The 54,662-nt window shown below is 64.2% G+C and carries 57 protein-coding genes (1 of these 57 running past the window's edge); 34 read left to right on the forward strand and 23 right to left on the reverse strand.

Annotated features, from left to right (window positions below; all coding sequences use genetic code 11):
- Positions 1–305: 305 nt before the first annotated feature.
- The gene (locus tag EDF71_RS18415; RefSeq protein ID WP_243854358.1) at positions 306–890 is read right to left on the reverse strand and encodes a DUF2242 domain-containing protein; all 585 of its coding nucleotides are present in this window, start codon (positions 888–890) and stop codon (positions 306–308) included.
- Positions 891–1,239: 349 nt separating this feature from the next.
- On the opposite strand from EDF71_RS18415, the gene EDF71_RS18420 reads away from it, so the two are divergent.
- The 3 genes from EDF71_RS18420 (at position 1,240) to EDF71_RS18430 (ending at position 5,117) form a co-directional block, all read left to right on the forward strand.
- Positions 1,240–2,112 carry a M23 family metallopeptidase gene (locus tag EDF71_RS18420; RefSeq protein WP_133858017.1) on the forward strand — a complete coding sequence of 291 codons (873 nt, stop codon included), beginning with the start codon at positions 1,240–1,242 and terminating at the stop codon, positions 2,110–2,112.
- Positions 2,113–2,652: 540 nt separating this feature from the next.
- Positions 2,653–3,489 carry an META and DUF4377 domain-containing protein gene (locus EDF71_RS18425; RefSeq protein WP_208301086.1) on the forward strand — a complete coding sequence of 279 codons (837 nt, stop codon included), beginning with the start codon at positions 2,653–2,655 and terminating at the stop codon, positions 3,487–3,489.
- Positions 3,490–3,836: 347 nt separating this feature from the next.
- Entirely contained in the window at positions 3,837–5,117 is a 1,281-nt protein-coding gene (locus EDF71_RS18430) for an MFS transporter (protein WP_133858018.1), read from the forward strand.
- Between the two features lie 9 nt (positions 5,118–5,126).
- Here the strand turns inward: EDF71_RS18430 and EDF71_RS18435 are convergent, their stop codons facing one another.
- Entirely contained in the window at positions 5,127–6,035 is a 909-nt protein-coding gene (locus EDF71_RS18435; protein ID WP_133858019.1) for an MBL fold metallo-hydrolase, read from the reverse strand.
- A gap of 90 nt (positions 6,036–6,125) precedes the next feature.
- Here EDF71_RS18435 and EDF71_RS18440 point away from each other — a divergent pair, with 90 nt between their 5' ends.
- The 7 genes from EDF71_RS18440 to EDF71_RS18470 all read left to right on the forward strand — a co-directional run bounded on the left by EDF71_RS18440 (position 6,126) and on the right by EDF71_RS18470 (position 12,045).
- Positions 6,126–6,449, forward strand: a complete 324-nt coding sequence (locus EDF71_RS18440) for a metalloregulator ArsR/SmtB family transcription factor (protein ID WP_133858020.1) — start codon at positions 6,126–6,128, stop codon at positions 6,447–6,449.
- Between the two features lie 33 nt (positions 6,450–6,482).
- On the forward strand, positions 6,483–6,911 hold the full coding sequence (locus EDF71_RS18445; protein ID WP_133858021.1) for a YeeE/YedE thiosulfate transporter family protein: 429 nt from the start codon (positions 6,483–6,485) through the stop codon (positions 6,909–6,911).
- Positions 6,912–6,921: 10 nt separating this feature from the next.
- Entirely contained in the window at positions 6,922–7,335 is a 414-nt protein-coding gene (locus tag EDF71_RS18450) for a DUF6691 family protein (protein ID WP_133858022.1), read from the forward strand.
- Between the two features lie 66 nt (positions 7,336–7,401).
- Complete coding sequence (locus EDF71_RS18455; protein WP_133858023.1) at positions 7,402–8,235, forward strand: pseudouridine synthase; 834 nt, start codon at positions 7,402–7,404, stop codon at positions 8,233–8,235.
- Between the two features lie 144 nt (positions 8,236–8,379).
- A complete protein-coding gene (locus EDF71_RS18460) occupies positions 8,380–9,558 on the forward strand; it encodes an MFS transporter (protein WP_133858111.1) in 1,179 nt (392 codons plus the stop codon).
- 126 nt (positions 9,559–9,684) lie between these two features.
- Complete coding sequence (locus EDF71_RS18465; RefSeq protein WP_133858024.1) at positions 9,685–10,881, forward strand: M20 aminoacylase family protein; 1,197 nt, start codon at positions 9,685–9,687, stop codon at positions 10,879–10,881.
- Positions 10,882–10,944: 63 nt separating this feature from the next.
- Positions 10,945–12,045: a TraB/GumN family protein gene (locus EDF71_RS18470; protein ID WP_166656582.1), complete on the forward strand. Its 1,101-nt coding sequence runs from the start codon at positions 10,945–10,947 to the stop codon at positions 12,043–12,045.
- Between the two features lie 69 nt (positions 12,046–12,114).
- On the opposite strand, the gene EDF71_RS18475 is transcribed toward EDF71_RS18470, so the two are convergent.
- Together EDF71_RS18475 and EDF71_RS18480 are read right to left on the reverse strand one after the other, a co-directional pair.
- Positions 12,115–14,088, reverse strand: a complete 1,974-nt coding sequence (locus EDF71_RS18475) for an AAA family ATPase (protein WP_133858026.1) — start codon at positions 14,086–14,088, stop codon at positions 12,115–12,117.
- A 39-nt stretch (positions 14,089–14,127) separates the two neighbouring features.
- Complete coding sequence (locus tag EDF71_RS18480; RefSeq protein ID WP_133858027.1) at positions 14,128–14,373, reverse strand: hypothetical protein; 246 nt, start codon at positions 14,371–14,373, stop codon at positions 14,128–14,130.
- A gap of 31 nt (positions 14,374–14,404) precedes the next feature.
- Between EDF71_RS18480 and EDF71_RS25105 the strand changes: the two genes are divergently transcribed.
- On the forward strand, positions 14,405–14,572 hold the full coding sequence (locus EDF71_RS25105; RefSeq protein WP_166656583.1) for a hypothetical protein: 168 nt from the start codon (positions 14,405–14,407) through the stop codon (positions 14,570–14,572).
- Between the two features lie 243 nt (positions 14,573–14,815).
- Here the strand turns inward: EDF71_RS25105 and ylqF are convergent, their stop codons facing one another.
- The gene (gene ylqF / locus EDF71_RS18485; RefSeq protein ID WP_133858028.1) at positions 14,816–15,760 is read right to left on the reverse strand and encodes a ribosome biogenesis GTPase YlqF; all 945 of its coding nucleotides are present in this window, start codon (positions 15,758–15,760) and stop codon (positions 14,816–14,818) included.
- Between the two features lie 70 nt (positions 15,761–15,830).
- On the opposite strand from ylqF, the gene EDF71_RS18490 reads away from it, so the two are divergent.
- Together EDF71_RS18490 and EDF71_RS18495 are read left to right on the forward strand one after the other, a co-directional pair.
- Positions 15,831–16,082, forward strand: coding sequence for a hypothetical protein (locus EDF71_RS18490; protein ID WP_021027316.1), 252 nt, complete (start codon positions 15,831–15,833; stop codon positions 16,080–16,082).
- On the forward strand, positions 16,079–16,306 hold the full coding sequence (locus tag EDF71_RS18495; RefSeq protein WP_243854359.1) for an oxidoreductase-like domain-containing protein: 228 nt from the start codon (positions 16,079–16,081) through the stop codon (positions 16,304–16,306). The genes EDF71_RS18490 and EDF71_RS18495 overlap by 4 nt, the downstream gene beginning before the upstream one ends.
- 24 nt (positions 16,307–16,330) lie before the next feature.
- Here EDF71_RS18495 and EDF71_RS18500 read toward each other — a convergent pair whose 3' ends face one another.
- Positions 16,331–18,706, reverse strand: coding sequence for an FUSC family protein (locus tag EDF71_RS18500; RefSeq protein WP_133858029.1), 2,376 nt, complete (start codon positions 18,704–18,706; stop codon positions 16,331–16,333).
- Here EDF71_RS18500 and EDF71_RS18505 point away from each other — a divergent pair.
- The gene (locus EDF71_RS18505; protein WP_133858030.1) at positions 18,705–18,887 is read left to right on the forward strand and encodes a hypothetical protein; all 183 of its coding nucleotides are present in this window, start codon (positions 18,705–18,707) and stop codon (positions 18,885–18,887) included. The two genes, EDF71_RS18500 and EDF71_RS18505, sit on opposite strands and share 2 nt — an antisense overlap.
- Here EDF71_RS18505 and gshA read toward each other — a convergent pair.
- The gene (gshA, locus tag EDF71_RS18510; protein WP_133858031.1) at positions 18,884–20,416 is read right to left on the reverse strand and encodes a glutamate--cysteine ligase; all 1,533 of its coding nucleotides are present in this window, start codon (positions 20,414–20,416) and stop codon (positions 18,884–18,886) included. The genes EDF71_RS18505 and gshA overlap by 4 nt on opposite strands.
- Positions 20,417–20,641: 225 nt before the next feature.
- Entirely contained in the window at positions 20,642–21,559 is a 918-nt protein-coding gene (locus tag EDF71_RS18515) for an SDR family NAD(P)-dependent oxidoreductase (RefSeq protein WP_133858032.1), read from the reverse strand.
- Between the two features lie 360 nt (positions 21,560–21,919).
- Here EDF71_RS18515 and EDF71_RS18520 point away from each other — a divergent pair, with 360 nt between their 5' ends.
- The 9 genes from EDF71_RS18520 to tolA all read left to right on the forward strand — a co-directional run bounded on the left by EDF71_RS18520 (position 21,920) and on the right by tolA (position 28,687).
- Positions 21,920–22,210, forward strand: a complete 291-nt coding sequence (locus tag EDF71_RS18520; RefSeq protein WP_133858033.1) for a 2Fe-2S iron-sulfur cluster binding domain-containing protein — start codon at positions 21,920–21,922, stop codon at positions 22,208–22,210.
- A gap of 165 nt (positions 22,211–22,375) precedes the next feature.
- Entirely contained in the window at positions 22,376–23,497 is a 1,122-nt protein-coding gene (ribBA, locus tag EDF71_RS18525) for a bifunctional 3,4-dihydroxy-2-butanone-4-phosphate synthase/GTP cyclohydrolase II (protein ID WP_133858034.1), read from the forward strand.
- Between the two features lie 5 nt (positions 23,498–23,502).
- Positions 23,503–23,964 carry a 6,7-dimethyl-8-ribityllumazine synthase gene (gene ribH / locus EDF71_RS18530; protein ID WP_133858035.1) on the forward strand — a complete coding sequence of 154 codons (462 nt, stop codon included), beginning with the start codon at positions 23,503–23,505 and terminating at the stop codon, positions 23,962–23,964.
- Entirely contained in the window at positions 23,961–24,497 is a 537-nt protein-coding gene (gene nusB, locus EDF71_RS18535) for a transcription antitermination factor NusB (protein WP_133858036.1), read from the forward strand. The genes ribH and nusB overlap by 4 nt, the downstream gene beginning before the upstream one ends.
- A 149-nt stretch (positions 24,498–24,646) precedes the next feature.
- The gene (locus EDF71_RS18540) at positions 24,647–25,831 is read left to right on the forward strand and encodes a pyridoxal phosphate-dependent aminotransferase (RefSeq protein WP_133858037.1); all 1,185 of its coding nucleotides are present in this window, start codon (positions 24,647–24,649) and stop codon (positions 25,829–25,831) included.
- A gap of 105 nt (positions 25,832–25,936) precedes the next feature.
- Positions 25,937–26,353 (forward strand): tol-pal system-associated acyl-CoA thioesterase, encoded by a 417-nt coding sequence (gene ybgC, locus EDF71_RS18545; protein WP_133858038.1) that lies wholly within the window; start codon positions 25,937–25,939, stop codon positions 26,351–26,353.
- Entirely contained in the window at positions 26,350–27,048 is a 699-nt protein-coding gene (tolQ, locus tag EDF71_RS18550) for a protein TolQ (RefSeq protein ID WP_133858039.1), read from the forward strand. Before ybgC ends, tolQ begins: the two co-directional genes overlap by 4 nt.
- 17 nt (positions 27,049–27,065) lie before the next feature.
- Positions 27,066–27,500: an ExbD/TolR family protein gene (locus tag EDF71_RS18555; protein WP_133858040.1), complete on the forward strand. Its 435-nt coding sequence runs from the start codon at positions 27,066–27,068 to the stop codon at positions 27,498–27,500.
- Positions 27,501–27,511: 11 nt separating this feature from the next.
- Entirely contained in the window at positions 27,512–28,687 is a 1,176-nt protein-coding gene (tolA, locus tag EDF71_RS18560) for a cell envelope integrity protein TolA (RefSeq protein WP_133858041.1), read from the forward strand.
- A gap of 102 nt (positions 28,688–28,789) precedes the next feature.
- Here the strand turns inward: tolA and EDF71_RS18565 are convergent, their stop codons facing one another.
- From EDF71_RS18565 to EDF71_RS18590, 6 genes are all read right to left on the reverse strand, one after another.
- Positions 28,790–29,515, reverse strand: a complete 726-nt coding sequence (locus EDF71_RS18565; RefSeq protein ID WP_133858042.1) for an SDR family oxidoreductase — start codon at positions 29,513–29,515, stop codon at positions 28,790–28,792.
- A 23-nt stretch (positions 29,516–29,538) separates the two neighbouring features.
- Positions 29,539–30,519 (reverse strand): tripartite tricarboxylate transporter substrate binding protein, encoded by a 981-nt coding sequence (locus EDF71_RS18570; protein WP_208301087.1) that lies wholly within the window; start codon positions 30,517–30,519, stop codon positions 29,539–29,541.
- A 33-nt stretch (positions 30,520–30,552) separates the two neighbouring features.
- Positions 30,553–31,290 carry an SDR family NAD(P)-dependent oxidoreductase gene (locus EDF71_RS18575; protein WP_133858043.1) on the reverse strand — a complete coding sequence of 246 codons (738 nt, stop codon included), beginning with the start codon at positions 31,288–31,290 and terminating at the stop codon, positions 30,553–30,555.
- 1 nt (position 31,291) lies between these two features.
- Positions 31,292–31,819 (reverse strand): 2,4'-dihydroxyacetophenone dioxygenase family protein, encoded by a 528-nt coding sequence (locus EDF71_RS18580; RefSeq protein WP_133858044.1) that lies wholly within the window; start codon positions 31,817–31,819, stop codon positions 31,292–31,294.
- 202 nt (positions 31,820–32,021) lie between these two features.
- A complete protein-coding gene (locus EDF71_RS18585) occupies positions 32,022–32,849 on the reverse strand; it encodes an undecaprenyl-diphosphate phosphatase (protein ID WP_133858045.1) in 828 nt (275 codons plus the stop codon).
- A 110-nt stretch (positions 32,850–32,959) separates the two neighbouring features.
- The gene (locus tag EDF71_RS18590; protein ID WP_133858046.1) at positions 32,960–33,595 is read right to left on the reverse strand and encodes an ATP-binding cassette domain-containing protein; all 636 of its coding nucleotides are present in this window, start codon (positions 33,593–33,595) and stop codon (positions 32,960–32,962) included.
- A 60-nt stretch (positions 33,596–33,655) separates the two neighbouring features.
- Here EDF71_RS18590 and EDF71_RS18595 point away from each other — a divergent pair, with 60 nt between their 5' ends.
- Positions 33,656–34,036 carry a hypothetical protein gene (locus EDF71_RS18595; protein ID WP_166656584.1) on the forward strand — a complete coding sequence of 127 codons (381 nt, stop codon included), beginning with the start codon at positions 33,656–33,658 and terminating at the stop codon, positions 34,034–34,036.
- Between the two features lie 11 nt (positions 34,037–34,047).
- Here the strand turns inward: EDF71_RS18595 and argC are convergent, their stop codons facing one another.
- Positions 34,048–34,974, reverse strand: coding sequence for an N-acetyl-gamma-glutamyl-phosphate reductase (gene argC / locus EDF71_RS18600; RefSeq protein ID WP_133858048.1), 927 nt, complete (start codon positions 34,972–34,974; stop codon positions 34,048–34,050).
- Between the two features lie 128 nt (positions 34,975–35,102).
- On the opposite strand from argC, the gene EDF71_RS18605 reads away from it, so the two are divergent.
- Positions 35,103–35,987 carry a LysR family transcriptional regulator gene (locus EDF71_RS18605; protein WP_133858049.1) on the forward strand — a complete coding sequence of 295 codons (885 nt, stop codon included), beginning with the start codon at positions 35,103–35,105 and terminating at the stop codon, positions 35,985–35,987.
- Between the two features lie 63 nt (positions 35,988–36,050).
- On the opposite strand, the gene EDF71_RS18610 is transcribed toward EDF71_RS18605, so the two are convergent.
- Positions 36,051–37,007 carry a DMT family transporter gene (locus EDF71_RS18610; RefSeq protein ID WP_133858050.1) on the reverse strand — a complete coding sequence of 319 codons (957 nt, stop codon included), beginning with the start codon at positions 37,005–37,007 and terminating at the stop codon, positions 36,051–36,053.
- Between the two features lie 76 nt (positions 37,008–37,083).
- Between EDF71_RS18610 and EDF71_RS18615 the strand changes: the two genes are divergently transcribed.
- Complete coding sequence (locus EDF71_RS18615; protein ID WP_133858051.1) at positions 37,084–37,965, forward strand: LysR family transcriptional regulator; 882 nt, start codon at positions 37,084–37,086, stop codon at positions 37,963–37,965.
- A gap of 29 nt (positions 37,966–37,994) precedes the next feature.
- On the opposite strand, the gene EDF71_RS18620 is transcribed toward EDF71_RS18615, so the two are convergent.
- Positions 37,995–38,825 (reverse strand): TOBE domain-containing protein, encoded by an 831-nt coding sequence (locus EDF71_RS18620; RefSeq protein WP_133858052.1) that lies wholly within the window; start codon positions 38,823–38,825, stop codon positions 37,995–37,997.
- Positions 38,826–39,000: 175 nt separating this feature from the next.
- Here EDF71_RS18620 and modA point away from each other — a divergent pair, with 175 nt between their 5' ends.
- The 3 genes from modA to modC all read left to right on the forward strand — a co-directional run bounded on the left by modA (position 39,001) and on the right by modC (position 41,780).
- The gene (gene modA, locus EDF71_RS18625) at positions 39,001–39,756 is read left to right on the forward strand and encodes a molybdate ABC transporter substrate-binding protein (protein WP_133858053.1); all 756 of its coding nucleotides are present in this window, start codon (positions 39,001–39,003) and stop codon (positions 39,754–39,756) included.
- A 192-nt stretch (positions 39,757–39,948) separates the two neighbouring features.
- Positions 39,949–40,647: a molybdate ABC transporter permease subunit gene (gene modB, locus EDF71_RS18630; RefSeq protein ID WP_133858054.1), complete on the forward strand. Its 699-nt coding sequence runs from the start codon at positions 39,949–39,951 to the stop codon at positions 40,645–40,647.
- Positions 40,644–41,780: a molybdenum ABC transporter ATP-binding protein gene (gene modC / locus EDF71_RS18635; RefSeq protein WP_133858055.1), complete on the forward strand. Its 1,137-nt coding sequence runs from the start codon at positions 40,644–40,646 to the stop codon at positions 41,778–41,780. Before modB ends, modC begins: the two co-directional genes overlap by 4 nt.
- Positions 41,781–41,863: 83 nt before the next feature.
- Here the strand turns inward: modC and EDF71_RS18640 are convergent, their stop codons facing one another.
- The gene (locus EDF71_RS18640; RefSeq protein WP_243854360.1) at positions 41,864–42,484 is read right to left on the reverse strand and encodes an OmpA family protein; all 621 of its coding nucleotides are present in this window, start codon (positions 42,482–42,484) and stop codon (positions 41,864–41,866) included.
- 452 nt (positions 42,485–42,936) lie between these two features.
- On the opposite strand from EDF71_RS18640, the gene EDF71_RS18645 reads away from it, so the two are divergent.
- Both EDF71_RS18645 and EDF71_RS18650 read left to right on the forward strand, forming a co-directional pair.
- On the forward strand, positions 42,937–43,566 hold the full coding sequence (locus EDF71_RS18645) for a TRAP transporter small permease subunit (protein WP_133858057.1): 630 nt from the start codon (positions 42,937–42,939) through the stop codon (positions 43,564–43,566).
- Positions 43,567–43,586: 20 nt separating this feature from the next.
- Entirely contained in the window at positions 43,587–45,407 is a 1,821-nt protein-coding gene (locus EDF71_RS18650; protein WP_133858058.1) for a TRAP transporter large permease subunit, read from the forward strand.
- Between the two features lie 231 nt (positions 45,408–45,638).
- Here the strand turns inward: EDF71_RS18650 and dctP are convergent, their stop codons facing one another.
- The 4 genes from dctP to EDF71_RS18670 all read right to left on the reverse strand — a co-directional run bounded on the left by dctP (position 45,639) and on the right by EDF71_RS18670 (position 50,205).
- The gene (dctP, locus tag EDF71_RS18655) at positions 45,639–46,724 is read right to left on the reverse strand and encodes a TRAP transporter substrate-binding protein DctP (RefSeq protein ID WP_133858059.1); all 1,086 of its coding nucleotides are present in this window, start codon (positions 46,722–46,724) and stop codon (positions 45,639–45,641) included.
- Between the two features lie 266 nt (positions 46,725–46,990).
- Complete coding sequence (gene dxs, locus EDF71_RS18660) at positions 46,991–48,904, reverse strand: 1-deoxy-D-xylulose-5-phosphate synthase (RefSeq protein WP_133858060.1); 1,914 nt, start codon at positions 48,902–48,904, stop codon at positions 46,991–46,993.
- Between the two features lie 125 nt (positions 48,905–49,029).
- Complete coding sequence (locus EDF71_RS18665) at positions 49,030–49,938, reverse strand: polyprenyl synthetase family protein (RefSeq protein ID WP_133858061.1); 909 nt, start codon at positions 49,936–49,938, stop codon at positions 49,030–49,032.
- A 9-nt stretch (positions 49,939–49,947) separates the two neighbouring features.
- Positions 49,948–50,205 (reverse strand): exodeoxyribonuclease VII small subunit, encoded by a 258-nt coding sequence (locus EDF71_RS18670; RefSeq protein ID WP_021026004.1) that lies wholly within the window; start codon positions 50,203–50,205, stop codon positions 49,948–49,950.
- 396 nt (positions 50,206–50,601) lie between these two features.
- Here EDF71_RS18670 and EDF71_RS18675 point away from each other — a divergent pair, with 396 nt between their 5' ends.
- From EDF71_RS18675 to EDF71_RS18685, 3 genes are all read left to right on the forward strand, one after another.
- Positions 50,602–51,741 carry an aromatic ring-hydroxylating dioxygenase subunit alpha gene (locus tag EDF71_RS18675; protein ID WP_133858062.1) on the forward strand — a complete coding sequence of 380 codons (1,140 nt, stop codon included), beginning with the start codon at positions 50,602–50,604 and terminating at the stop codon, positions 51,739–51,741.
- A 254-nt stretch (positions 51,742–51,995) separates the two neighbouring features.
- On the forward strand, positions 51,996–52,877 hold the full coding sequence (locus tag EDF71_RS18680; RefSeq protein WP_133858063.1) for a DMT family transporter: 882 nt from the start codon (positions 51,996–51,998) through the stop codon (positions 52,875–52,877).
- 100 nt (positions 52,878–52,977) lie between these two features.
- Positions 52,978–53,898, forward strand: a complete 921-nt coding sequence (locus EDF71_RS18685) for a sulfurtransferase (RefSeq protein WP_133858064.1) — start codon at positions 52,978–52,980, stop codon at positions 53,896–53,898.
- A 66-nt stretch (positions 53,899–53,964) separates the two neighbouring features.
- Here the strand turns inward: EDF71_RS18685 and EDF71_RS18690 are convergent, their stop codons facing one another.
- Positions 53,965–54,662, reverse strand: the 3' portion of a protein-coding gene (locus EDF71_RS18690; RefSeq protein WP_133858065.1) for a trypsin-like peptidase domain-containing protein. 1,252 nt of this gene lie beyond the right edge of the window; only the last 698 of its 1,950 coding nucleotides appear in the window; its start codon lies off the right edge, out of view; its stop codon occupies positions 53,965–53,967.

The raw sequence follows: 54,662 nt of genomic DNA on the forward strand, positions 1-54,662 counted from the left end.
GAAGGGCCAAGAAACCTTCAACCCGAAACAGTTGCTGCCAAACGCTGCTTGACGAAAAACATAGAACCTAACACAACCCTTGATACGTCGTTGCCAAGCCTTGTCGTACGTCTGTACTGCCTGCGGCTTGACGCCTAGTCTCAACCGCAAACCTTCGGTTTGCTGGGTCGTCTTAGCGGCTCTAGGAGGCGAGAAGCGGCGTGGCCAGTCACTGGCCACGTGCAAAAAACAAGCCCGTCATCTTCACGATGGCGGGCTTTTCTGTTGCGGCTTGGGCGACCTGCTAAACAAGCCGCTGCGCAGGATTACTCGACGAACTCTTCGTCGCCGGTCAGGCTTTGCTGGCGCAGTTCATCGTCCTGGCGCAGGTAGGACTTGATCAGGTCAAAGAAGCTGTCGTAGAAGGTGGCCGAGCTCACCGTCTCGCTGCCGACCTTGACCATGGAATCATTGCCGGCAGAGAACGGCAGCGACAACGAACCCAATGCGCCCACACCGACGCTCGCCGAGTTGCTGCTCTTCTTGAGGTTGTAGGTGTCCTTGAGCGCAGACACAAAGCCCAGGGTGACCTTGCCGTCCTTGCTGTCGGCTGCGCAGACCACGCGGATGGTGATGATCTGGTGATTGTCAGTGGCAGGCTGGAAGCTCTTCTGACCTTCTACTTCTTTAGCCTTGGAGACATTGATCAGGTAGCCCTGGCTCAGCAGCGCACGGCGTGCGGCCTCGCAAGCGCGCTCAGGCGGCGCATCAAACAGGCGTGAATAGGTGGCAGACGATCCAAAGGTTTCATTGGCCACGACGTTGTAGCGGTGGCTGTCGGCCTCTCGGTCCAGGCTGCCACAACCCGATACCGCAAGCGCCAGGGCCGCTACCAGGGACCAGGCCGCCAAAGGGCGGCGCGGCTTGCAACCAGTGGATGCAGCCAATAAAAGTAGGTCTGAATGCTTGCCCAACATGAACGAAACGAACTCCCGAAACAACATGATGACCTGGACGACAGGGATGCCAGCCCAGCCGCACCACTGTAACGGATGCGGCGCAGGCACGCTGTCAGCCAACGCCTGTACAGCGCAAGGCATCGGCGGTCTTGCATGCTAACAGTCACCAAGATGGGCGCCAACAGCAGCGCTCTGGTTTACCAAATTTTGCATATTATGCGCGGCATTTGCCCAAGATAGAAAAGCACAACGCGCTATGCTTTTAAAAGCATATTCAACCAGCTTATTGATGCCCATGGCCATGTCTGAACTCCACCGCAAGAACGCCCCCACCCAGCTGCAACGGCGCCGCCTGCTTCAGGCCGGCAGTGGCCTGGTGCTGCTGCCCTGGTTGCAAGGCGCGCAGGCCGCGGCCAGCGATGGCTGGCCTGCGGACTCCCGCGTTCCGGGCGGGGTGGCGCGCCTGTCGCTGGGCCCTGCGGCCGAGCGACCCCAGGCCTTTGCGGCCGACATCCCGCTGCTGGTGCTCGGCGATGCGATCGAGTGGACGGCGCTGGTGGGCATACCGCTGTCGGCAACCCCGGGGCCGGCCGAGATCAGGCTGCAGACGGCGAGCGGCCCGCGCAGCATTGCCTATACCGTGCGCGACAAAAAATACAGTGAGCAGCGCCTCAAGGTCGCCCCCAAGACGGTGGACCTGTCTGCCGCCGACAATGCCCGCTACGAGCGCGAGCGCAACCACCAGCAAACGGTGATGGCCACGTTTAGCGCGCCCCTACCCGCACAGTTGCAGCTGCCGGTGCCCGTGCCCGGCAGGCGCTCCAGCTCATTCGGGCTGCGCCGCGTCTTCAACGGCCAGTCACGCAATCCGCACAGCGGCATGGACATCGCGGCCGCGACTGGCACACCCGTCAAGGCACCGCTGGCGGGCAAGATCATCGATGTGGGCGACTACTTCTTCAACGGCCACACGATCTGGATGGACCATGGCGGCGGCTTTCTGACGATGTACTGCCACTTGAGCGCCACCCAGGTGACCGTGGGCCAGAGCGTGCGCGCGGGTGAGATCATCGGCAAGGTTGGCGCCACCGGCCGGGTGACCGGCCCGCACCTGCACTGGGGCGTGATGCTCAACCGCAGCATGGTCGACCCCGCCCTCTTTCTGACCGCTTGATGCGGGGAGCTGTGGTTATCCCAGATATCTGTGGGTCAGCATGTGGACAAGGCTCTGGACAAGATGGCAAGCCATTGACTTGCTTCAATAATTTTCATGCGCCTAAGTTTTAGGCAGACGCTGCTGCGACAGCAGGCATAACGCAGGCTGCCAAGCGCCAAGCTTGGCCTACACCAGCGCTTGCTGGCAGCCCCTAGGATGGCAAGCTGAGAACGTGTTTACGATCTCCTCGCGCCGCGACAGTGTCTTTGCGGGATGGGATGCGAGGCGCAACACCGCAGCAATAGCCGCGCTATTGCGAGGATTTGCAACGACGCAGACCGCCCGCAAAGCCACTGTCCCTACGGGTTGGAGTGAAATCGGGCGATTTCTGCGCGCTGGCCCTTGCTTGCACCCCGGTGCAAGCTGCGGACCAGCCCTTCGAACTCATCCCGATTGCACTCCAACGCGGCTGCGTAGAGATCGTAAACACGTTCTAGGTTTGCTTTCACCAACTGCAGCGCACGCGAGTCCGCTGCCTCTAATAAGGAAAAACTTAATATGCAACGTTGGAAATTGATGAGCCTCAGCGCAGCCGCAGCGATGGCCCTGGCCGCCTGCAGCAGCACCCCATCGTCCACGCCTGCGGCACCGGCTGCAGGCAGCACCGCACCCGCCATGAACGCATCTGCCAACGACAAGACCCTGCAGGCCTACCACTGGGATCTGGAGCGTGCCGAAGACCAGTCCGGCCGCGCACTGCCGGCCTTCACCGCGCTGGCACCCAAGAAGGTGCTGCGCCTGGGCTTCAGCGGCGATGCCAAGACGGCGCACCGCGTGAGCATTGGCAACCTCTGCAATGTGATGGGCGCGGGCTACCAGCTCGATGGCGACAAGATCAGCATCACCAACCCGATTGGCACGATGATGGCTTGCGAGCCACCGCTGATGCAGCTGGAGCAAGCGGTGAGCGCACAGATCACGCGCGCTGAGAGCCTGCGCATCACGCAAGACAACAATGCGCCACGCCTGACCCTGCAGTTCAACGACGGCAGCCGCTGGCTGCTGAAGTCGGTGCCCACCAACGAGACCAAGTACGGTGGCGCCGGAGAGACCATGTTCTACGAAGTCGGCCCCCAGACCAAGCCTTGCAACCACGGCGTGGCCAAGGGCGTGCAGTGTCTGCAGGTGCGCGAGCTGCGCTATGACAGCAACGGCCGCAAGACCGTGGCCGGCGACTGGCAGCACTTCTACGGCAACATCGAAGGCTACCAACACGAGCCCGGCTACAGCAATGTGCTGCGTGTGAAGCGCTACACAATCGCCAATCCGCCTGCCGATGCCTCGCGCTACGCCTATGTGCTGGACCTGACGGTCGAGACCGCCAAGGCCCCTTGATGGCGCAAGCGGGTGCTGTTGACAGCGCCCGCTCACTCAGCTGAGATGGAGGTCTGGCAGCTCGGAGCTATTGCCAGTTAAAGGCTTCCAGCTAAATCCAAACCACCAACCCCCAGTCGCCCACCAGCGGTGACTGGGGGTTTGGTTTTTGCGGCCCAGGTTGACGCAAGGCGCGCATCGCAGCGGCGTTTGTGCCCATGCCACGCTTTTGGGCATGCCCTGCTTGCCGCATGGATAAGCCCAACTCTTATATAAGAGTTGAGCAGGCATGGCAGAATGGCGCCACAAACACCTACAACCATCCAGCGGTTGCAGCAGCTGCACCAGCGCAGGCTGCGCCCCACCCCATGCCAGCGACCACCAACTCCGCCCCTCCGCCGCTGCTGCGCGACCAGCACAGCGGCTTTCTTACTTTTCTGATCGCGCGGGTCTTTGCCGTCGGCGCCACCCAGATCCAGGCCGTGGTCGTGGCCTGGCAGGTCTATGACCTCACGCGCAACCCGATGGCCCTCGCCTTTGTGGGCCTGGCGCAGTTCATCCCCATGCTCTTGCTGCTCTTGCCTGCGGGCGAGCTGATCGACAGGCTGCCACGCAAGAAGGTGCTGGCCACCAGCTGGGCGCTGGGCAGTGTCTGCAGCGCGCTGCTGCTGTGGCTGTCGGGCCATGGCCATGCCGGGGTCGCAGGCATCTATGCAGTGCTGGTGCTGTATGGCGCCACGCGTGCCTTCTCCGGCCCATCGCTGCAAAGCCTGTTGCCACAGTTGGTGCCGATGGCGCTGCTGCCCAAGGCGATTGCCACCAACAGCGTGGTGATGCGCTGCTCGGCCATTGGCGCGCCCATGCTGGGCGGCTTTTTGTATGCCGCTGGCGGGGCCGTGTGGACCTATGCCGTCTGCATGCTGGCCTTTGCGATCGGCACCGTGCTGCTGCTGCGGGTGAAGGTGCTGTACGCGGCACCCAAGGCCACCACCGAGCCCGGCGCTGCACGCGACACGATCTGGCAGCGCTTTGGCGCGGGCATCCGCTTTATCTTTGGCCGCCCCATGGTGCTGGGCACCATCTCGCTCGACCTGTTTGCCGTGCTGCTGGGCGGTGTGGTGGCGCTGCTGCCCATCTATGCCCATGAGGTGCTGCACACCGGCCCTGAAGGCCTAGGCCTGCTGCGCAGCGCCATGGCGATTGGCGAGGTCTGCGCCGGTCTCTACCTTAGCAGCCGCCCCTTTGGCACCCAGGTGGGCCGCCGCATGATGCTGGCCGTGGCCGTGTTTGGCATCGCCAACCTGGTGTTCTCGCTGTCGCACTGGCTCTGGCTGTCCTGCCTGGCGCTGGCTGTGGCGGGCGCTGCCGATATGGTCAGCGTCTATGTGCGCGGCTCGCTGCTGCAATTCGCCACACCCGACAACATGCGCGGCCGCGTCAACGCGGTCAACATGCTGTTCATCGGCTCGTCCAACGAGCTGGGCGAATTCCGCGCCGGCAGCAGCGCCGCCCTGCTGGGCGCTGTGCCCGCTGCGGTGGCGGGCGGCCTGTGCTCACTGGCCGTGGTGGCCTTGTGGACGCGGCTCTTCCCCAGTCTGTGGAAGGTGAACCGTTTCGAAGACGCACAGTACCAGTCTGCAGGCCGTTAAAACCGAAGCTCAGAGCGCATCCACCGGCAGCTTGAGAAAACGCCGGCCCTGTGCATCGGCATCGGGCAGGCGGCCGGCGCGGATATTGACCTGCACCGAGGGCAGCATCAGCTGCGGCATCGCCAAGGTCGCATCGCGCGCCTCGCGCATCGCCACAAAGGCCGCCTCATCCACGCCATCGTGTACATGGATATTGTGGGCACGCTGCTCGGCCACCGTGCTGCACCAGGCGGCAGCGCGGCTGTCTGGTGGGTAGTCGTGGCAGACATAAAGCCGCGTTTGCGGCGGGTGCGCCAGCAACCTGCCAATGGATTGGTATAGCGCACGCGCATCACCGCCGGGGAAGTCACAGCGCGCCGTGCCCACGTCGGGCATGAACAAGGTATCGCCCACAAAAATGGCGGCTACCTCGCCCGCCTCTTCTACCGCATAGGCCAGGTCCGCCGGCGTATGGCCGGGCACACCCAGCGCGCGGATGCGGCTTGCGCCCAGCGCCAGCACATCGCTATCGCTCAGCAGGCAGTCAAAGTCGGCGCCTTGCGGCGCAATGCAGTCTTCCATGCCATAGATGCCGCCAAACACTTTTTGCACCTGGGTGATGCGCTGGCCAATCACCACCGGTGCTGCAATGCGCACCGCCCCTGCGGGCATCTGCATGCGCAGCCACTGGGCGGCAGACAGGTGGTCTGCATGGGCATGGGTCTCCAGCACCCAGCGCAAGCTCAGCTGCTCGGCCTGCAGGTAGTCGGCGATGCACTGGGCAGATGCTGTGCTGGTGCGGCCGCTCTTGGCATCAAAGTCCCAGACCGGGTCGATAACGGCGGCCTCGCGGCTGGCCACATCGTGCAACACATAGCTGACGGTGCCGGTCACCGCATCAAAGAAGGCCTGGACGCCAAAAGAAGGGGCAGAGCGCATGGTCAAAACACATTCACACAAAACAATATATCTTTCAATATAATAAAAACCAAACTTTTCGGCAAGCCCGCTGCACCAAGTCTTCCGCCCATGTCTGCAAATTCCAAGGCCACCCTCTCCCCCGAAGCCATGCGCGAGGCCGCGCAGCATGCCGTCTCCGCCCTCAAGCTGCTGGGCAATGAAGACCGCTTGCTGCTGCTCTGCCACCTCAGCCAAGGCGAATGCTGCGTCAGCGATATGGAGGCGCAGCTGGGCATTCTGCAGCCTACCTTGTCGCAACAACTGGCGGTGTTGCGGCGCGAGAACGCGGTCAGTACCCGGCGCGAGGGCAAGAACATCTTTTACCAGGTGGCCGATGCGCGCCTGCTGGCGCTGCTGCAGACGCTGTATGCGCAGTACTGCCCTGCCGCCTGATCAGCGCATTTATCCCCCTCAAGAAAGCCTTCCATGTCGCTCAATCTGTCTGCCTTTACGCCGCTGAGCGCCCTCGCCGGCGGTGCCTTGATTGGCCTGGCTGCCGTGCTGCTGGTGCTGTTCAATGGCCGCATTGCAGGCATCAGCGGCATCGTGGCCGCGCTGCTGCCCTCGCGCTTGCAGGGCGGCGCCTGGCGGCTGGCCTTTGTGCTGGGCTTGCTGGCAGCCCCATGGCTTTACCAGTGGTTTGCGCCGTTGCCAGCGGCCGGCAGCCCCGCAGCCTCGCCCCTGTTGGTGCTCGCCGGCCTGCTGGTGGGCTTTGGCACGCGCCTGGGCTCGGGCTGCACCAGCGGCCATGGCGTCTGCGGGCTCTCGCGGCTGTCGCTGCGCTCCCTGGTTGCCACCCTGGTCTTTATGGCCACCGGATTTGCGACCGTGCTTGTGGTGCGCCACCTTCTGTAAGGAGAGAACGATGACTATCCTGATCGCTGCCCTCGCTGGCCTGGTGTTTGGTCTGGGCCTGCTGCTGTCCGGCATGGCCGATCCGCAGAAGGTGCTGGCCTTTCTGGACTTGGCCGGCGCCTGGGACCCGTCGTTGGCCCTGGTGATGGGCGGCGCGATAGCGCTGGGTCTGCCCGGTTTTGCATGGGCCCGCCGGCGCAGCCACAGCCTGCTGGGTGAGCCCATGCAGATGCCAACACGCCAGGCGGTCGATGCACCGCTGCTGATCGGCTCTGCGCTGTTTGGCATCGGCTGGGGCCTGGCCGGCTACTGCCCCGGGCCCGCGCTGGTGGGTACGGCAGCGGGCCTGGATTCCGCAGCGATTTTCAGCGTGGCCATGCTGGCCGGCATGCTGTTGTTCGGGCTGTGGTCCAAAAGGTCTTGAGGCCCGGCCACTATAAAATCCATAGCTACTCACCCCAGCACCATCGCTCCACCTACCCGCCCTCCCATGTCTCTCGCCATCAACCCTGCTGTTGCGCATACCCATGCGCAGGACTGCCCTCTGCCCCTGCTGTGGCGCGACGAGCACCTGGTGGCCATCTACAAACCCGCCGGCTGGCTGGTGCACCGCACGGGCCTGGATGCGGGCGAGACGCGCTTTATCGTGCAGACCTTGCGCGACCAGATCGGCCAGCATGTGTTTCCGCTGCACCGGTTGGACAAAGGCACCTGCGGCGTGCTGCTGCTGGCGCTGCATGCCGAGGCAGCCAGCCGCACGCGCAGCCAGTTTGAAAACCACCAGATCGACAAGCGCTACCTGGCCATGGTGCGCGGCTGGGCACCGCTGCATGCGGAGGTGGACCACGCGCTGCGCCCCGATGACGCCCCGGAAGATGCGCCCGCACAGCCGGCCCAAACCCGCTTTGCGCGCCTGGCCACGCTGGAGCACGCCGAGGCCTACGATGCACGCTTTGCCGGCACCCGCCTGTCCTTGGTGCAAGCCGAGCCGCATACCGGGCGCCGCCACCAGATCCGCCGCCATCTCAAGCACATCGCCCACCCCATCATTGGCGATGCCACGCATGGCAAAGGCCCGCTGAACCGCTGGTGGGCCGAGCGCCTGGGCCTGCAACGGCTGTGGCTGCATGCCTGGTCGCTGTCCTTGCAGCACCCCTATACCCAGGCGCCCTTGCATATCGACAGCGGACTGCGCTGGCCGAGTACAGCACCGGCAGCCGGCACTTCCGACACGCAGTCGCTGCCTCACCCCAGCCTGCAGCAATGGCAGGCCCTGCTGCGCAGCCCCGACTGGGCGCGCGACGAGCCGGGCTTGGCGCCCTAACAGCTGCGCCAAAACCAAGGGCGCACATTGTTTTTCTGATACGCGCACACTCGCGCTGTGCAAAATCAACCAACAACAACTTCTCCCGCCCGCCCCGCCTCAACCACTTCCACCGCCACGCTCAGCCCCGCCGTGCTGCTGCTGATGGCCACGGCCTGCGGCCTGTGCGCAGGGGCCAATTACTTCAACCAACCGCTGCTCAACTCCATCGCCCATGCGCTGCAGGTGAGCGAGAGCACGGCCGGCATTCTGGTGACCTGCGCGCAGGTGTCGTATGCCATCGGCCTGCTGTTTCTGGTGCCGCTGGGCGATATGCTGGAGCGCCGCAAACTGACCGTGGGTCTGATGCTGCTGGCCGCACTGGGCCTGCTGGTCAGCGGTTTTGCTGGCCTGATGCCATCCCCATTTATCGCCCTGGTGCTGGGCACCTTGGTGACCGGCCTGTTCTCGGTCGCGGCCCAGGTGCTGGTGCCGATGGCTGCCAGCCTGGCCCCGCGTGAGTCCAGCGGCCGCGCCGTCGGCCTGGTGATGAGCGGCCTGCTCACCGGTATTTTGCTGTCGCGCACCGTCGCCGGCCTCCTGTCGGCCGTGGGCGGCTGGAGCCTGGTCTACAAGGTCGGCGGCATCGCCATGGTGCTGGTGGCGCTGGCCCTGTACCGGGTGCTGCCCAAGGTGGCACACAGCGGCGCACGCCTGCCCTATGGCCAGGTGCTGGGCAGCATGGCCACCTTGATTCGCACCCAGCCCCGGCTGCGCACCCGCACCTTGCTGGGCGGCCTGGCCTTTGCGTCGGTCAGCGTGCTGTTTTCCACGATGGCCTTGATGCTCGGCGGCCCTGAGCACGGTTTGAGTGATTCATCGATCGGGTTGATTGGACTCTCCGGTGTGGCCGGCGCCTTGATGGCCAATGCCGCAGGTCGCCTGGTCGACAAGGGCCTGGAGCGCCCGACCACCGCCTTCTCGGTGCTGCTGCTGGTCGTCAACTGGGCGCTGCTCTGGTACAGCCAGCATTCGGTGTTCCTGTTCATCGTCGGCATGCTGGTGATCGAGCTGGCACTGCAAGGCACCCATATCTGCAACCAGAACGTCATCTACCGCCTGGCACCCGAGGCGCGCTCGCGCATCAATGCCTGCTATATGACGGGCTACTTCATCGGCGCATCGGCCGGCTCGGCCATCGGCGCCTGGGCCTGGCACCACGGCGGCTGGACGGGTGCCTGCATCGCCGGCGCGGTGCTGGCCGTGCTCAATGTGGCGGCCTTGCTGGCTGACCGCCGGCTGTCCCATCCGGGCGCCGTGGCCCCAACGGCCAGCGCCGCCTAAAAACTGCCAGGCACTGCCCGCGATGCACTGTCGCGGGCATGCCCGCGGCAGACAGGAGGACAATGGTAGGCTTGCAGTCTTGGCATGGCGGTCCGTCGCCGCCTGCACCGATACGAGAGAGAAACCATGTACCTCGACCAGCAACAAGCCCCCAATATCAACCAGCTCACTGCATTCCGTCGCGATCTGCACATGCACCCGGAGCTGAAGTACGAAGAAAACCGCACCGCCGACAAGATCGCAGCCTATCTGACGGCGCTGGGCATCCCCATGGTGCGCGGCCTGGGCACCACCGGCATTGTGGCCAGCATCTATGGCCGGGGGCGTGATGCCAGCAACCCCGGGCCTGCCATCGGCATCCGTGCCGACATGGACGCACTGCCGGTGCAGGAGACCAACCAGTTCGGCCACATCAGCCAGTACCCAGGCCGCATGCATGCCTGCGGCCATGACGGCCACACCACCATGGTGATGGGTGCCGCCGAGCTGCTGGCCGGCCAGCGTGATTTTGATGGCACGGTACACCTGATCTTTCAACCCGGTGAAGAAGGCGGCGCCGGCGCCCGCGCGATGATGAACGACGGGCTGTTCACCCAGTTCCCCTGCCAGGCGGTGTTCGCACTGCACAACTGGCCGGCGCTGCCGCAGGGCCAGATGGGGGTGCGCGTGGGCCCCATCATGGCGGCCGCGCTGCGCTTTGAGATTGTGGTGCGCGGCCGGGGCGGCCATGCGGCCCTGCCCCACACCACGGTGGACCCGATTCCCGTCGCCTGCTCCATCGTCGGCCAGTTGCAGACCCTGGTCTCGCGCGGCACCGATCCGCTCGATGCTGCCGTGCTGACCGTGGGCAAGATCGAGTCCGGTACGGTGGAGAACATCATCCCGGATGAGGCGCGCATCTACGGCACCTGCCGCAACCTGACCCTGGCCTCGCAGCAATTCCTCATCGATGGCCTGCACCGGGTCTCCAGCCACATCGCCGAGGCGCACTTTGCCAGCGCCGAAGTCATCATCAAGCCCGGCTACCCTAACACCACCAACCACCGCAAGGAGGCGCTCTTCATGGGCGAGGTGATGCGCGAGATGGTCGGCAACACGCATGCCCACACCGATGTGCTGCCAGCAATGACGGCCGAGGACTTTGGCTTCATGCTCGAAGAAGTGCCCGGCGCCTACGGCTGGATCGGCAATGGCGCCGATGGCCAGCCCGGCGTGGGACTGCACAACCCCGGCTATGATTTCAACGACAACAACATCGCCCTGGGCGCCAAGTTCTGGGATCGTCTGGCACGCCGCTGGTTCGATACCCAGGCGCAGCGCTAAGGCTTAGTCGCTGCAAGGGCTCGCACCAACGCCAGGCCTTGCGGCCCTGATCTGGAGCCCGTTTTGCAGCGTTCAGCAACCCTTTCGCCTCTCCCCCACCGCCCCGCGCGCAGCCTGCGCCTGCTGCCACCGCTGCTGCTGGGCCTGGCCTTGCTCGCCGGCGGCCATGCCGCCCAGGCACGCACGCCTGCAGCCGCGCCAGCACCGCAGCTGGCACAGTTGGACAGGCCGTCCTGCCCGGCCCCAGCCGTCAAGGATCCAGCGGTCTACCAGGCGGAATCGCGCAAGCCGCACCCCGATCGGGGCGTGCTCTGGGAACTGCGCAAGGGCGATGATCTCGCCTATCTCTGGGGCAGCATCCATGTGGGCCAGCTGCCCTGGATCTTTCCCGGCCCGCGCACCGCACAAGCACTGCGCGCCGCCCCCGCGATAGCGCTGGAGCTGGACCCGGTGGACCCCGCCACCTTGAAGGCCCTGACCCAGGCAATGCGCGAAGACAGTGACCGGCAAAAGCTGGTCATGCGCCAGAACCCCGAGCTGCAGACGCGCATGGGCCGCATGGCCTTCGAATCCTGTGTGGACCAGAGCACCTGGCAAACCAATGCCGCCACCCTGGCCCGCCTGATCGCGCTGGGCATGCAGGACATGGCACGCAGCGGCTACCACCCGGCCTACGGCATCGACCTGAACCTGGCCGCCATGGCGCATGCCGTGGGCAGACCGGTGCAGGCCATCGAGACGGCGCAGGAGCAGTTGCTGGCCATGGGCCTGGGCGGCGAGGGCGTGCCCGCGCAGCTGGCCACGCCCGACGACATCCGCAAGGCGCTGGACGATATCGACAGCGGCAAGAACCGCCAGGTCGCCCAGCAGCTGGCCACCTATTGGCAAAGCGGTGACCTGGCCGCGCTGAAGCAGCTGATGCAGGACTGCCAATGCCTGGGCGACGTGGGCATGCAAGCGGCGCTGCTCGACACCCGCAACCAGCGCATGGCCGAGCGGCTGCCGGCGATGATTGCAGCGCAGCCCAAGCTCTTCATTGCCGTGGGCATGCTGCACATGGTGGGCGACAACAACCTGCTGCAGCTGCTGCAAAAGCAGGGCTTCACGGTGCGGCAGCTGACCGGTAAGGGCGCCGATGCCAGCGCCCCTGCCAAGGCCCGATAAGCGCCCATAAAAAACGCCGCCAGCTTTGCAGCGGGCGGCGTAAAAACATCTGCCTAATTGCTGGATTGATCAGGCCATCAGAGGGCGCTGCTCATGCCTGGCCAGCATGTCGGCATAGGGCTCCAACACCCATTTTTGTTCGGCGGCATCCGGGATCTGCGCCGCACTGGCTTGCACCACCTGGCCATGCGCGGCACACAGCTGGGCCATCGCGGCCGGGCTGATCAGGCCCTCCCGCAGCAGCAAAGCCGTCATCGCCATCAGCAAGGCGTTGTGCTGCACCAGCAGGTCCTGCGCACGCAGCATTTGCGCTTGCAGCAAGGCTTCAATACCGGCGTTGGTGGGTGCCACTTCGGTATTGGTGTTGTCGCCAGGCTCCTGGGCCACATCGGTGCGTGACAGGCGCGCACCAAAACCCAGGTGGCGCAGGTGGCGCGCCGCATCCGCCGTGGCCTGCAGGATGTCCTGCTCGGCCCCGGTGGTACAGGCTTCCTGGCCAAACACATGGCGCTCGGCCGCGCGGCCGGCCAGGCCCACGCAGACCATGTCCAGCATATTGCGCCGCGAGGTGACCTGCAGCTCGGTAAAGCTGTTGTAGCCGCCTTCGAAGGTCGCAATATTGATCTTCAGCTCCTGCGGCGTGCGGCCAAACAGCAGCGCATAGACGAGGCCATGCCCCGCCTCATGCACCGCCAGCAGCGCGCGGAAATCCGCGCTGGTGCGCTGCTTGACCTTGTTCAGATCCAGCGGCACGGCAAAGCATTGCTGCAGCACCGCAGCTGCGTCCGGCAGCGCCAGTTGTACCTGCAGTTGCGCCGCGCCAGCGGCCATCTGCACCTGCAACTGCTGGCCCGCCTGAGCGCCCTGCTCCAGCGCCCACAGCGCCGCATCCACCAGCGCACTCGACAGGATCGTGTGCACCGACGAAAACAGCGGCCGCGTGCCCTGGGTGGGGAAGACGGCGTTCTGGTAGATCTGCGCCAGCACATCGCTGCCGATGACAAAGCGCAGCCCGCAGTTGGCCTCGATGCCCTGCACATAGTTGTGCACCGTCGTCGCAATCAGCTGCTCGTAGGCCGAGCGGCTGAACGACGGGTAGATCACATGCTGGTTGCCCAGCCGCGCGATCTGTTCGGGCTTGAAGCGTTCGGCCAGCGCACGCTTGACATCGATCAGCGACAAGCGGCTGGTAAGCCGGTGAAAAATGTCAGCGTCGGTGTCGCAGTCTTCGACGCGGCTGGCCGTGTCCGTGTACATCTCATCGAGGTTGCCACAGACAAAGACCAGCAGCTTGCTGTAATCGGTCTCCCAGGATTGCTGGGAGCTGCGGAACTGGATCAGCAGTTGGTGAATGTAGTCATTGCTCCACTGCATGATCTCGAGCAAGGGCGCATCAAGCTTGAGGCTGCGCTTGAGTGCCTGCGCGTCCCAGGCATCGATCTTGTAGCGCATTTTCTGCTTTTTGTGCCGCTCCTGCGCATCGTCCTCTTCGGCCCGTTCGGCGTCGTAGAGCGCATCCGCCAGCTTGCGCTCGATGCTGTGCAGCTCCGACAAGGCAGGCGGCAATTTGCCATCCGACAACAAGGCCCAGACATCCTGGTAGCGCTCGACCTTGCTGTCATCGCCACGGCTGCTCACCGTGCGGTAACGCTGGAACTCATCGAGCACCAGGATGCCCGGCGCACCCTCCACCAAACCAGCACTCTCGAGCGTGCCAGAGATGGTCGATGCGCCATAGCTGTCACCGTTCTGGCTGAAGCCGTCCATCTGGACTTCGACAAAGCGATCATAGAAACCCAGCAGCTGCGCCAGGCGGCGCGTCAGCTGGGTCTTGCCCGTGCCTGTCAATCCCCACAGGCACACAATCACAGGGCGGGTAATGAGCTGGGGCATCACATACCAGGCGCGCACGGCGCCCGTCACACGGTCAATCACGTCATCAATACCGATCAATTCGGTTTTCAGCTGGGCCGCAATGGCCTGCAGGTTTTGCTGACGCTCATGCATCTGTACGCGAAGCAATAGCTCCGGGGAGGTTTTCATTTCTTTCATCTGATTTTTCTCTTCATCCAGCGCTGTGGCTCAATCCCCGGGGTCGGCGCGGCGCGTCATCTGTTGCAAGGCCATCCGGTCGGCACGGCGCTGGGCGCCTTGGCTGCGGATGTGCTTGCCCGCAGCGCCAGACAGACGCCGCTGGGCCATGGCTTTGGCAACAGGGTTGAAAGGAGTGGCATCGGCCACGATCAGCAACGCGATAGGTTGCTTCATGCGACGCAAGGCCTTGACCCGGCCCTCTTCAAAGGCGCGGGAAACAGTTTTTGCACTCATCTGTGCGGTTCCTCAGGGGCCTGGCGCGCCGATGGCCTGGTGGCTGGCGCAGCAAAACCCCAAAACAAAAAGCCCCGGCGAAGTAGCCAGGGCTTTTGTCGATCCCGACTGCAGTGTGCAGGCGGCGATCTGGGCCAAGGCTAAACCATATGAACATGGTTTAGCCGGGGCAGAAACCGTGTTCAGTGGAGAGGGTTGAACATGAAACAGGACATAGCAAAAACTCCCAATGGTGCGCTGCAGAAGGTCATTCGTTGCTGCAGCGATAAGAAGACGAAGGGTGGACTATAGCGGTAATTTGTTGATTTGGCAAGCCCCATATACAGGCTGTTGCATAAAACTCAGCGGCAACCGCTGGCTTCCGCCTCTTTTGCGCGGCTTTGTGCGCATAAAACGCAGCAACACGCCAAAGGCGGCCAAAACCACCTCTGGCGCATGCGGATCAGTAGCGCTTGCGGCCGGCCTTGCGATGCTTGGCATGTTCGGCCTTCTTGGCCTGCTGCAAGGCCTCGGCCGCCTCACCGGCAGCGCGCCATTGCTCGAACTCTGCCGGGGTCTCCACGGTGATGCGGCCCAGCATCTGGGTGCGAAAGTCGGTGATCAGCAGCTCCGCCGCCTTTTGCATGTTGATGCGCCCGCCGCTCATCACCGCGCCGCGCTTCTTGCCAATCAGGGTCAACAGCTCGTCATCCGCCAGCGCTGCCATTTCGTCATCGTCGAGGCCCAGCTTGTAGCGCTCGTCCAGCTGGCGGGCGTAATGCTTTTGCAGGTATAGCAGCAGCTCCAGCGCCACCAGCTCGTCGTCATAGGCATTGCGGCCCACCGATCCGCAGGCCGCCAGGTTGTAACCCGTCTCCGGCACGATGATCTTGGGCCAGAGCATGCCGGGGGTGTCCCAGAGGTAGAAGTCATCGGCCAGCACAATGCGCTGCTCGTCCTTGGTCACACCGGCCTCGTCGCCGGCCTTGGCCTGGCCCTTGCCGCTCATGCTGTTGATCAGGGTGGACTTGCCCACATTGGGCACGCCGCAGATCAGCACGCGCATGGGCTTGGCCAGGCCGCCGCGCCCAGGGGCCAGTTGGCGGCAGGCCTCCACCAGGCGCTTGGCCGGTGCCGGCTCGCTGGCATCCAGCGGCAAGGCCTTGGTTTCGTGCTGGGCCTCGTACCAGGCCACCCATTGCGCGGTGCGGCTGGCATCGGCCATGTCCTGCTTGTTGATGATCTTGAGCGTGGGCTTGTGGCCGGTCAGCTCGGTCAGTGCCGGGTTGGCGCTTGATCCTGGCATGCGCGCATCCAGCACCTCGATGACCACATCGATGTCTTTGATGCGCTCGGCAATCAGCTTGCGCGTCAGGTGCATATGCCCGGGGAACCATTGGATACTCATACTCTTGCTTTCGGGGGGAATGGCAGGCAGGCGGTGCGCACGCAGGCGCGCTGTGCCGGATAATGCTGCCATGTCTTCTTTATCTCAACGCCAGTGGGATGCGCAGCGCAAATCCGATCAGGACCTGCTCATCAAAGGCATCATCTTGGTCTTGATAGGGCTGGTGATCGTGGTCTCGCCCTATGTCGCTCAGGGCGATATTGTGCAGGGAGTTTTCGCCAAGGCTCCGGCAGTGGGTTGGTTTTCCCTGGTATTGGGCGCGGCTTTTGTGCTGCGCTTTGGCCTGCGCCGCAAGGCCGTGCCGCCCCGGCCCGAGCAGTGAACCCTGCCCTTCCCAGCATCCAGCCGCTCAGCAGCCTGCGCGAGGCACGCCAGTGCTTTGCCGCGCTGCAGGCCAGTGCCAGCGCCCGGCAGATCAGCCTGCGCGAGCCGCCGGCAGCGCCCACCACCTGTTGTGGCCGGGGCTGCAATGGCTGCGTCTGGGAAGGCTTTTTTGCGGCGGCGATGTACTGGCAGGAATGCGCGCTGGAGGCGCTGCAGCCTTAGACCTTCGCCGCTCCGCTTAAACAATTACGTAGATGCCGTCTGTGTAGCTTCTGCCTGCACCGGCGGCAAGGTTTCCTCAAGCGCCAGCAGCTGGCGGATCTGCACCGCATCCTGCTGCAGCTGGCTGGCCAGAATGCGCGCCGTGGCCAGGCGCCGCATCAGCCAGGGAATGAGCTGGTCGCGGTCTTCCGGGCCCGGCACACGCTCGGGCGCCGGCATCTTGGCCGGGCGCTGGGCCTCGCCTTCGCCGGCGGGCGGTAGCGGCGGTGCCTGCAGCAGGCAGGCGTCGATGGTGGCGGCCGTGTCCTTGAGCTGCTGCACCGCAAACGGTGACGGCGTCTGGCCCCGGCGCATCATCAGCATGATCTTGACCGAGGACATCTGGCCCAGCAGCTGGTAGCAATGGGCCTGGAACAGCTCCAGCGCCTGCAGCGGTGGCTGCACGGCGCGCGGCTCCTTGAGCGAACGGTCGACGGCCTGGATCAGTGCGGACAGGCTGTCATAAGCTTCGCGCCGCGCCAGGCGCCAGGCCAACTCGGGCGCATTGTCCACCGCCTGCAACTGGTCCACCGCCAGCGAGGTGCTGGCATGGGCGGCCTGGGCTTTCAGCACCCGCTGCACCAGCGCCGGCAGCTGCGAACGCTCCCAGGACGGCAGCACATAGGCAAAGGCCCAGGCAATGCCGGTGCCGATCAAGGTATCGACCACGCGCTCAAACATATGGAAGGTGGTGCTGCCACCGGCATGCAGCATATGGGCCTGCACCAGGCCCAGCACCGTGGCGCCCATCGCAGTGAACAAATAGCGGCGCAGCGCAAAGCCGTGCGATACGCCCTGTGCCAGGGTCAGGCACAGAATCAGGCCCAGCGGTGACAGATGCGCCGACAAGATGGCCAGCGCGGCCACACAGCCCAGCAAGGTGCCCAGCACCCGCACCGTGCGCCGCTCCAGCGTCTGCGCCAGGCTGCCGCGCAGCACCACCACAATCGTCAGCAGCACCCAGTAGGCATGGGCATTCCAGGGCAGCACCTGCACCACCAGGTAGCCCACCGCAATAGCCAGCGCCGCACGGATGGCATGGCGCAAGGGAGGCGCATCCCAGCTCATCAGGCCCTTGAACGGCGTCCAGGACCAGGCAGTGGGGCTGACAAACATCTGCCAGCTGGCACGCACCACGGCCAGATCAGGCTCGATCTCGTCGCGGCCCAGGCCGATCAAGCGATTGACCTCTTCATGGATGCGCACAATGCGCTCGCTCAGCTCACGCGACAGCGCCTGGGGGGATACATCGGTGTCATAGTGGTCGGGCAGGGATTCTTCCAGCCGCTGCGTCGGTAACTTGCAGGCCATCTGCATGGGGCGCAGCAAGGCATCGAGGTTGCTCATCGCCCGGGGCTTGCGACCCAGCAGCAGGCTGTCGGCCAGGTGCACCACCTCCATCGCCAGCGCACGCAGCATGGCCTGCTGGGCCAGCAGCATCGGCGCCTGTTCGGGCGCCTTGCGCAAATGCTCCAGGTCCAGCTCGCAGGCCAGCAGGTGGTCGCGGATCTCCAGCATCTGCATCAGCATGCCAGCCAGGCGCTGGCGGCGCGGCGTGCGTGGGCTCTCCAGCACAATGTCGCGGGCGGCTTGCAGCTGGTCGGCAAAGGCCGCGTGCCGGGCCATCAGTTGGCCCATGTGCTGCTGGGGTGCGCCGCCACGCGAGAACTTGCCAAAATTGCGGTCGGCCAGGTTGTCGCCATAGGCTTCGCCATCGACCGTCTCGCCTTCCAGCCCGACATGGCGGGCCGCCTCGGGTAGCACCATGCGGGCTTGCTCCAGCATCAAGGCGGCCAGCGACAGCACGGTATCGGCAATGAACTGCACGCGGTAGCGGAAATTGAGCAAGGTGTTGGCGATCACCGCATACACCAGGAACATGCCAGCGCCGATGCTGAAGAACATCGTCGACTCGGCCGCTGCGGCCAGAAGCTGGCCCTCGGCCGGCTTGGGCACCGACATGCCCAGCACCATGGCCAGCACCACGGCAATCGCGATCGGCGCGCCGCGCTTGCCCCAGGCCATCCACAAAAAGCCCAGAAAGGTCGATACCACGGCCACCAGGCCCAGCAGCACCAGGTGCTGGTGCATCAGCTGCACCATGAAAAACAGCGGCGCCCCCAGCAAGGGCGCAGGCAGCATGCGCCAGAACTTGCCCCGGCGCGGCGCCGGGTTGTCGACCACGATGGTGACGATGACCCCGACCGAGGCCGCCGCCGCATGCTGCGTGCCCCAGATCAGCTGCACCAGGGTTGTGACCAGAAAGAGGCCCAGCGCCACTTCCAGCCCGTTGAGCACATAGTGGTTGAGCAGGCCACGCTTGAACGTGCGCCAGCTGCGGTCGGAAGAGAAATGCGCCATGGAACAACAATACGAGAAATCAACACCAAAAGATGTCGGACAAATGATAGCCAACGCGGGGAGCTATCAAAACAGAAGCGCCAGGCTTCTTGCAAGCTTTTGCATTCTGCGCCAAGACTGGGGCCTCGGCCAGCAACAAAAAAGCCCGCAGCAGCGGGCTCTTGGGCATCAGCAGGATTAGGACACGACCAGGTGCTCAGGCGACATATAGCACTGGCGCCATTCTTCAAAGGGCACGGTGTCGGCCGCTTCCATGTCCTTTTGCGCCTGGATCGACTCGGCCGCCAGCTGCTGGTACTTGGCTGTCAGCGCGTCGTTCCAGGGGCGGGCCAAGGTCTGCTCGCGCGCCCATTGCGATTGGGCAGCGCCAAAGGCCTTGAACGAGGTGCCGTACTGCTCGCTCACCGCCGCCAGCACCTGGGCCGATGGCGTTTGCTCCGGGTGGGCCAGCAGCTGCTGGGAATGTTTGAGCGCCTGGCTGTAGTCGGTGTTGCCATGCGCTTGGTCCAGCGCCGCAGCAATCGGCTGGCAGGCTTGCAGCACCTCCTGGGCCCAGTCGGTCAGCAGCACCTCCTTGCCCTGGCGCTGCAGCTGCAGGCCTGGCTCACGGCCGCGCTCGGCGACCATGTGCTGGTTGTGCTTCATCTCGGCGATTTCGGCCGGCGAATCGGGCGGGCTGTCGCTCAGCAGGCAGTGCAGCAGGAAGATGTCCAGCAAGCGCATCGTCGGTGCCGAGATGCCCATGCTGTCGAAGGGATTGATGTCCATCAAGCGCACTTCGACGTATTCCACACCGCGCTCGCGCAGCGCATGCAGCGGGCGCTCGCCGCGCTGCACCGTGCGCTTGGGGCGGATGGTGCCGTAGAACTCGTTCTCGATCTGCAGCAGGCTGGTGCCCAGCTGGTTGTACTCGCCACCGGGGTTGAGGATGCCCACCTTTTCATAGGCCGGGTACGGCTGGGTCAAGGCGCCGTAGAGCGAATCGGCATAGCCCTTGAGGTTGTTGTAGCTGACGCTGATCGAGGCCTGGGCATCGCTTTGGTAGCCCAGACGGCCCATGCGCAGCGACGTGGCATGCGGCAGATGCAGCGCACCCTGGCCATCGCCCAAGGGCTGGAGCTGGTGCTGGCGGCCCTGCACAAAACAGGGACAGAGCACCGGCGACGCGCCAAACAGGTAGAGCAGCAAAAAGGCCTGGCGGCGGAAGTTGCGGATCAGCCCGAAGTAGGCCTCACTGCTGACGCCCGGCAGCGACCAGTTGTAGTGGATGCCGGAGATGGTCTGCATGCGGCGGCCATAGCGGTGGCCCAGACCCATGCGGTAGATGCTTTTGGAGCGGCCAATGTGCGAGGTGCCAAAACGGCCCAGCGGAATGTTCTCATCCGAGGGCAGCGAGCAAGGCATGCTCGAGATCCAGAGCCGCTCGTCATTGGCCTCCAGCACCTGGTAGACGTACTGGTGTACTTCGGCCAACTCATCCAGGCAGGCCTGCACATCCTGGTGCACGCCGGTGATGATCTCGATCTGCGATTCGCTGAAATCGGTGGTGATGCTGCTGTGCGTCAGCGCGGAGCCCAAAGCGGCCGGGTGTGGCGTGAGGGCCAGCGCGCCTTCATCGTTCACGCGCAAGCCTTCTTTCTCGATGCCGCGACCCATGTGCAGCAGGCGCTGCGCGCCAATGGCATCAATACGTTCTTGGATATGGTTCATCTGCGTTGTTCTTGTCAAAGCCGGGCTGCACGATAGCAGGTTGCCCGGCGACTGGCAGAGTATTGCACGCTCAGCCTGACCGGGCTTCGGGATTTAGCCCGATACCCGCAGCACGGCTTGGTAAGAACGTGTAGCGATCGCCCGCATTGTTGTTTTCTGCACTGCGAAAAAGCCCGGCAGTCCTCGCCGGGCTAGCGCACACAACGCGCGATGCAGGCCAGCGCCTCAGTGCAGCTTTTGCTGGGCCTTGCGGATTTCCAGATCGCCCTGGACAAAGCCGTTGTCCGGCACGATGTCGTCCCGGCGGTCGGTCAGCTCGGCCCATTGCTGGGACAGATGCAGGTCCATCTCATCGACCGGCACGCTGTCGGCACTCAGATGCAGCCCGCGCGTCATCGTGATGTGCGAGGCCTCAAAGCTGCCAGCGCCTGCACACAGAATCGTCCGCGTAGGCGCGCTCTCATGCACCAGGGCCAGCATGGCGGGGCTGACCAGCTCGGGCCGCAGCGCGCGCAGCATCTCGGGCGCCAGCAGGCCATCGGTCATGCGCGTGGCAGCCGTCGGCGCCAGCGCATTCACATGGATGTTGTACTTGGCGCCTTCCAGCGCCAGGGTCTGCATCAGGCCGACCAGCGCCATCTTGGCAGCGGCATAGTTGCTCTGGCCAAAATTGCCGAACAGGCCCGATGACGAGGTCGTCACCAGAATGCGGCCATAGTTGGCCGCCTGCATGAAGGGCCACACCGCCTTGCAGCAGTGCACGCTGCCCATCAGATGCACTTCCAGCACGGCGCGGAAGTCGTCCATCTCCATCTTGGCAAAGCTTTTGTCGCGCAAGGTGCCGGCATTGTTGACCAGCACGTCGATCTGGCCCCAGTGCTCGATCACCTGGGCCACCATGGCCTGGACGGCCGGCCAGTCGGTCACCGAGGCATGGCTGGCCATCGCGATGCCGCCCAGCGCCTCGATCTCGCGCACCACCTTCTCGGCGGCGGAGGAATTGCCCTGCCCGTCCACCGCGCCACCCGGGTCATTGACCAGCACCTTGGCGCCGCGCCGGGCCAGCGCCAATGCATGTTCACGCCCCAGCCCGCCGCCGGCCCCCGTCACAATCGCTACCTTGTCGCTGAAATCCAAACCCATACGTTCGCACCTTTACACCATGCGGGCGCTTATGGCGCCCAATATTGGAAGAGGCTTGCTGCCCCTGATGCATTCGCACTGTACGTGTTCACATTTGCTTTGCGCGCCGCTTGGGCGACAGACGCCAGCGGGACATGGGCCGGTATGGCCTAGGGTTATCCCGAAAATGGCTGAACAACCATGTGGATAACTGCGCATCGCGGGCTATTTAACCCGCTAAGCCCATGTTTTTATTAGCCACGTGTTACATTGCCCGCAATTTCAGCAAAACTGGCCTCATCCTTGCTACCTGGCAGCAGTGCTTACCACACTTGGCTGGGCAGCTATGGTTTTGATATAAGCCCTTCGAATCGACACCCCATGCCCATCACCCCCGAGCTCTACAACGCCCAGATCGACAACGAAGACATCCAGGTCGATGCCTGGGCGGACACACCGCTGCTGCAGTCGCTGGAAGAAGGCGGCGTGGACTGGCCCAGCTCCTGCCGCAATGGCACCTGCCGCACCTGTGTGGGCCGCCTGAAATCGGGCAGCGTGCACTATGAAATCGAATGGCCCGGCCTCAGCGCCGAGGACAAGGAAGCCGGCTGCATCCTGCCCTGCGTGGCCTATCCGGATGGCAATGTGGTGCTCTTGCGCGGCGAGTACTGAGGCCCCCGGCCCACCGCCCACAGCCGCAATTGACCCGGCACGCTAGTCCCCAGAAGCGCCAAAGCCGCCCAGCCGGGGAGCAGCTGGTCTAAAATTGGGGTTTTTACTGTCTGACGCGCCGCAGATCTGCGGGCAGACACGACACAAGTTCTTTAAAGGCATTCCATGAGCAGCCCCCTGATCCCTGCGCCGATCTCTCCGGTGGAGGACATTGTTGCCGAGATGCGCGCTGGCCGCATGGTCGTTCTGGTCGATGAAGCCGACCGCGAAAACGAAGGCGACCTGGTGCTGGCCTCCGACCATGTCACACCGGAAGCCATCAATTTCATGGCCAAGTGGGGCCGGGGCCTCATCTGCCTGACCTTGACCCGCGAGCGCTGCGAGCGCCTGCAACTGCGCCAGATGACCGCCAACAACGGCGCCCCGCTGTCCACCGCGTTCACCGTCTCCATCGAGGCGGCCGAAGGCGTGACCACGGGCATCTCTGCCGCCGACCGCGCCCGCACCGTGCAGGCTGCCGTGGCCGCCAATGCCCAGGCCAGCGACCTGGTGCAACCCGGCCATATCTTCCCGCTGCAGGCGGTGGATGGCGGCGTGCTGATGCGTGCCGGCCATACCGAAGCCGGTTGCGACCTGGCGCGCCTGGCCGGCTGCTCGCCCTCTTCCGTCATCTGCGAAGTGATGAAGGACGACGGCACCATGGCCCGCCTGCCCGATCTGCAGCTGTTCTGCGCCGAGCACGGCATCAAGATCGGCACCATCGCCGACCTGATCGAATACCGCAGCCGCCATGAATCGCTGGTCGAGCGCATCAGCAGCCGCCCGCTGCAAACGGCGCATGGCGAGTTCACGGCCCACCTCTACCAGGACCACGCCAGCCACGCCGTGCACCTGGCCCTGGTCAAGGGCAGCGTGCAGGTCGACAGCGATGTGCCCGTGCGCGTGCACGAGCCCCTGTCGGTGATGGACCTGCTCGAGACCGACCGCACCATGCACAGCTGGACCCTGGATGCCAGCCTGGCCTACTTGCAGCAGCAAAGCTGCGGCGTGGCCGTGCTGCTCAACTGCAATGAAAGCGCTTCGCAGCTGATCCGCCAGTTCGACGGCAAGGCGCGCGCTGCCCAAGCCCCTGAGCGCGGCCGCATGGACCTGCGTACCTACGGCATTGGTGCCCAGATCCTGCGTGACTGCGGCGTGCAGAAGATGCGCCTGATGGGCGCCCCCCGCCGCCTGCCCAGCATGGCTGGCTACGGCTTAGAGATCACCGGATATATCAGCAAGGAATAAGCAGCATGTTTGGAGCAGAAAAAGGCAGCGCAGCCAACCTGGACGGCAGCGCGCTCGCCATCGGCATTGTGCAGGCCCGGTTCAACGAAAGCATCACCGACGGCCTGGCCCAGGCCTGCCTGCAAGAGCTGGCCGCCATGGGCGTGCAGGCCGACAATATTCGCCATGTGCAGGTCCCCGGCGCGCTTGAAGTGCCGATTGCCCTGCAAGCCATGGCGGAATCCGAGGAATTCGACGCGCTGATTGCGCTGGGCTGCATCATCCGCGGCGAAACCTACCACTTTGAACTGGTAGCCAACGAATCGGGCGCTGGCGTTACCCGCATCGGCCTGGATTTCCAGATCCCCGTTGCCAACGCCATCCTCACCACTGAAAACGAAGCCCAGGCCATTGCCCGCCAGGTCGACAAGGGGCGCGATGCCGCCATCGTCGCCGTCGAGATGGCCAATCTGCTGAAAACACTATGAACGAAAACGACCAGAGCGAGTCCTCCTCCAGCCAGCGCCCTCCGCGCCAGGCCCGCAAGGGCCTTACCTCCACCGGCGCGCGCAAGGCTGCCTCCAAGTCCACCCGCAGCCGCTCGCGTGAGTTCGCGCTGCAGGCGCTCTACCAGTACATCCTGAGCGGCAACAGCGCCACCGAGATCGACCTGTTCACGCGTGACCTGGCCGGCTTTCACAAGGCCGATGCGGCCCACTACGATGCGCTGCTGCACGGCTGCATCGAATCGGCCGAGCAACTCAATGCGCAGATCGTCCCCCACCTGGACCGCAAGATGGACGAGATCTCGCCCATCGAGCTTGCCTGCATGTGGATTGGCGTCTACGAGTTCCAGCACTGCCTGGATGTGCCATGGCGCGTGGTCATCAACGAAAGCATCGAGCTGGCCAAGGAATTTGGCGGTACCGACGGCTACAAGTATGTGAACGCCGTGCTCAACGCGCTGGCCCCGAGCCTGCGCGCCGTCGAAGTGGCAGCTGACCGCAACAACGCGGCCTGATCGCCCTGACAACCGATGCCCATGCCTGCGTGCTGGCATCGGTTTTTTCTAAGGGCTTAGCCGCCGCCAGTTATACTTTTGATAGCACAGTCCGTGCTGGACCACATGCCGCCAACGCTGTGGGAGCCCTCTGATCCGAGCCGAAGACCATGAAAATCGCCACCCGAGCCGACCGCATTGAGCCGTTTTATGTGATGGAGGTCGCCAAGGCCGCCCAGGCACTGGCGGCCCAGGTGGCGGGCAGCGCGGAGCCGATGATCTTCCTCAACATCGGTGAGCCGGACTTCACCGCGCCCCCACTGGTGCAGCAGGCTGCGGACCGCGCCATCCGCGAAGGCCGCACGCAGTACACACCGGCGCTGGGCGTCGAGCCTTTGCGCCAGGCACTGTCCGACTGGTATAAGCAGCGCTTTGGCGTCGATGTGCCGGCGCGCCGCATCGTCATCACCGCAGGGGCATCGGCGGCTTTGCAGCTGGTTTGCCTGTCGCTGATCGACTCGGGTGACGAGATTCTGATGCCCGACCCCAGCTACCCCTGCAACCGCCACTTTGTCAGTGCCGCAGAAGGCCGGGCGGTGCTGCTGCCCACCACGGCGGAAGAGCGCTTTCAGCTCAGCGCCGACAAGGTGCAGGCCGCCTGGAGCGACAAGACCCGTGGCGTGCTGCTGGCCTCGCCCTCCAATCCCACGGGCAGCTCGATTGCGCCGCAAGAGCTGCGCCGCATCCACGAGGTGGTCAAGGCCCGCGATGGCGTGACCATCATCGACGAGATCTACCTGGGCCTGTCCTATGACGAGGCCTTTGGCCAGACCGCGCTGGCGATCGATGACAACATCATCTCGATCAACAGCTTCAGCAAGTACTTCAACATGACCGGCTGGCGCCTGGGCTGGGCCGTGGTGCCCGAAGCCCTGGTGCCCGTGGTCGAGCGCGTGGCGCAGAACCTGTTCATCTGCGCCAGCACCATTGCCCAGCATGCGGCACTGGCCTGTTTTGCGCCCGAGAGCATTGCCGAGTACGAGCGCCGTCGCGCCGAGTTCAAGGCCCGGCGCGATTACTTCATCCCGGCGCTTGAAGCACTGGGCCTGACCGTGCCGGTCGCACCCGATGGCGCCTTCTACGCCTGGGCCGACTGCAGCCAGGCCGCCAGGAAGCTCGGTGTGGAAGGCTCCTGGGACTTTGCCTATGCGGTGATGGAACGGGCCCACCTGGCCATCACGCCGGGGCGCGACTTTGGCAGCCATGACACCGGCCGCTTTGTGCGCTTTTCCACCGCCAACTCGATGGCGCAGCTGCAAGAGGCCATTGCCCGGCTGCGCAAGCTGCTGGCCTGATGATGACCGCTGCGCGCCGCCCTCCTCTGCCAGCGTCTTCCCAGCGAGCGTTGCGCTGCGCTGTGCTGTTTCAGCGCCATAGAGCCAATGTGAAAGGCTATATCCATGGCCTTTGAGTTCCCGATCCGCATTTACTGGGAAGACACCGATGCCGGCGGCATCGTCTTCTACGCGAACTACCTCAAGTTCATGGAGCGGGGCCGCACCGAATGGCTGCGCTCGCTCGGGCTGGAGCAGCAGCGCCTGCGCGAGCAGGTCGGTGGCATGTTCGTGGTCAGTGAAGCGACTATCAAATATTTACAACCTGCACGCCTGGACGATGAACTCATCGTCACCGCAGAACTCCAAGATGCGGGGCGTGCCTCCATGCAGATCACACAGCGGGTGCTCTTAAAACAGAAGCAACCAACAGATACACCTCAACTGCTGTGTGAGGGCACAATTCGTATCGGCTGGGTCGACGCTGTCAGCATGCGCCCGGCAAGAATTCCTCAAACCCTGATCCAAACCATCTCCTCATGAATTCCCAAGAAATGTCCATTGCCAGCCTGGTCTTGCACGCCAGCTGGGTGGTGCAACTCGTGATGCTGATCCTGGTGGCCGCCTCGGTCGCCTGCTGGGCCACGATCCTGCGCAAGGTCGGCATGCTCAAAGCCATCAAGAACAAGAATGAGACCTTCGAGAGCGACTTCTGGTCCGGCTCCAGCCTCAACGAGCTTTACCAGAACGCGATGCACAACGTCAAAGCCTGCGGCCCGATGGAACGCATCTTTGCCAGCGGCATGCGCGAGTACCAGAAACTGCGCGAGCGCCACATTACCAACCCCGACACCTTGCTGGACGGCACCCGCCGCGCGATGCGTGCCAGCTTCCAGCGCGAGATGGACGAGATCGAATCGGGCCTGTCGCTGCTGGGCACCATCGGCTCGGTCTCGCCCTACGTCGGTCTGTTCGGCACGGTCTGGGGCGTGATGCACGCCTTCACCGGCTTTGCCAGCATGGAGCAGATCACCCTGGCCACCGTGGCGCCCGGCATTGCCGAAGCGCTGGTGGCCACCGCCATGGGTCTGTTCGCGGCCATTCCCGCCGTGACCGCCTACAACCGCTTCTCCAGTGGCATTGACCGCATCGCCAGCCAGCAAGAAACCTTCATCGAAGAGTTCTCCAACATCTTGCAGCGCAACCTGGGCGCCCAGCCGCTGCACGCTGCGCACTAAATACAAAGGAAACAGCCATGCCGGCCGTAGCCTCTCGCGGAAAACGCAACCGCCGCACCGTCAACGAAATCAACATGGTGCCCTTCATCGACGTGATGCTGGTGCTGCTGATCATCTTCATGGTGACCGCCCCCATGCTGACGCCGGGCGCCATCAACCTGCCCAAGGCAGGCAAGAGCGAGCGCCCGCCCACCAAGAACATCGCCCATGTGCTGCTGGACAAGGACGGCTCGATCCAGCTGAAGACCGGCAATGTCACGCAAACCGTGGCAGCCGGCGATCTGGCAGACCGGGCCAAGGCCTGGCAAGCGGACAACCCGCCTGAAGACAGCGCCATGCTCATCGTGGCGGACAAGGACCTGACCTACCAGAAGGTGATCGACACCATGTCGACCCTGCAGAAGGCCGGCGTCAAACGTGTCGCCTTGCAAGTGGCAGGCGGCAGCCAGTAAGAAGAGTGTCCATGTCTCCTCGTCAAGAGCGCGATCAGTTTGCCCCTCCAAAACCTCCGTCGCGGACCAAGTCCTGGACCGTGGCGGCCGCTGCCCACTTGCTGGTGGTCGTCGCCTTGCTGTGGACCGTACGCAACCCGCGCGACAGCGACCAGCCCTCCGTTGAGGCAGAGCTGTGGGCGCCCACCAATGAGCAGGCCGCGCCTGCACCGCTGACGCCGCCCCCAGCGCCTCCGCCCGTGGCACCACCGCCACCAGCGCCCGTGCCGCCGCCTCCCCCTCCTGCGCCCGCCCCGGCCGTGACCACGCCCAAGCCCGTAGCCGCCGTGCCGGATGAGGACGACCGCGAGTCCGAGATTGCCCTGCGCAAGAAAAAGGAGCAGGAAGCCAAGCAGCGCGAGCAAAAGGAGCGTGAGCTGGCCGAGCGCAAGGAAGCCGAGCGCAAGAAGCAAGCCGAGCAGGACAAGAAGGACCGCCTGGAAGAAGAGCGCCAGGAACGCCTGCAAAAGGAAAAAGACGCCCGCGAAAAGGCCGAGAAGGCGGAGAAGGACCGCAAGGAAGCCGAGCGCAAGAAGCAGGCCGAGCAGGACAAGAAGGACCGCCTGCAGAAGGAAAAGGACGCCCGGGAAAAAGCCGAGAAGGACAAGGCCGAGCGCGAAAAGGCCGAGAAGGCCAAGGCAGAAGCCGACGCCAAGGCGAAGGCCGCAGCGGATGCCAAGGCCAAAGCGGCCGCCGATGCCAAGGCCAAGGCTGCTGCAGACGCCAAAGCCAAGGCCGCCGCCGCAGCGGACGCCAAGGCTGCTGAAGCCCAGCGCCAGGCCAATATCGCCCGCATGGCTGGCATGGCCGGCGCCGCAGGTGCAGCCGGCAGCAGCCAGGGCGGATCCACCTCGGGAACGGCCTCTGGCCAGGGTGGCCCATCGGCTGGCTATGGCGGCAAGGTCGCTGCCAAGGTGCGCCCCAACATCACCTTCCCCGATGATGTGCAGGGCAACCCGCGTGCCGAGCTGGAAGTGCGCGCCGCACCCGATGGCACTATCGTGGGTGTGCGCGTCACCAAGTCCAGCGGCAACAAGGCCTGGGACGATGCCGTCGTCCGCGCGATGCACAAGACCGAAACCCTGCCGCGCGATACCGATGGCCGCGTGCCATCCAGCCTGGCGATCGGCTTCCGCCCCAAGGACTGAAGACCGGTTCATCTTCTCCAAAAAAATGCCCTCGGCCACCTGGCCGAGGGCATTTGTCTTTGCAAAGGCAGCGTGCTGCCAACGCCCTGGCGGGCGCCAGCGTCAAGTCACCATATAGCCGCCATCCACTGGCAGCACCACACCCGTCATAAAGCTGGCCGCCGGCGTGCAGAGGAACACGGCCGCCTGCGCCACATCCTGCGGCGTACCCCAGCGCCCCAACGGCGTGCGCGCCAGGATGGGGCCGGAGCGGGCCGGGTCGTCCTGCAGCGCCTGGGTCAGCGGCGTCGCAATCCAGCCCGGGGCAATGGCGTTCACCCGGATGCCGTCCGCCGCATAGGCGATGGCGAGCGACTTGGTGAGCTGGCCAATGCCGCCCTTGCTGGCCGCATAGCCGGGCACCAGGCCACCGCCAAAGAAGGTCAGCATCGATGCGGTGTTGACAATGCAGCCGCGCCGGGCACGCAGCTTGTCACGTGTGGCGGTGCAGACCCGCATGGTGCCGGTCAGGTTCACCTCCAACACGCGCTGGAAAACCTCCACATCGTGCTCCAGGCCGCGCTTGATGATGCCCGCGCAGTTGAAGACGATGTCGAATTCGTCCAGATCGGCCAGCGCCCCATCCAGATCTTCCTGGCGCGTGACATCGGCCTGGCGCACTTCCACCCCGGCGTCCAGCGTGCCATCGCCGTCACCCAGGCCCAGCGCAATCACCCTGGCGCCCAGCGCGGCCAGATGGTTCGCAATCACGGCGCCAATGCCTTGGGTGGCACCGGCCACTAAGGCGGTCTTGCCTGTCAACAGGTCTTTCTGGTAGGTCGTAGTCATCACTCGCATCACTCGCTTGGGGCTCAGTTCTTCATGTCCAGCAGTTTGATCAGGTCGGCGAAATAGGTCGCATCCTTCATCATTTGGTTGCGGAAACCCTGGTCATCGGCATAGACAAAGCCCAGGTTCTGCTTGGCCAGCACTTCCTGGAAGGCGGGCTCATCGACGGTCTTCTTGGCGGCGGCCTTGAGGTAGTTCAGCACATCGGTGGGCAGCTTCTTGGGGCCGGCAATACCGCGCCAGGTGCCAATGCTCAGGTCGATGCCCTTTTCCTTCAAGGTAGGCACCTTGTCGAAGTTCTTCACGCGCTGGTCTGCCATCACCGTCAGCATCTTGAGCTTGCCCGCCTGCAGCTGCTGGGCCACTTCGGCCGGGCTCACGGCCACCGCATCCACGTGGCCGCCCATCAGCGCCAGCACAGCCGGGCCCGCACCCTGGAACGGAATATGGTTGAACTGGATGCCGGTCTTGTCGCCCAGCGCCGTGGCCGCAAAGTGCCAGATCGAGCCATTGCCGGCATTGCCCACGCCCATCTTGCCGGGGTCCTTTTTAGAGGCGGCGAGGAACTCTTCAATCGTGTTCCAAGGCGCATCGGCGCGCACGGTGATCGCGGCCGGGTCGGCGTTGAACTGGATGATGGGCTGCACATCGTCGTACGAGAACTTGGCCAGCCCCATGGGCTTGAGGGTCACCAACTCCACCGTCACCACGGCGAGCTTGTAGCCATCAGGCTTGGCATTGATCATGTCCGTCCAGCCAATGGCGCCGCTGGCACCGGGCTTGTTGATCACCACCACGCTTTGCGGAATATGCTTGCGCGCCGCCTCGCCAAAGGCACGGGCCACGCCGTCGGTGCCGCCACCGGGCTGGAAGGGCACGATCAGCTCGATCTGGCGCGCCGGAAAGTCCGCCGCCACCGCCCAGCCGCTCATGCCCATCAGCACAGCGCTGGCACCGGCGGCGACAAAACCCATGGCGCCGCGGCGCGTTTTATTCATAGTCATACCGTCTCCTGCTTTTTACTTTTTCGTGCAGTTTCAATAGGTCGCACGTCCACCGGATACATCAAACACCGCGCCAGTGCTGAACGAGCAGGCGTCGGACGCCAGCCACAGCACCTGGGCGGCAATCTCCTCGGGCTCGCCCAGGCGCCCCATCGGGCTCTTGGCAATCATCGTGGCCACATGCGCGGGGGCCATCTGCTCCAGAATCGGTGTGCGCACCGCCGCCGGTGCCACCGCATTGACCAGCACGCCGCTGCCGGCCAGCTCCTTGCCCAGCGACTTGGTCAGCGCCAGCACCCCGGCCTTGGCCGCGCTGTAAGCCGAAGCATTGGGCGTGCCCTCCTTGCCCGCCAGCGATGCAATGTTCACCACCCGGCCATAGCCCTGGGCGCGCAGCACCGGCACCACGGCCTTGCAGACCTTGTAGACGCCCACCAGGTTGATGTCGATCACCCGCTGCCAGACGGCATCGTCAAAGGCATCGAGTGCCATCGTCGGCCCGGTGATGCCAGCACTGTTGATCAGCATGTCGACCCGGCCCAGGCGGGCCAAGGTCTGCGCCAGCGCGGCCTGGATGCTGGCCGGCTCGGTCACATCGACCGGACAGAACAGCGCATCGCCGGCCACTGCTGCGGCAGGCGGCTGCAGATCCCAGACGGCGACCCGCGCGCCCGCTTGCTGCAAGGCCTGCACCAGGCTGGCACCAATGCCGCTGGCGCCGCCGGTCACCACGGCCACCCGGCCGCCAAATTGGTAGCTGCAATCGGCCATGTCAGCGGATGAACTGGTTGGTGTAATCGGCACCCAGGCCCACGGCCTCGAAGTGCTTGCGGCACATCTCTATCTTGGTGAACACATCCTCAAAGCCCATGCCCTTGCCCCAGGGGTCGGTGTAGTACATGACACCGTTGACCTGGAAGTAGGTGATCATTTCCTCGCAGTCTTCGGGCACGTACAAGGTGTGGGTCTCGCCTGGTGGCTCGAACACATAGCTGCCTTCCTTGGCCCACCAGTCGTGCTCCAGGTATTTCCAGCGGCCCTTGAGTACAAAGCCATGCACCGCCTGCGGGTGGCGGTGGCGGCTGAGCACGCCGGACTTGCGCACCTTGAGCAGGTTCATCCAGTAGCCCTGGCTGGCATTGAGGCACAAAGGACGAAACCAGACATTCTCCGCCTGCGGCACCCACAGCCGGTCATCGGTGGGGATGGCGCTCTCCACCACGATCTCCGGCAAGGCATCGGGCGGGTTCGGATACTGGTAGGGCATCAAGGGGGTCTGGTCGGGGCTTTCTACGGGCATTTATCCACCATATGGACTAAAGTTCATAATATGGATAATTGTAGAGAACGCCGAAAGACCCGCAGCCCAGACAAACCCGAGGCGTTGGGCTGCGCAGACATGTTGGCGACAGAGACGGCGCTGCATGAGCGCGCAAACGGGCACAAAAAAGCCCGGCTGTCGAGCCGGGCTTCAGTGTGAAGAGGTGCAAGCCAGTGCGCGATCAGGAATCCACCCAATTGACCATGCCGCTGAAGGCCGTCACCAGCACGATGATGCCGAACACAATGCGGTACCAGGCAAACGGCACAAAGCTGTTGGAGGCGATGTAGCGCAGCAGCCAGCGCACGCAGAGCCAGGCACTGATAAAGGAAAAAATCAGACCCGTGGCAAACATAGGGATGTCGGCCATCGACAGCAGCGCCCGCTCTTTGTAGAGGCTGTAGACACCCGCGCCAATCAGGGTGGGGATCGCGAGGAAGAAGGAAAAATCGGTGGCCGCTTGGCGCGACAGGCCCATCAGCATGCCGCCGATGATGGTGGAGCCGCTGCGGCTGGTGCCCGGAATCATTGCCAGGCACTGCACCAGGCCGACCTTGAGCGCATCGAGCGGCGTCATCTCATCGACGGTCTGCACCCGCACATGGGCGGACTGGCGCTTTTCCGCCCAGAGGATCACAAAGCCGCCCAGGATAAAGGTGGTGGCCACGACGATGGGCGTGAACAAATGTGCCTTGATGTACTTGCCAAACAACAGGCCCAGCACCACGGCGGGCAAAAAACCGATGAAGACATTGAGCGCAAAGCGCTGTGCTTGGCGGCTCGATGGTAGCGCCACCACGGTGCTGCGGATCTTTTGCCAGTACACCAGGATCACCGCAAAGATGGCACCGGTCTGGATCGCGATGTCGAACACCTTGGCCTTGGCATCGTCAAAGCCCAGCAGGCTGCCGGCCAAAATCAAATGCCCTGTCGAGGAGATCGGCAAGAACTCCGTCAGCCCCTCCACCACGCCCATGATGGCGGCTTTGATCAACAGCAAGGTGTCCACAACAGTCTTTCAAAAAATCGGTCTGCCCGATTATCCAGCGGTCCAACACGCGCCACAGGGCTGGCCCCCGGGCGCGCACGAAAATTTACACAATGCAGCGCCCTCGCCTGCTATGGCGCCGGCAAGGCCACCACCTGCACGGCGCCGCCGGCAGGCAGCAGGGGCTCGTAATGCGCCAGCACCAGGTAGCGGCCCTGCGCGGCCAGCTGAGGGGCCGCCGTTTGCAAGGCCTCGCGCAGAAAGCCCAGCGCTGGTTTGTCCAGCCCCGAGGTAGGCTCATCGAGCAGCACCAGCCGGGCGCCACTGGCCAGGCCCAGCGCGATGACCAGCTTGCGCAGACTGCCGGTGGACAGCGCCAGCAAAGGCTTGGCGCCATGCGGGGCCAGATCAAAGCCCGCTTGCCATTGCGCAAAAAGCGCCTCGTCCCAGCCCGGGCAGTCGCGGCGCATCTGGGCGATCCAGTCTGCGACGAGTGTGGTGTCGGGCGGCATCGTGGCGGGCAGGCGCGGCTCGTGCCAGAACACCGCAGCGGCGCTGTGCAGCGCCTGTGCGGTCTGGCCGTCAATCCGCAGGCTGCCTCTGCTGGCCTGCAGCTGCCCGGCCAGCAATTGCAAGGCGGTGGTCTTGCCCAGGCTCAGGCTATCGACCAGCTGCACCAGGCCGGGGGCGGCCTTCCATTGCCAGCCGGCCAGCAGCGGGGCCGCCTGCGAGTATGAAAATTCCAGCGCATTCCAATCCAGGCTCATAGGGGTATCCGGCTTGCTTGCTTAACTCCTAAAAACATAGCATAAAATCGCGCAATATCGATGAAAACCCCGCACATGCTCGACTATTTGGACTTTGACACCAGCGATGACGGCGAAGGCATCAGCAGCCTGGATGCGATGGCCTATGCCAAGGCCGCCCACTGGCCCGCGCTGGCGGCCGAAGTCACCCAGCTGCTGGCCTGGTGCAGCGATGCCTTTGGCGCCCCCGGCGCGCTGGAAGATGGCCATGCCTGGGATCTGGATCTGCAGCTGCAAAACGATGCCGGTGACGCGCTGGCCTTGCACTGGGATGCACGGCAACGCCAGCTGCTGGCCACCCAGGCGGCGCAGCAGCCCGCACTGCAGCTGAGCCTGACCCTCAGCGGCCCCGATCCCTTTGCCCAGCAGGTGACCGAGCAGTTTCTGGGCGATAGCGACTAAGCTTTCGCTCTCTAAGCAGCCAGCATCAGGTCCAGGTTCTGCACCGCCGCACCCGACGCGCCTTTGCCCAGGTTGTCAAAAATAGCCGCCAGCAGCACCTGGCCCTGCGCCTCGTTGTGGAAGACGCTGAGCTGCATCGCATTCGTGCCATTGAGCAGTTGCGGATCCAGCTGCGTAAGCGCTCTGGCCTCGTCCAGTGACAAGACCTGCACATCGGGCGCCTGCGCATAGTGGCGCGCCAGGCAGACCTGCAGCGCGGCGGCATCCACACCGGGTGGCAGCATGCGCAAGGCCAAGGGCACCGTCAACACAATGCCTTGGCGGTATGCGCCATAGGCCGGCACAAACAGCGGGCGCGCGGCCAGGCCGGCGTGCAGCGCAATCTCCGGCGCATGCTTGTGCGCCAGCTCCAACCCATAGACCTGGAAGGCCGGCGCCGGGCTATCGCCGCCGCCCTCATGTGCCTCAACCCCAGCGCGCCCGCGCCCGGAGTAGCCCGATACCGCATGCAGGCTGATGGGGTAACTGGCAGGCAGCAGCCCGGCCTGTACCAAGGGCAGCAGCAGGCCAATCGCGCCGGTCGGGTAGCAACCCGGGTTGCTGACCCGGCGGGCTTGGGCAATGCGCGCTGCCTGCGCAGCCGACATCTCCGGAAAGCCATAAACCCAATCGGCCTGGGTGCGGTGCGCCGAGCTGGCATCGATCACCCGCACGGCAGGATTGACGATGGACTGCACCGCCTCGCGTGCAGCCGCATCCGGCAAGCAGAGGATGGCGATGTCGCAGGCATTGATGGCTTCGGCCCGGCGCTGGGCGTTCTTGCGCTCTGCCGCAGGCAAGGTCAGCAGACGGATATCGGCGCGCCCGCGCAGCCGCTCATGGATTTGCAGACCGGTGGTGCCCTGGTCGCCGTCGATAAAAACAAGAGGAGTGCGCATATGCAGATGACTTCCGAGAATGCGGGCGCTGGCCCATGGATGAAGCCGCTATGTTCCTCCGGGCCCTAGAATAATGAAAGTTGAATTTCACAAACCAGACATTCAGCTTTTCTGAATTTGGAGCCGCGATGCGAGAAATCAGCCTGGACCGTTTGCGCACCCTGGTGGCGATTGCCGACCAGGGCTCGTTCATCAAGGCCGCCCATAGCCTGCACCTGGCAGCACCCACGGTCAGCCTGCATATCGCCGAGCTGGAGGAGCGCATTGGCGCGCCGCTCCTGTCGCGCAAGCGTGGGCATATCAGGCCCTCCGCGATTGGGGAGGTGCTGGTCGCACGCGCCCGCCGCCTGCTGGACGAGGCCGAGCAGGCCCTGAGCGACATCCAACGCCAGGTGCAAGGGCTGGAAGGGCGGGTGCGGCTGGGCGCCTCGACCGGTGTCATCGCCCACCTGCTGCCGCAGGCGCTGGCCGTGCTGCGCGACCAGCATCCCGGCATCGATGTGCAGATCAGCGTCCAGACCTCGGAAGAAACACTGGCGCGGCTGGCAGATGGCAGCCTAGATGTTGGGGTGACCGCCCTGCCCCAGCCAGCCGTTGCAGGCCTGGTGATCCAGCCCTGGCGCCGCGATCCCGTGATGGCCTTTGTGCCTGCCGATTGGAAGAGCCCCGCCCGCATCACGCCCCAATGGCTTGCCAGCCAGCCGCTGATCCTCAACGATGCCAGCACACGCCTGTCACGCCAGACCAGCGAATGGTTTGCCGCCGACGGACACCACCCGGTGCCACGCATTGCGCTGAACTACAACGACGCCATCAAGAGCCTGGTCGCCGCCGGCTATGGCGCCACCTTGCTGCCGCACGAGGCAACCGCCCCGCCGCCCGATGCGCGCATCACCATGCGCCCGCTGCGCCCGGCGCTGTGGCGCCAGCTGGGCATGGCCCACCGCGCCGGCTATGTGGAGCCATCCACCCAGCATGTGCTGGATGTGCTGTGGAGCCTGCGCCTGGTGTGAGGGGCGCACTGGCAAGTGCGGGTCTGACAACCCGGCCAGCCAACCAGTCCCGCTTGCGCACGCTCAACCCGCCCGGGCACTGCCCGGCGCCAAGCGCTTTAACGGCCGCGCCAGCCGCATGCGGCCCGCATTCATCAGCAGCATGCCGACAATCGCCGCAGCACCACCCAGCAGCAAGGACGCTGTCACCGGCTCGGCCAGCCACAGGCTGGACAGCAGCATGCCAAACAAGGGCACCAGCGACATATAGGCAGCCGCGGCCCCGGCGCCCAGCTCCTGCACCCCCTTCAAGTACCAGGCATAGGCCAGCGCCGTGGCCCCCAGCGCCAGCGCGACCAGGCTGAGCCAGACCTCGGCGCGCACATGCACCAGGCCGGCCCAGGCGGCGGGCCCCTCCACCAGCAGACTGGCCACCAGCAGCAACAGCGCGCCTATGCTGGCGGTCGCTGCAGTGGTGGTGAGCGGGTCGATGCTGGTCAGCACCAGGCGGCCCAGCAAGGTATAGCCCACCCAACAGGCCGCGCAGCCCAGCAGCAGCCACTCTCCGGCACCTGCAGCGCTGCCCTGGGGCCACCCCAAATGGCCACCGCTCAGGGCATACAAGGCCCCGCCCACCGCCAGCCCCAGGCCCAGAAAGATCGGCAGGTTGATGCGCTCACGAAACAGCAAAACCGCAAACAGCATGGTCAGCACCGGGTTGAGCGCGACCACCATGGCCGCCTTGCCGGCAGGCACGGTTTTGAGCGCCAGCAAGAAAAACAGCGAGTAGCCCAGCACACCCACCGCCGACGCAGCCGCCAGCCCTAGCCACTGGCGCCCCGCCAAATTGCGCAAACGGCCCATGCGCCCAGTGCGGCCCAGCCACAGCAGCAGCACGGCACTGGCCAGCAAAAAGCGCAGGCTGGCTGCAGCCAGCGGTGGCATGGCCTGCGCCACAACGCGGCCCCAAGGCCAGGACGCGCCCCAGAGCGCCGCCATGCCGATGAGACCCAGATGGGTGGAGTATTTTGCGGAGTTCATGCGCTGCTACTATCCGCTAATCACCACCGATGGTCGAATGAGCAAATGCTCATAGCCATTCCACGTCATACCCGCCATGACCTTCACCCAGCTCGAAGTCTTTGCCACCCTGGCCAAGGTGGGCAGTTTTTCCCGCGCCGCAGCGGGGCTCGGCATCTCGCAAAGTGGCGTCAGCCATGCGATCAAGCAGCTCGAAACCGCGCTCGGTGTGGGCCTGTTCAGCCGCGATGGCGCAGTGGTCAGCCTGACAGAGGTCGGCGCCCGCCTGCTGGTGCGCGCCCAGGACATGCTGCAGCAGCAAGAAGCGCTGCGGCAGGAAGCCCAAGCGGCACAGGGCGCGGCACGCGGGCGCCTGCATATCGCTTCATTTGGCACTACGTCTTCGCTGCGCCTGCTGCCGCAGCTGCTGGCAGGCTTTCGCCAGGCGCATCCGCTGGTCGAGGTGCATATCGAAGAAGCGGTGGACAGTGTGGTGCTGCAATGGCTGCTGGAGCGCCGCGTGGAGCTGGGCTTTGTGGTCTTGCCCGACGAGCGCTTTGACACCGTCGCGCTGCTCGAAGACGAGCTGGTGGCGGTGCTGCCTGCGGCGCACCCCTTGGCTGCGAAGACCAGCATCAGCGCGCTGGATTTTCATGGCCAGCCTTTTATCCGCACCTCGGCAGGCTCGGGGCCCCGGGTCGATGCTTTTCTGGCGGAGAAGGGCGCCGTGCCCAACACCTTGTACCGGTTTGAGCAGCTCAGCTCGATGATGGGCTTTGTCGCCCAAGGCGATGCGCTGACGATTGCCGCGCGCCTGGCACTGCCTGCGCCACCGGACGGCGTCGTCTACCGCCGGCTGACGCCGCGCAACCACCGCCAAATCGCGCTGGCGGCACTGCGCTTTGACCGCCTATCTCCCGCAGCGGCGGCCTTTGTCGAGACCGCCCGAAAAGCCCGCAGGCGCCTGGTGATGGAATAAAACGCCTGGGTGTCAGAAGCAGGCCGGATTTACTCTCCGCTCAGCGCAATCACCACGGCCGAGGGCTCCACCGTCACCTGCACCGCAGACCGCGCCCGCAGCGACGATGCTTGGCGGCTGAAACCCACCAGCTGCACGCCGGACTGCAGGCGCACGGCCAGCTCCTGCACCGTGCCGCCCCGCGTGGCACGCGTGACCTTGCCCTGCCAGCCATTGCTGCCCGGCGCCAGTGCGGCGGCTTCGGACGCGGCCTGCACCGTGACGGCGGTGGCCTTGCACATCGCGAGCACCGGCAAGCCCTGGCGCAGGCCCAGCAGCTGCGCGCTCTCGTCGGTGATATGGGAATGCAGCACAAACTGCGCGCCGGCATCGGCGCCCTGCAGCTCCACCTGTACCAGCGGGCCGCTGCGGCTCAGCTGGGCCACCACGCAAGGCCATTGGTTGCGCATGCTGGTCATCACCTGCAAGCGCGCCAAGGTGGTGGCGACGGAAATGCCAGCTTGCCCGGCAGCGCGCGCCTGGGGGTCTGCGGCCGCTGGCAGCTGGCGCGCATGCTCCAGCTGCACATGCAATTGCTCGCGGGCATGGCCCATCGCGTCTGCCGCTTCGAGCAGCAGCAGGGCATCGGCCGTGAGCTGAGCACCGCCGCCCCCCTTGCCACCCACGCTGCGCTGCACCAGCTCCACCCCTGCCAGGTTGGACAAGGTATCCAAGGCCTGCCAGGCCGCCTTGTAGCTGATGCCCACGCGGCGTGCGGCCTCCGAGATGGAGCCGCAGTCCTGGATATGGCGCAGCACATCTATGCGGCGGTCAGAGCGCTTCTCGGCGAGCGCGGCAGCGAGCGATGCTTGGGGAATCATGGCGCGAATCTTCGCATGCTTTAAGCCCCGTGCCGATGCCCTCAGCACTACGGAAACGGACTGCGTAAAAATATCGCGGCTATGCGGCGGCCTTTGACCCCCACCATTTGGTGCGCCAAAACAATCTCGTTACACTCGCGTTATTCATTAACAGAATAGCGACTTGATAACCGCCATGACCAAACTCCGCTTCGCCCCCCTCGCCCTGTCCCTGTTTGCAGCCTTCGCTGCCAGTGCCCATGCCGACGAAGTCTCGGTGGCCGTGGCCGCCAATTTCACCGCGCCGATGCAGAAGATTGCTGCCGAGTTCGAAAAGGACAGCGGCCACAAGGCGGTGCTGTCCTTTGGCGCCACCGGCAAGTTCTATGCCCAGATCAACAACGGCGCACCCTTTGGCATTTTGCTGGCCGCCGATGACACGACCCCGGCCAAGCTGGCCCAGGAAGGCAAGGGCGTGGCCGCCAGCCGCTTTACCTATGCCATCGGCCAACTGGTGCTGTGGAGCAAGCAAGCAGGCTATGTGGATGACAAGGGTGCCGTGCTCAAGACCGGTGACTACCGCCACATCGCCATCGCCAACCCCAAGCTGGCGCCCTACGGCCTGGCGGCGATGGAAACGCTGAAGAACCTGGGCCTGACCGACCAGGTGACCCCGAAGATCGTGCAGGGTGAGAACATCGGCCAGACCTACCAGTTCGCAGCCAGCGGCAATGCCCAGCTGGGTTTTGTGGCGCTGTCGCAGGTGATGGAAGACGGCAAGCTGCGCGAAGGCTCGGCCTGGATTGTTCCATCGGCCATGCATGAACCCATCCGCCAGGACGCGATCGTGCTGAACAGCGCCAAGGACAATGCCGCCGCCACCGCCTTGATGGAATACCTCAAGGGCGACAAGGCACGCGCCATCATCAAGTCCTATGGCTACGCATTCTAAGAACCTGTTCTAGCGTGCGGCCCGCCAGCACTCTGGCGGGTCCTGGTTCGCCGGGGGGACACTACCCGGCCGGCTCCTTAGGCTAACCACTTCAGCGCGTTGGCCCGGCCACAGATTCCGCTTGCCGGGCCCGCGCTGTGCGTGCACCATGTGCGCAGCCATCTCCTCCTTTTTGCCACGACCCCGCCTGCCGTGAGTACTTCCATTCTCAGCCCCGACGATTGGGCCGCCATCTGGCTGACGCTTGAGCTCGCCAGCTTCACGACGATCTTGCTGCTGGTGCTGGCCACGCCGCTGGCCTGGTGGCTGGCGCATACGCCATCGCGCTGGCGTGGCCCCATCGGTGCGGTGGTGACCCTGCCCCTGGTGCTGCCCCCCACGGTGATTGGCTTTTACCTGCTGGTCACGATGGGCCCCAATGGCCCGATGGGCCACCTCACCAATGCGCTGGGCCTGGGCTATCTGCCCTTTACCTTTGCGGGTTTGGTGGTGGGCTCGCTGGTCTACTCGCTGCCCTTTGCGGTGCAGCCGCTGCAGCGGGCCTTTGAAGGCCTGGGCCGCCGCCCGCTGGAAGTAGCGGCCACCCTGGGCGCCAGCCGTATCGACAGCTTCTTCAGCGTGGCGCTGCCGCTGGCGCGCCCCGGCTTTATCACCGCTGCCGTGCTGACCTTTGCCCACACGGTGGGCGAGTTCGGCATCGTGCTGATGCTGGGCGGCAATATCCCCAGCAAGACCCGCGTGGTCTCCGTGCAGATCTACGACCACGTCGAAGCCATGGAGTATGCCCAGGCGCACTGGCTGGCTGGCGGCATGGTGGTGTTTGCCTTTGTGGTGCTGGTGGCCTTGCAATGGCTGCAACCCCGAGACAAGAACAACGCGAGCCCCCTATGACGCAAGCCCAGAACGCCAACGACGGCATTCACGCGCGCCTGCAGCTGCAGCGCGCCTCGTTCCAACTGCAGGTTGATCTGCAGATGCCCGGCCAGGGCGTCACCGCGCTGTTTGGCCCCTCGGGCTGCGGCAAGACCAGCTGCCTGCGCTCCATCGCCGGGCTGGAGCGCGCCCAGGGCCAGGTCAGGGTCAATGGCGAGCGCTGGCAGGACGATGACAGCGGCCACTGGCTGCCCACCCACCAGCGGGCGCTGGGCTATGTGTTTCAAGAGGCCAGCCTGTTCCCGCACCTGAGCGCGCATGACAACATCCGCTACGGCCTGCGCCGCACACCGGCCGCACGCCAGCGCGTGCAGCTGGAGCGCCTGGTCGAGCTGCTGGGCATTGGCCCGCTGCTGCCGCGCAAGCCCGCCACCTTGTCGGGCGGCGAGCGCCAGCGCGTCGCCATTGCGCGTGCGCTGGCCACCAGCCCGCGCGTGCTGCTGATGGACGAGCCGCTGGCCGCGCTGGATGCCGAGCGCAAGGCCGAGGTGCTGCCCTACCTGGACCAGCTCAGCGATCAGCTCAAGCTGCCGATCCTCTATGTCAGCCACTCCATCGACGAAGTGGGCCGCCTGGCCGACCAGGTGGTGCTGCTGCAAACCGGCAAGGTGGTGGCCCAGGGGCCGGTGGCCGATATGCTGACCCAGCTGGACGCCCCGCTGGCCCAGACCCTGCCCGATGCCCAACAGGCCAGCCTGCTCGAAGGCCAGGTCTGTGGCCACGACACGCAGGACCACCTGTGGTCGCTGCAAATCGGCACCCTGCCCCAGTTGCAGCTGCACTGGACGCAGGCCGATGCCCACTACCAGCAGGGCGAGCGGGTGCGCCTGCGCGTGCTGGCACGCGATGTCAGCCTGTCGCTGATGCCGCAGACGGGCAGCTCCATCCTCAACAGCCTACCGGCCGTGGTGACCGCCATCCAGCCCAGCAGCCCGGGCCAGGTGCTGGTGCAGCTGCGCCTGGCACCCGGCACTGCCGATGACACGCCCCATCTGCTGGCACTTGTCTCCGCTCGCTCGGCGCGCCTGTTGCAGCTGACGCCGGGCCTGCTGGTGCATGCCCAGCTCAAGGGCGTGGCCGTGTTGCGCTAAACGCCGCTGGCCGCCGCTGACCGCCGCCCCAAAAACAAAAAAGCCCGGATGCATCCGGGCTTTGTCGTATCGGGTCGGGCCGATTAAGGGGCCAGCACCACTTCCACGCGGCGGGCTTGGGCATTGTTGCCAGCGTTTTCCACCGCTTCGGGCTTCTTCAGCTCCAGCTTGTCTTCGGTCACACCCAGGGCCAGCAGCGCATCGCGCACGGCAAAGGCGCGTTGCTTGGCCAGCTCGGCGTTCTTGTCGGCGTCGCCGGTGGCATCGGTGTAGCCCGAGATCACGGCACGTTGGCCTGCCTTGACGCCGGCGATCACATCGACCAGCGCTTCGTTGGCGCCAGGGGCCAGTTCGGCCTTGGCGGTGGCGAAGTAGAACTTGACCACACCGTTTTCGATGACCACGGCAGCGGCGTCGTCGGCAATCACGGCTGCACCGTTGGCAGCAGCAGCGCCGGTGGCGGCTGCGGCATTGGCAGCCTCAGCAGCACGGGCAGCGGCCACGGCTGGGTCAGTACCACCCAGCACGGCACCACCCTTGGAGCCGCTGGCCGTTGCCGTCACAGCGGCCTTTCCGGACTTGGCGCCATGGATGCCCTTGTAAGCACCGAACCACACCACACCCAACACCACCAAAATGATCAGGGCAAAAACAAGGCCCAAGGCAAAGCGCTCATCACCGTCATTATTTTGCGAAGAACTCACGGTCAGACTCCAGGCACCCGTAGTGCATAAAAAGAGAGAAAAAAGAAAGTGTTTCAGGCAGCGGGCCGTGGCCATGCAGGCCGCGCATACCCCGCTCCCCAGTACGCGCGAGATTGTACCTTGCAGCACCGGCGCCTTGCGACGAAGCGCCCCGCCATCGCACGGCAAAACAAGCGCTGCAAACGGGAGCTATACAGGTAGTAACCCGGTATTCAGCGCTCGAAAATAGATAGCAGGTAATCGCGGCACCATGCCCTTTAACTAGTGATTACCCTTGAGTTTGTCGCTTTCCCAAAAATATTTTTTCATCCTTGCGCCTGTTCGCAACATCGGCAAGGGAATTTGTATGAGGAAGCGCGTACTTATTCGTAAAATCAGTGCTTTTCGAAAATGTGCATTTGCTTACCAGCATTGAGCATGTATTACAGGACTAGCCAACCATTGGAGACACCATGCAGGCTTTACTTGCCCTATCCAGGGCTATCGACAGGCTCAATGCCTTCGTCGGCAAACATTCAATATGGCTGATCTTTGCCGCCACCTTCATCAGCGCCGCCAACGCCATCGTTCGCAAGGCCTTTGACGCCAGCTCCAATGCCTTCCTGGAAGTGCAGTGGTACCTGTTCGCCTGGTCCTTCTTGCTCGCCGCTGGCTACACCTTGCTGCACCGCGAGCATGTGCGTATTGACGTGATCAACTCGCGCCTGTCCAAGACCAAGCAGGTCTGGATCGACATCATCGGCTTTGCGTTCTTCCTCACCCCGCTGTGCCTCACCATCCTGTGGCTGAGCATGCCAGTGGTCATCCAGATGTACCAGTCCGGTGAAGTCTCGGGCAACCCGGGCGGCCTGATCCGCTGGCCCGTGTGGGCAGCAATCCCCGTAGGTATCACCTTGCTGATGCTCCAGGGCCTGTCCGAGCTGGTCAAGCGCATTGCGTTCTTGACGGGCGACGGCCCTGACCCAATGGGCAAGCTCAGCGACAAGAGCGCCGAGGAAGAGCTGGCCGAGGCACTGCGTGCCGAAGCTGAAATCAAGCAGGCGCAGGCCGCCGCAGCCCAGGCTGCAGCGCGCCAGGGCTAAGGCCAGCCAGAGGACCTCACATGGAATTTCTCGTTACCAATTACGCCCCGATCATGTTCGCGGGCCTGATCGTCTTTCTGCTGCTTGGCTTTCCCGTGGCGTTCAGCCTGGGCGCTGCCGGCCTGATGTTCGGCTTTATCGGCATTGAACTCAATGTCTTCCCCTCGTCGGTGATGGCCTGGCTACCCCAGCGCCTGATCGGCATCATGGCCAACGACACCTTGCTGGCCGTGCCCTTCTTCACCTTGATGGGTTTGATACTGGAGCGCAGCGGCATGGCCGAGGACTTGCTCGACACGGTGGGCCAGGTCTTTGGCCCGATCCGTGGCGGTCTGGCCCTCGCGGTGATCTTTGTCGGCGCGCTGCTGGCTGCGACCACCGGTGTGGTGGCCGCATCGGTCATCTCCATGGGCCTGATCTCGCTGCCCATCATGCTGCGCTACGGCTATGACCGGCGCCTGGCCTCGGGTGTGATTGCCGCCTCGGGTACGCTGGCCCAGATCATTCCGCCATCGCTGGTGCTGATCCTGATGGCCGACCAGCTGGGCAAGAGCGTGGGCGACATGTACAAGGGCGCCTTCATCCCCGGCTTCATGCTGATGGGTCTGTATGTGGTCTGGGTCGCCTTCCTGGCCATCTTCAAGCCAAAGCTGGTGCCTGCACTGCCGGTTGAAGCCCGTATCTACCGCGAAGCCAATGGCAACGCCGGCTACACCTCGCTGATCGTGGTGATGGGCCTGTCGACCATTGTGGCGATCTTCCTGGCCAGCCATATGGCCGACATCCACACCTGGTGGGAAGGCCATCTGGTCACCGACGTGGCTACTGACGAAAAGATCGTGACGGCCATGTGCGGCGGCACCTTCATCGCCTTTGTGATCGCATCGATCAACCGCGTCTTCAAGCTGGGCCTGCTGTCCAAGCTGGCCGAGCGCGTGACCTTTGTGCTGATCCCGCCGCTGCTGCTGATCTTCCTGGTGCTGGGCACCATCTTCCTGGGCATCGCAACGCCTACCGAAGGCGGTGCGATGGGTGCCATGGCTGCGCTGATCATGGGCTTTGCCCGCAAGCGCCTGAACATGAACCTGCTCAAGCAGGCGCTGGGCTCGACCACCAAGCTCGCCAGCTTTGTGATGTTCATCATGATTGGCGCGACCACCTTCAGCCTGGTGTTCCAGGCCGCTGACGGCCCCAAGTGGGTGGAGCATCTGCTGACCAGCCTGCCAGGCGGCCAGACCGGCTTTCTGATCGTGGTCAACATCATGATCTTCTTCCTGGCCTTCTTCTTGGACTACTTCGAGCTGTCCTTCATCGTCGTGCCGCTGCTCGGCCCGGTGGCCGAGAAGATGGGCATCGACCTGATCTGGTTCGGCGTGCTGCTGGCGGTCAATATGCAGACCTCGTTCATGCATCCGCCGTTCGGCTTTGCGCTGTTCTTCCTGCGATCGGTCGCGCCTGACAAGCAGTATGTGGACCGGGTCACGCACAAGGTGATCGAGCCGGTGACCACGATGCAGATCTACAAGGGTGCCGTGCCGTTTGTGCTGATCCAGCTGGTCATGGTCGGTGTGCTGATTGCCTTCCCCGGCATCGTGACCGGCGCGCTGGACAAACCGGTGGTCGTCGACATGCAGAAGATCGACGAGCAGATGATGAACCAGCTGGGCGACCACGACGGCGGCTACGGCGCAGACAACCCGTTTGCAACGCCCGACGCCCCTGTCGATGCTGGCGCCGCAGGCAGCACGCCCGCACCTGGCGCAGAAGGCTATGGATCGGACGACCCGGCCAAGGCCCTGCAGGATTCGCTGGGCACCGCCCCCGCTGCAGAAAGCAAATAAAGGGCTCCCAGCCCATCACCCCCGAACCCTGGCTTGCCAGGGTTTTTTTATGGCTGCCTGCAATCGGGCCCAGGCTCTTCTATGTGCCGGCTGCCTGCCCCCTGCAGCCCCTCTGAATGCGCCAACAAAGCACCAGCACTACCTTGTGCCCCATAGACGCAAAAAAGCCGCAGCAAGCTGCGGCTCTTGGCTGCTGCGACCAAGCCTCAATGGCCTGGCGCATGCTCCCGATCAGGGCAGTTTGACCTGGGCCATGTACTGGTTGAACGGGTACTCGGAGAAGCGGTTCCACAGGATCTGGTCCTTCTGGAAGGCGCGCATGTCCTGGTGGATCTTCTTGAACTCGGGCGAGCGCGCTTCGTGTTCGGCAAAGGTTTCCATCGAGGCCTTGAAGCCAGCGTCCATCAGCTCCTTGGAGAAAGGCTTGAGCTGGGTCTTGTTGGCCACCAGGTTCTTCAGCGCGATGGGGTTGAGCACCTGGTACTTGGCGGTCATGTCGGCTGCTGCCACGCGGGTGGCGGCGTCCAGGATGGCCTTGTTCTCAGGCGACAGCGCGTTGTACTTCTTGATGTTGATGAAGAACTCCAGATCGGCCGAGCCTTCCCACCAACCGGGGTAGTAGTAGAACGGCGCCACCTTGTTGAAGCCCAGCTTTTCATCGTCGTAAGGACCAACGAATTCCACGGCATCCAGGGTGCCCTTTTCCAGCGCCTGGTACACGTCACCAGCAGGCATGTTTTGCGCCACCACGCCCAGCTTGGCCATGGCCTCGCCGAACACGCCGCCGCCCATGCGCATCTTCAGGCCCTTCAGGTCGGCCACGGTCTTGATTTCCTTGCGGTACCAGCCGCCCATCTGGGTGGTGGTGTTACCGGCCGATGCGGTCTTGAAGTTGTACTTCTCAAAGAAGGCATCGAGGAGCTTGCGGCCGTTGCCGTGGTCCTTCCAGCCCGCCATCTGCAGGGTGGTCAGGCCAAAGGGCACCGCGCAGCTGAATGCGAAGATTGGGTCCTTGCCGGTGAAGTAGTAGGCCGCCGTCTGGGCCATGTCGATGGTGTCGCCTTGCAGCGCATCGACCACGCCGAACGCGGGCATCAGCTCGCCTGCGGGGTGGACCGAGATTTCAAACTTGCCGCCCGACATGGCCTTGACGGCCGAGGACAGCTTTTCGGCAGAGCCGAAGATGGTGTCGAGCGACTTGGGGAAGCTCGATGCCAGGCGCCAGCGCACTGCTGCCTGCGCATGCACCGCCGGCGCTACCCCAGCAGCCAGAACGCCAGCGATACCGGCATTTTTGATAAGCGAACGACGATCCATGTATGTCTCCAATTATTTGTAGAAAGTAAAGGTAGCTATCCTGCCATAGGCGCATGCCGCTTTTAGCTTTGCAAATTGTAGAAATGGTTGCAGAAGTGACTTCAGCGGGTTTTCCCCAGAGTAGGACAAAGGATTTTGTTCGCATTGCGCCACAGGCCGTGCAAACCCGCAGCGGCCCCGGCGCAGCGCTGTCGCAGACAACAAAAAGCCCGGTACGCGAACGACCGGGCTTGTCGGTGGGCGCCAGGCGCCGGCCTGGCAGTGGATCAGGCCGCCGCGCTCTGGCCGGCTGCAGCCTCGGGCAGCGCAAAGCGTTCGCGGATGCTGCGCTCGATGCCAGCGGCATCCAGGCCCTGCATGGCCATCAGCTTGGCCGGGTCGCCATGCTCGATGAAGACATCGGGGAGGCCGAGTTGCAGCACGGGCACATCGATATGCAGTTCCTGCAGCGCTTCAAGCACGGCACTGCCAGCGCCGCCCATCAGGCAGCCGTCTTCCACGGTAACCAGGGCATCGTGGCTTTCCGCCACTTGTTGCAGCAGCTCGGTGTCAAGCGGCTTGGCCCAGCGCATGTTCACCACGCTGGCGTTCAGCGCCTCGCCCGCCTGCAAGGCCGGGTAGAGCAAGCTGCCAAAGGCCAGGATGGCGATGCGCGGGCGGCCGGCCACGGCAGGCTGGGCCTGGCGGCGGATCTCACCCTTGCCAAAGGGCAGGCCTTCCAGCGACTCGAGCGGTGCCACACCGGCACCGGCGCCACGCGGGTAGCGCACGGTCACCGGGTGGTTCTGCGCAAAGGCGGTGCTCAGCAGCTGGCGGCATTCGCGCTCATCGGCGGGGCAGGCCACGCTCATATTGGGGATGGCGCGGGTAAAGGCGATGTCGTAATTGCCGGCATGGGTGGCGCCATCGGCACCTACCAGACCGGCGCGGTCCAGTGCAAACACGACGGGCAGGTTTTGCAGTGCCACATCGTGGATCAGCTGGTCATAGCCGCGCTGCAGAAAGGTCGAGTAGATGGCGACCACGGGCTTGAGCCCTTCGCAGGCCAGGCCGGCGGCAAAGGTCACGCTGTGCTGCTCGGCGATGCCGACGTCGAAGTAGCGCTTGGGAAAGCGCTTTTCAAACTCGACCATGCCGGAGCCTTCGCGCATCGCCGGGGTGATCGCGACCAGGCGCTCGTCCTGGGCGGCCATGTCACAGAGCCAGTGGCCAAACACCTGGGTAAAGGTCGGCTTGGGCGGCGTGGCGGGCTTGACCAGGCCGATGGCCGGGTCGAACTTGCCCGGGCCGTGGTAGGCGACGGGATCGGCTTCGGCCAGCTTGTAGCCCTGGCCCTTTTTGGTGACCACATGCAGAAACTGCGGGCCCTTGAGCTGGCGGATGTTTTCCAGAGTCGGGATCAGCGAATCGAGGTCATGGCCATCGATGGGGCCGATGTAGTTGAAGCCGAAGTTCTCGAACAAGGTGGCAGGCACCACCATGCCCTTGGCCTGCTGCTCCAGGCGCTTGGCCAGTTCCAGCAGCGGCGGCACCTGCTTGAGCACGCTCTTGCCCACGCCACGCGCCTTGGCATAGAACTGGCCGCTCATCAGCTGCGCCAGGTAGCGGTTCAGCGCGCCCACCGGCGGGCTGATGCTCATGTCGTTGTCATTCAGGATCACCAGCAGGTTGGCATCGCTGACGCCGGCGTTGTTCAGTGCTTCGAAGGCCATGCCGGCGGTCATCGCGCCATCGCCAATGATGGCTACGGCCTGGTGGTCGCTGCCCTTGATCTTGAAGGCCTCGGCCATGCCCAGCGCCGCCGAGATGCTGGTCGACGAGTGGGCGGTGCCAAAGGCGTCGTATTCGCTCTCGCTGCGCAGCGGGAAGCCCGAGATGCCACCCCACTGGCGCAGGCCCTGCATGCGGTCGCGGCGGCCGGTCAGAATCTTGTGCGGGTAGGTCTGGTGGCCCACATCCCAGACAAAGCGGTCGTGGGGCGTGTCATAGACGGCGTGCAGCGCGATCGTCAGCTCCACCGTGCCCAGGTTGGAGCTCAGGTGGCCGCCGGTCTTGGACACGCTCTCGAGCACAAATTCCCGCAGCTCACGCGCCAGGGTCTTGAGCTCGGCGCGCGACATCTTGCGCAGATCCGCCGGGTCGTTGACGGTGGCTAGCAGGGGAAAGGTCTTCGTGGACATACTATGGTTTGGTCACTTGCTACGCATACCTCGGAAGCATCCGCGCAGTTTTTTTACTGGAATGGCAAGGGGCTATGTTAGCGCCTTGAGCCCGGTTAAGCCGTCACAAGGCGCATTTGGCCTACTCAATGGCTGCGGCGCACCACCATGTCGGCCAGGGCAGCCAGCGCCGCCGTCTGGGGCAAACCACTGCCCGCCAGCGCCTGCTGGGCCTCGGCCAGCAGCTCATGGGCATAGTCGCGCGCGGGCTGCAGGCCCATCAGCGATACATAGGTGGGCTTGTCGTTGTCGGCATCCTTGCCGGCCGTCTTGCCCAGAGTGGCAGAGTCGGCCACCACATCGAGCACATCGTCGATCACCTGGAAAGCCAGTCCCAGGGCCGCGCCGTATTGCTTCAGCGCTGCAAGCGCTGCGCCCTGGATGCCGGCACAGGTGGCGCCCATCTCGACGCTGGCTTGCAGCAGCGCACCGGTCTTGAGCTTGTGCATCTGCTGGAGCTGGTCGCGTGTCAACTGCTTGCCGACGCTGGCCAGGTCGATGGCCTGGCCACCGGCCATGCCGTTGTAGCCCGCAGCCCAGGCCAGCTGGCGGCACAGGCGCGCCTGCACGCCATCGGAGATGGCACTGCCCTCGGGCACCAGAATCTCGAAAGCCAGCGCCTGCAGCGCATCGCCCGCCAGCAGCGCCTGGGCCTGGCCAAACTGCACATGGACCGTGGGCTTGCCACGGCGCAGCACATCGTTGTCCATGCAGGGCATGTCGTCATGCACCAGCGAATAGGCATGGATCAGCTCCACCGCGCAGCCGGCGCGCAAGGCGGCCTCTGCCTGGGCAGCATCCAACTGGCCTACGGCCTGGGCGGCTGCCAGCACCAGCAAGGGGCGCAGGCGCTTGCCGCCGTCGAGCACGGCGTAGCGCATGGGCTCGCCCAGGTTGGCGGGGGCATCGGCGGCAATCCACAGCGTGAGGGCGTCTTCGACGCGGGCAAGTTCCTGGCTGCACCAGAGTGCAAAATTATCGTGCGCTGAAGTCATTGTTAGAACTTATTCCTCGCTGGTCCAGGGCTTGAGCTGGCCCTCATCCAGTACTTTGATCTGGTCCTGCACCGCTTCGAGCTTGCCCCGGCAGAACGCCAGCAGCACCGCGCCGCGCTGGTAGGCGGCCAGCATGTCCCCCAAAGGCAGCTGACCGGACTCGATGCGCGCGACCAGGCCTTCGAGCTCCTGCAGCGCGCTTTCGTAGTTATCGGGTTCGGGCAGGTCTGGCGTGGCAGACGTCTTGGAAGCAGTGGCCTTGGGCATGGGCAAAGGGGGCAGACAGCGTGCCCAGGTGCATGGATGTAAAGGCTCGATTTTAGGCGCATGGGAAGCGACCGCGAACACAGCGGCGACCGCGCACGCTGGCGCAGGCTGCCGGCCGGCGCCAATTCCCACAAAAAAACCTGGCGATCTATGGTGAAATAAGAGGCTGCAGCTATCAATTTGATAATATCGGCAGCCTGTCGATGCCATTGCCAACCCGTGACAAGCCCTGTCATTTATGACAATTCACGCATGGACAGAACGGGAATAACCCCACTGGGTATAATCCCATTTTTCGCGAAACCGGCCATCCTTTGTTGTTGCTGCCGGTTTTATTTTTTTCTCCGCGTGCGCACGCGCACCCTCCCTGTGGGGAGTCTTTAGGTCAGGTCACCCATGTCTGATTTAAGTCTTCAACTGCAGCAGGCCGCAAGCCAACTTCCAGTTTCAAGCTACTTTGATCAAGCGCTGTTTGAGCGCGAGATGCAAACCATCTTCCAGCACGGCCCCAAGTATGTGGGCCACCAACTGGCGATTCCCGAGATTGGCGACTACTACGCCCTTCCCCATGAGAAGGAAGGGCGCGCCCTGGTGCGCAATGCCGCAGGCCAGGCCGAGCTGATCTCCAACGTCTGCCGCCACCGCCAAGCCGTGATGCTCAAGGGCCGCGGCTCGCTGAACCACCAGCAAAAGGGCAGCGCTGGCGGCAATATCGTCTGCCCACTGCACCGCTGGACCTACAGCCCCAGCGGCGAACTGCTGGGCGCGCCGCATTTTGCACAGGACCCCTGCCTCAACCTGAACAACTACAAGTTGCAGGAATGGAATGGCCTGCTGTTCGAGGACAACGGCCGCAACATCCAGGCTGACCTGGCCAATATGGGCCCAGCTGCTGCGCTGAGCTTTGATGGCTTTGTGCTCAACCATGTCGAGATGCACGAGTGCAACTACAACTGGAAGACCTTCATCGAGGTCTACCTGGAGGACTACCACGTCGGCCCCTTCCACCCCGGACTGGGCAACTTCGTCACCTGTGACGATCTGAAGTGGGAGTTTGCCAAGGAGTACTCGGTGCAGACTGTGGGCGTGGCACCCACCTTTGCCAAGCCTGGATCGGACATCTACAAGACCTGGCACGAGGTGTTGCTGAACTTCCGCGACGGCAAGATGCCCGAGCATGGCGCGATCTGGCTGACCTACTACCCTCACATCATGGTGGAGTGGTACCCGCATGTGCTGACGGTCTCGACCCTGCACCCCGTCGGCCCGGACAAGACCATGAACGTGGTGGAGTTCTACTACCCCGAGGAAATCAGCGCCTTCGAGCCCGAGTTTGTGCAGGCCCAGCGCGCCGCCTATATGGAGACTGCCATCGAGGACGATGAGATCGCCGAGCGCATGGATGCTGGCCGCAAGGCCTTGTATGAGCGCGGCGACAACGAAGTCGGCCCCTACCAGAGTCCGATGGAAGACGGCATGCAGCACTTCCACGAGTGGTATCGGGGTATGATGCAGGCCGCTGTTCCAGACAAGTGATCTGCCACAGCCAGGCACTCCCAACTATTTAGACCCTCAGATAGCTGTCAGGGACGCTTTGCATAACCCTCGCCAAGCGGGATGGATGCGGATCGGGATGAGACGCAAGGCGTCTTTTGCAGTCAATAGCCGTAGCTATTGACAAGGAAGACAACGCAGCGGATCGCCCGAGACCGCGTTCAGACCACGGCAGGGAGTTTTGCAGAGGGTTCCTTACGCTCCGCGATAGCAGCTTTTTTCATTAAAGATCTCCCATGCAAGCCCTTTGGATGGTGGCCGCTGCGTTCATGTTTGCACTCATGGGCGTGTGCATCAAGTTCGCCTCTGTGTATTTCAACGCGGCCGAGATCGTGTTCTACCGGGGTCTCATCAGCATGGCGCTGATCTGGTGGCTCACCCGGCGCCAAAATATCTCCCTGACCACCCGCTACCCCAGGATGCATGCCTGGCGTAGCTGCATCGGCGTCACCTCGATGGGCATGTGGTTTTATGCGATCGGCAAGCTGCCGCTGGCCACCGCGATGACCTTGAACTACATGAGCAGCCTCTGGGTGGCGGCCTTTGTTGTGGGCAGCGCCCTGCTCACCTGGCGCCCCAAGGGCGAGGGCGACCAGCCCGCGCTGAATATTCCACTGGTGCTGACGGTGATCAGTGGCTTTTGCGGCGTCATTCTGATGCTGCGCCCCAACATCGAGGCCGACCAGATGTTTGCCGGCCTGGTGGGCCTGATGTCCGGCCTGATCTCTGCCTTTGCCTATATGCAGGTGGTGGCCTTGTCGCGCATGGGTGAGCCCGAGCAGCGCGTGGTCTTCTACTTTGCCGTGGGTTCGGCCATCGCCGGCGGCCTGGCCACCTTGTTTGTCGGCACCTCCAGCTTCCCCGGCTGGCCCTCGCTGTGGCTGATCCCTGTCGGCATTCTGGCCGCCGGGGCCCAGCTGGCGATGACGCGCGCCTATGGCTCGGCCACCACGCGCCGCGCCACCCTGGTCGTCGCCAACCTGCAGTACTCGGGCATTGTGTTTGCAGGCCTGTTCAGCATCGTTGTCTTTGGCGACCAGATTCCAGCCATCGGCTGGATGGGCATGGCCTTGATCGTGGGAAGCGGCATCGTCGCCACGGTACTGCGCAAGCGCTGATCCGGTCGGGCGGCCGGCGCATGGTGGTGGCGCCCATGTTGGCTGCAGCGGCTGCGGCGCTGCCACATAATGTTTGCAAGATTCTTCTTGGAGCACTGCCATGGCCACCACACCCCTCCCCGCTGCCTACACCACCCTGATCACCGTCGCCCAGTTGCAGGCGTTGCAGCAGTCCAGCCCGCAGCAAGTGATGGTGTTTGACTGCAGCTTTGACCTGACCAAGCCGGCGGCCGGTGCCGAACAGTTTGCCCAGGCCCATATTGCAGGCGCCGTCTACGCCAATCTCGACAAGGACCTGAGCGCCCCGCATGGCGCCCTGAGCCACGGCCAAAGCATTGCGGCCACCGACCTGGGCGAGCCCGCATCGGGCGGCCGCCACCCGCTCCCCAGCCGCGAGCGCTTTGCCGTGTGGCTGTCGCAAGTGGGCTTTCGCAATGACATGCAGGCCGTCGTCTATGACCGCAATGGCGTGAACTATGCCGGCCGCCTGTGGTGGATGCTCAAATGGGCCGGCCACGATGCAGTGGCCGTGCTCGACGGCGGCTTGCAGGCCTGGCAGGCCGCAGGCGGCCCGGTGGAGGCCGGCGAGCCTGCCAGCCATTTCCAAAGCAACTTTGAACTGCGCCCGGCGCTGCGCAATCTCAAGACCGCCGCGCAGGTGCAGCAGGCCTTGGGTACGGCGCAAACCATCATCGATGCCCGCGCGCCTGCACGTTACCGTGGTGAGGTGGAGCCGCTGGACCCGGTGGCCGGCCACATCCCTGGCGCGCTGAACCGGCCCTTCACTACCAATATCGACGCGAATGGCCGCTTCAAACCCGCCGCGGAGCTGCGCGCCGAGTTCGATGCGCTGCTGGCCGGGCAGGATCCGCAGACGGTCGTGCACCAATGCGGCAGCGGCGTCAGCGCCCTGCCCAATTTGATCGCGATGGAGATTGCCGGCTATGCGCCCACGGCGCTGTTTGCCGGTAGCTGGAGCGAGTGGTGCAGCGACCCATCGCGCCCCGTCGAACGAGGCTGATAGGCCGGCGCTGAGTGCTGGGTCCGACCACCCTCCAGCCGGTGGTCAGACCCGGTCGGTGCTGCCTTACTGGCTGCCCCACACGTAGTAAGCAATGCCTTCAAACAGAAACTGCGGATAGGTCGCCACCACAAAATCACGCTCGGATGGGTTGGTGGTATAGAAGTGCGCGCCGGTGAGCGTATTGTAGAAACGGTACATGGGCACCGAGCCATCGCCTTGCACCTGGCGCGCATACCAGGCCACACCCTCCACACTGAACTGCGGATAGTTCGCCATCACGAAGGCGCGCTCGTCGGCATTGATGGTGTAGAAGTGCGAGCCCGAGTTGTTGTTGTAGAAACGGTAGACCGCATTGGGCGCTGTAGCGGTCTGCGTGGACGCATAGAAGCCAATGTTTTCGTACTGGTAGTTCGGGTTGCCCTGGATCACTGCATCGCGCTCCTGCGCGCTGGCGGTGAAGAAGTGCGTACCGTTCTGGGTGTTGTAGAAGCGGTAAATCGGCATGCGACCGGATACCGGGGTAGTTGCCGCACCGCCTGCGTCCACCAGCCACTTGCGCAGCGCTGGCATCACACTGTTCAAGCTCGGGTAGAAGCTGTAGGCACCTGCACCGTTGGCACGGCAGCTGGCTTCCGACGCGCCCGTCAACACACCGGTCACGGCGCCATTGTTAAACAGCGGCGAGCCACTGCTGCCCTGCTGGGTCAGGCCCATGGACCAGGGCACGTAGTAGTAGTTGCCAGAATTGGGCGCTGAGGTGC

Origin of the sequence: Comamonas sp. JUb58, from assembly GCF_004364775.1 — a bacterium.
Classification (GTDB): domain Bacteria; phylum Pseudomonadota; class Gammaproteobacteria; order Burkholderiales; family Burkholderiaceae_C; genus Comamonas.

What these genes read in the sequence shown, in the direction of transcription:
- EDF71_RS18420 (WP_133858017.1), top strand. Translation starts at nt 1,240, where the DNA reads ATGTCTGAACTCCACCGCAAGAACGCCCCCACCCAGCTGCAACGGCGC.
- EDF71_RS18425 (WP_208301086.1), top strand. Translation starts at nt 2,653, where the DNA reads ATGCAACGTTGGAAATTGATGAGCCTCAGCGCAGCCGCAGCGATGGCC.
- EDF71_RS18430 (WP_133858018.1), top strand. Translation starts at nt 3,837, where the DNA reads ATGCCAGCGACCACCAACTCCGCCCCTCCGCCGCTGCTGCGCGACCAG.
- EDF71_RS18435 (WP_133858019.1), bottom strand. Translation starts at nt 6,035, where the DNA reads ATGCGCTCTGCCCCTTCTTTTGGCGTCCAGGCCTTCTTTGATGCGGTG.
- EDF71_RS18440 (WP_133858020.1), top strand. Translation starts at nt 6,126, where the DNA reads ATGTCTGCAAATTCCAAGGCCACCCTCTCCCCCGAAGCCATGCGCGAG.
- EDF71_RS18445 (WP_133858021.1), top strand. Translation starts at nt 6,483, where the DNA reads ATGTCGCTCAATCTGTCTGCCTTTACGCCGCTGAGCGCCCTCGCCGGC.
- EDF71_RS18450 (WP_133858022.1), top strand. Translation starts at nt 6,922, where the DNA reads ATGACTATCCTGATCGCTGCCCTCGCTGGCCTGGTGTTTGGTCTGGGC.
- EDF71_RS18455 (WP_133858023.1), top strand. Translation starts at nt 7,402, where the DNA reads ATGTCTCTCGCCATCAACCCTGCTGTTGCGCATACCCATGCGCAGGAC.
- EDF71_RS18460 (WP_133858111.1), top strand. Translation starts at nt 8,380, where the DNA reads ATGGCCACGGCCTGCGGCCTGTGCGCAGGGGCCAATTACTTCAACCAA.
- EDF71_RS18465 (WP_133858024.1), top strand. Translation starts at nt 9,685, where the DNA reads ATGTACCTCGACCAGCAACAAGCCCCCAATATCAACCAGCTCACTGCA.
- EDF71_RS18475 (WP_133858026.1), bottom strand. Translation starts at nt 14,088, where the DNA reads ATGAAAACCTCCCCGGAGCTATTGCTTCGCGTACAGATGCATGAGCGT.
- EDF71_RS18480 (WP_133858027.1), bottom strand. Translation starts at nt 14,373, where the DNA reads ATGAGTGCAAAAACTGTTTCCCGCGCCTTTGAAGAGGGCCGGGTCAAG.
- EDF71_RS25105 (WP_166656583.1), top strand. Translation starts at nt 14,405, where the DNA reads ATGGCCTGGTGGCTGGCGCAGCAAAACCCCAAAACAAAAAGCCCCGGC.
- ylqF (WP_133858028.1), bottom strand. Translation starts at nt 15,760, where the DNA reads ATGAGTATCCAATGGTTCCCCGGGCATATGCACCTGACGCGCAAGCTG.
- EDF71_RS18490 (WP_021027316.1), top strand. Translation starts at nt 15,831, where the DNA reads ATGTCTTCTTTATCTCAACGCCAGTGGGATGCGCAGCGCAAATCCGAT.
- EDF71_RS18505 (WP_133858030.1), top strand. Translation starts at nt 18,705, where the DNA reads ATGGAACAACAATACGAGAAATCAACACCAAAAGATGTCGGACAAATG.
- EDF71_RS18500 (WP_133858029.1), bottom strand. Translation starts at nt 18,706, where the DNA reads ATGGCGCATTTCTCTTCCGACCGCAGCTGGCGCACGTTCAAGCGTGGC.
- gshA (WP_133858031.1), bottom strand. Translation starts at nt 20,416, where the DNA reads ATGAACCATATCCAAGAACGTATTGATGCCATTGGCGCGCAGCGCCTG.
- EDF71_RS18515 (WP_133858032.1), bottom strand. Translation starts at nt 21,559, where the DNA reads ATGGGTTTGGATTTCAGCGACAAGGTAGCGATTGTGACGGGGGCCGGC.
- EDF71_RS18520 (WP_133858033.1), top strand. Translation starts at nt 21,920, where the DNA reads ATGCCCATCACCCCCGAGCTCTACAACGCCCAGATCGACAACGAAGAC.
- ribBA (WP_133858034.1), top strand. Translation starts at nt 22,376, where the DNA reads ATGAGCAGCCCCCTGATCCCTGCGCCGATCTCTCCGGTGGAGGACATT.
- ribH (WP_133858035.1), top strand. Translation starts at nt 23,503, where the DNA reads ATGTTTGGAGCAGAAAAAGGCAGCGCAGCCAACCTGGACGGCAGCGCG.
- nusB (WP_133858036.1), top strand. Translation starts at nt 23,961, where the DNA reads ATGAACGAAAACGACCAGAGCGAGTCCTCCTCCAGCCAGCGCCCTCCG.
- EDF71_RS18540 (WP_133858037.1), top strand. Translation starts at nt 24,647, where the DNA reads ATGAAAATCGCCACCCGAGCCGACCGCATTGAGCCGTTTTATGTGATG.
- ybgC (WP_133858038.1), top strand. Translation starts at nt 25,937, where the DNA reads ATGGCCTTTGAGTTCCCGATCCGCATTTACTGGGAAGACACCGATGCC.
- tolQ (WP_133858039.1), top strand. Translation starts at nt 26,350, where the DNA reads ATGAATTCCCAAGAAATGTCCATTGCCAGCCTGGTCTTGCACGCCAGC.
- EDF71_RS18555 (WP_133858040.1), top strand. Translation starts at nt 27,066, where the DNA reads ATGCCGGCCGTAGCCTCTCGCGGAAAACGCAACCGCCGCACCGTCAAC.
- tolA (WP_133858041.1), top strand. Translation starts at nt 27,512, where the DNA reads ATGTCTCCTCGTCAAGAGCGCGATCAGTTTGCCCCTCCAAAACCTCCG.
- EDF71_RS18565 (WP_133858042.1), bottom strand. Translation starts at nt 29,515, where the DNA reads ATGACTACGACCTACCAGAAAGACCTGTTGACAGGCAAGACCGCCTTA.
- EDF71_RS18570 (WP_208301087.1), bottom strand. Translation starts at nt 30,519, where the DNA reads ATGACTATGAATAAAACGCGCCGCGGCGCCATGGGTTTTGTCGCCGCC.
- EDF71_RS18575 (WP_133858043.1), bottom strand. Translation starts at nt 31,290, where the DNA reads ATGGCCGATTGCAGCTACCAATTTGGCGGCCGGGTGGCCGTGGTGACC.
- EDF71_RS18580 (WP_133858044.1), bottom strand. Translation starts at nt 31,819, where the DNA reads ATGCCCGTAGAAAGCCCCGACCAGACCCCCTTGATGCCCTACCAGTAT.
- EDF71_RS18590 (WP_133858046.1), bottom strand. Translation starts at nt 33,595, where the DNA reads ATGAGCCTGGATTGGAATGCGCTGGAATTTTCATACTCGCAGGCGGCC.
- EDF71_RS18595 (WP_166656584.1), top strand. Translation starts at nt 33,656, where the DNA reads ATGAAAACCCCGCACATGCTCGACTATTTGGACTTTGACACCAGCGAT.
- argC (WP_133858048.1), bottom strand. Translation starts at nt 34,974, where the DNA reads ATGCGCACTCCTCTTGTTTTTATCGACGGCGACCAGGGCACCACCGGT.
- EDF71_RS18605 (WP_133858049.1), top strand. Translation starts at nt 35,103, where the DNA reads ATGCGAGAAATCAGCCTGGACCGTTTGCGCACCCTGGTGGCGATTGCC.
- EDF71_RS18610 (WP_133858050.1), bottom strand. Translation starts at nt 37,007, where the DNA reads ATGAACTCCGCAAAATACTCCACCCATCTGGGTCTCATCGGCATGGCG.
- EDF71_RS18615 (WP_133858051.1), top strand. Translation starts at nt 37,084, where the DNA reads ATGACCTTCACCCAGCTCGAAGTCTTTGCCACCCTGGCCAAGGTGGGC.
- EDF71_RS18620 (WP_133858052.1), bottom strand. Translation starts at nt 38,825, where the DNA reads ATGATTCCCCAAGCATCGCTCGCTGCCGCGCTCGCCGAGAAGCGCTCT.
- modA (WP_133858053.1), top strand. Translation starts at nt 39,001, where the DNA reads ATGACCAAACTCCGCTTCGCCCCCCTCGCCCTGTCCCTGTTTGCAGCC.
- modC (WP_133858055.1), top strand. Translation starts at nt 40,644, where the DNA reads ATGACGCAAGCCCAGAACGCCAACGACGGCATTCACGCGCGCCTGCAG.
- EDF71_RS18645 (WP_133858057.1), top strand. Translation starts at nt 42,937, where the DNA reads ATGCAGGCTTTACTTGCCCTATCCAGGGCTATCGACAGGCTCAATGCC.
- EDF71_RS18650 (WP_133858058.1), top strand. Translation starts at nt 43,587, where the DNA reads ATGGAATTTCTCGTTACCAATTACGCCCCGATCATGTTCGCGGGCCTG.
- dctP (WP_133858059.1), bottom strand. Translation starts at nt 46,724, where the DNA reads ATGGATCGTCGTTCGCTTATCAAAAATGCCGGTATCGCTGGCGTTCTG.
- dxs (WP_133858060.1), bottom strand. Translation starts at nt 48,904, where the DNA reads ATGTCCACGAAGACCTTTCCCCTGCTAGCCACCGTCAACGACCCGGCG.
- EDF71_RS18665 (WP_133858061.1), bottom strand. Translation starts at nt 49,938, where the DNA reads ATGACTTCAGCGCACGATAATTTTGCACTCTGGTGCAGCCAGGAACTT.
- EDF71_RS18670 (WP_021026004.1), bottom strand. Translation starts at nt 50,205, where the DNA reads ATGCCCAAGGCCACTGCTTCCAAGACGTCTGCCACGCCAGACCTGCCC.
- EDF71_RS18675 (WP_133858062.1), top strand. Translation starts at nt 50,602, where the DNA reads ATGTCTGATTTAAGTCTTCAACTGCAGCAGGCCGCAAGCCAACTTCCA.
- EDF71_RS18680 (WP_133858063.1), top strand. Translation starts at nt 51,996, where the DNA reads ATGCAAGCCCTTTGGATGGTGGCCGCTGCGTTCATGTTTGCACTCATG.
- EDF71_RS18685 (WP_133858064.1), top strand. Translation starts at nt 52,978, where the DNA reads ATGGCCACCACACCCCTCCCCGCTGCCTACACCACCCTGATCACCGTC.